36 protein-coding genes (1 of these 36 running past the window's edge) are annotated in these 57,671 nt (G+C 59.5%); 9 read left to right on the top strand and 27 right to left on the bottom strand.

Features of this window, described 5'->3' with window-relative positions; translation table 11 throughout:
* The 6 genes from AAF358_23720 to AAF358_23695 all read right to left on the bottom strand — a co-directional run.
* Positions 1 to 1,593 carry the 5' portion of a M3 family metallopeptidase gene (locus AAF358_23720; GenBank protein ID MEM7708585.1) on the bottom strand. It extends 627 nt beyond the left edge of the window, so only the first 1,593 of its 2,220 coding nucleotides appear in the window; the start codon lies at positions 1,591 to 1,593; its stop codon lies beyond the left edge, outside the window.
* Between the two features lie 74 nt (positions 1,594 to 1,667).
* A complete protein-coding gene (locus AAF358_23715; GenBank protein ID MEM7708584.1) occupies positions 1,668 to 2,834 on the bottom strand; it encodes a 2OG-Fe(II) oxygenase in 1,167 nt (388 codons plus the stop codon).
* Between the two features lie 60 nt (positions 2,835 to 2,894).
* Positions 2,895 to 5,717 carry a TonB-dependent receptor gene (locus AAF358_23710; protein ID MEM7708583.1) on the bottom strand — a complete coding sequence of 941 codons (2,823 nt, stop codon included), beginning with the start codon at positions 5,715 to 5,717 and terminating at the stop codon, positions 2,895 to 2,897.
* A gap of 260 nt (positions 5,718 to 5,977) precedes the next feature.
* Positions 5,978 to 7,684, bottom strand: a complete 1,707-nt coding sequence (locus tag AAF358_23705) for a putative 2OG-Fe(II) oxygenase (protein MEM7708582.1) — start codon at positions 7,682 to 7,684, stop codon at positions 5,978 to 5,980.
* A 491-nt stretch (positions 7,685 to 8,175) separates the two neighbouring features.
* Positions 8,176 to 11,661 (bottom strand): exodeoxyribonuclease V subunit beta, encoded by a 3,486-nt coding sequence (recB, locus tag AAF358_23700; GenBank protein ID MEM7708581.1) that lies wholly within the window; start codon positions 11,659 to 11,661, stop codon positions 8,176 to 8,178.
* The gene (locus tag AAF358_23695; protein ID MEM7708580.1) at positions 11,639 to 14,638 is read right to left on the bottom strand and encodes an exodeoxyribonuclease V subunit gamma; all 3,000 of its coding nucleotides are present in this window, start codon (positions 14,636 to 14,638) and stop codon (positions 11,639 to 11,641) included. Before AAF358_23695 ends, recB begins: the two co-directional genes overlap by 23 nt.
* A gap of 107 nt (positions 14,639 to 14,745) precedes the next feature.
* Here AAF358_23695 and AAF358_23690 point away from each other — a divergent pair, with 107 nt between their 5' ends.
* Entirely contained in the window at positions 14,746 to 16,254 is a 1,509-nt protein-coding gene (locus tag AAF358_23690; GenBank protein MEM7708579.1) for an aminotransferase class III-fold pyridoxal phosphate-dependent enzyme, read from the top strand.
* A 25-nt stretch (positions 16,255 to 16,279) separates the two neighbouring features.
* Here AAF358_23690 and AAF358_23685 read toward each other — a convergent pair whose 3' ends face one another.
* Both AAF358_23685 and AAF358_23680 read right to left on the bottom strand, forming a co-directional pair.
* Positions 16,280 to 17,659, bottom strand: coding sequence for a sodium-dependent transporter (locus AAF358_23685; protein MEM7708578.1), 1,380 nt, complete (start codon positions 17,657 to 17,659; stop codon positions 16,280 to 16,282).
* A 1-nt stretch (position 17,660) separates the two neighbouring features.
* Positions 17,661 to 18,146, bottom strand: a complete 486-nt coding sequence (locus AAF358_23680; GenBank protein MEM7708577.1) for an LEA type 2 family protein — start codon at positions 18,144 to 18,146, stop codon at positions 17,661 to 17,663.
* A gap of 204 nt (positions 18,147 to 18,350) precedes the next feature.
* Here AAF358_23680 and AAF358_23675 point away from each other — a divergent pair, with 204 nt between their 5' ends.
* The gene (locus AAF358_23675; GenBank protein ID MEM7708576.1) at positions 18,351 to 19,376 is read left to right on the top strand and encodes an SDR family NAD(P)-dependent oxidoreductase; all 1,026 of its coding nucleotides are present in this window, start codon (positions 18,351 to 18,353) and stop codon (positions 19,374 to 19,376) included.
* A gap of 53 nt (positions 19,377 to 19,429) precedes the next feature.
* On the opposite strand, the gene AAF358_23670 is transcribed toward AAF358_23675, so the two are convergent.
* The 3 genes from AAF358_23670 to AAF358_23660 all read right to left on the bottom strand — a co-directional run bounded on the left by AAF358_23670 (position 19,430) and on the right by AAF358_23660 (position 22,804).
* On the bottom strand, positions 19,430 to 21,481 hold the full coding sequence (locus tag AAF358_23670; GenBank protein ID MEM7708575.1) for a serine hydrolase: 2,052 nt from the start codon (positions 21,479 to 21,481) through the stop codon (positions 19,430 to 19,432).
* A gap of 89 nt (positions 21,482 to 21,570) precedes the next feature.
* Positions 21,571 to 22,152: a ferric reductase-like transmembrane domain-containing protein gene (locus AAF358_23665; GenBank protein MEM7708574.1), complete on the bottom strand. Its 582-nt coding sequence runs from the start codon at positions 22,150 to 22,152 to the stop codon at positions 21,571 to 21,573.
* A 10-nt stretch (positions 22,153 to 22,162) separates the two neighbouring features.
* A complete protein-coding gene (locus AAF358_23660; protein MEM7708573.1) occupies positions 22,163 to 22,804 on the bottom strand; it encodes a hypothetical protein in 642 nt (213 codons plus the stop codon).
* A gap of 195 nt (positions 22,805 to 22,999) precedes the next feature.
* Between AAF358_23660 and AAF358_23655 the strand changes: the two genes are divergently transcribed.
* Positions 23,000 to 24,172 (top strand): DUF6607 family protein, encoded by a 1,173-nt coding sequence (locus tag AAF358_23655; protein ID MEM7708572.1) that lies wholly within the window; start codon positions 23,000 to 23,002, stop codon positions 24,170 to 24,172.
* Between the two features lie 34 nt (positions 24,173 to 24,206).
* Here AAF358_23655 and AAF358_23650 read toward each other — a convergent pair whose 3' ends face one another.
* From AAF358_23650 to AAF358_23620, 7 genes are all read right to left on the bottom strand, one after another.
* Entirely contained in the window at positions 24,207 to 25,085 is an 879-nt protein-coding gene (locus AAF358_23650) for an SDR family oxidoreductase (protein ID MEM7708571.1), read from the bottom strand.
* Between the two features lie 372 nt (positions 25,086 to 25,457).
* Positions 25,458 to 27,149 carry an AMP-binding protein gene (locus tag AAF358_23645; protein ID MEM7708570.1) on the bottom strand — a complete coding sequence of 564 codons (1,692 nt, stop codon included), beginning with the start codon at positions 27,147 to 27,149 and terminating at the stop codon, positions 25,458 to 25,460.
* Positions 27,150 to 27,228: 79 nt separating this feature from the next.
* On the bottom strand, positions 27,229 to 27,723 hold the full coding sequence (locus tag AAF358_23640) for a cupin domain-containing protein (GenBank protein ID MEM7708569.1): 495 nt from the start codon (positions 27,721 to 27,723) through the stop codon (positions 27,229 to 27,231).
* A 47-nt stretch (positions 27,724 to 27,770) separates the two neighbouring features.
* Positions 27,771 to 28,247, bottom strand: a complete 477-nt coding sequence (locus AAF358_23635; GenBank protein ID MEM7708568.1) for a 2,4'-dihydroxyacetophenone dioxygenase family protein — start codon at positions 28,245 to 28,247, stop codon at positions 27,771 to 27,773.
* 14 nt (positions 28,248 to 28,261) lie between these two features.
* On the bottom strand, positions 28,262 to 29,044 hold the full coding sequence (locus AAF358_23630) for a glucose 1-dehydrogenase (protein MEM7708567.1): 783 nt from the start codon (positions 29,042 to 29,044) through the stop codon (positions 28,262 to 28,264).
* A 30-nt stretch (positions 29,045 to 29,074) separates the two neighbouring features.
* Positions 29,075 to 29,881: an SDR family oxidoreductase gene (locus AAF358_23625; GenBank protein ID MEM7708566.1), complete on the bottom strand. Its 807-nt coding sequence runs from the start codon at positions 29,879 to 29,881 to the stop codon at positions 29,075 to 29,077.
* A 6-nt stretch (positions 29,882 to 29,887) separates the two neighbouring features.
* A complete protein-coding gene (locus AAF358_23620) occupies positions 29,888 to 32,164 on the bottom strand; it encodes a TonB-dependent receptor (protein MEM7708565.1) in 2,277 nt (758 codons plus the stop codon).
* A gap of 193 nt (positions 32,165 to 32,357) precedes the next feature.
* Here AAF358_23620 and AAF358_23615 point away from each other — a divergent pair, with 193 nt between their 5' ends.
* Positions 32,358 to 32,843 (top strand): cupin domain-containing protein, encoded by a 486-nt coding sequence (locus AAF358_23615; protein ID MEM7708564.1) that lies wholly within the window; start codon positions 32,358 to 32,360, stop codon positions 32,841 to 32,843.
* A gap of 18 nt (positions 32,844 to 32,861) precedes the next feature.
* On the opposite strand, the gene AAF358_23610 is transcribed toward AAF358_23615, so the two are convergent.
* The 3 genes from AAF358_23610 to AAF358_23600 all read right to left on the bottom strand — a co-directional run bounded on the left by AAF358_23610 (position 32,862) and on the right by AAF358_23600 (position 35,516).
* Complete coding sequence (locus AAF358_23610) at positions 32,862 to 33,926, bottom strand: helix-turn-helix transcriptional regulator (GenBank protein ID MEM7708563.1); 1,065 nt, start codon at positions 33,924 to 33,926, stop codon at positions 32,862 to 32,864.
* A 150-nt stretch (positions 33,927 to 34,076) separates the two neighbouring features.
* Positions 34,077 to 35,009: a DUF4437 domain-containing protein gene (locus AAF358_23605; protein ID MEM7708562.1), complete on the bottom strand. Its 933-nt coding sequence runs from the start codon at positions 35,007 to 35,009 to the stop codon at positions 34,077 to 34,079.
* Positions 35,010 to 35,033: 24 nt separating this feature from the next.
* Positions 35,034 to 35,516 carry a hypothetical protein gene (locus AAF358_23600; protein ID MEM7708561.1) on the bottom strand — a complete coding sequence of 161 codons (483 nt, stop codon included), beginning with the start codon at positions 35,514 to 35,516 and terminating at the stop codon, positions 35,034 to 35,036.
* A 155-nt stretch (positions 35,517 to 35,671) separates the two neighbouring features.
* Here AAF358_23600 and AAF358_23595 point away from each other — a divergent pair, with 155 nt between their 5' ends.
* Together AAF358_23595 and AAF358_23590 are read left to right on the top strand one after the other, a co-directional pair.
* Positions 35,672 to 36,658: a DUF1838 family protein gene (locus AAF358_23595; GenBank protein ID MEM7708560.1), complete on the top strand. Its 987-nt coding sequence runs from the start codon at positions 35,672 to 35,674 to the stop codon at positions 36,656 to 36,658.
* Between the two features lie 14 nt (positions 36,659 to 36,672).
* Positions 36,673 to 37,434: a hypothetical protein gene (locus AAF358_23590; GenBank protein ID MEM7708559.1), complete on the top strand. Its 762-nt coding sequence runs from the start codon at positions 36,673 to 36,675 to the stop codon at positions 37,432 to 37,434.
* A gap of 72 nt (positions 37,435 to 37,506) precedes the next feature.
* On the opposite strand, the gene AAF358_23585 is transcribed toward AAF358_23590, so the two are convergent.
* The 4 genes from AAF358_23585 to AAF358_23570 all read right to left on the bottom strand — a co-directional run bounded on the left by AAF358_23585 (position 37,507) and on the right by AAF358_23570 (position 44,643).
* Positions 37,507 to 38,322: a winged helix-turn-helix domain-containing protein gene (locus AAF358_23585; protein ID MEM7708558.1), complete on the bottom strand. Its 816-nt coding sequence runs from the start codon at positions 38,320 to 38,322 to the stop codon at positions 37,507 to 37,509.
* Between the two features lie 206 nt (positions 38,323 to 38,528).
* Positions 38,529 to 38,861, bottom strand: coding sequence for a hypothetical protein (locus AAF358_23580; protein ID MEM7708557.1), 333 nt, complete (start codon positions 38,859 to 38,861; stop codon positions 38,529 to 38,531).
* Positions 38,862 to 39,132: 271 nt separating this feature from the next.
* On the bottom strand, positions 39,133 to 42,012 hold the full coding sequence (locus AAF358_23575; protein ID MEM7708556.1) for a TonB-dependent receptor: 2,880 nt from the start codon (positions 42,010 to 42,012) through the stop codon (positions 39,133 to 39,135).
* Between the two features lie 57 nt (positions 42,013 to 42,069).
* Positions 42,070 to 44,643 (bottom strand): winged helix-turn-helix domain-containing protein, encoded by a 2,574-nt coding sequence (locus AAF358_23570; protein ID MEM7708555.1) that lies wholly within the window; start codon positions 44,641 to 44,643, stop codon positions 42,070 to 42,072.
* 238 nt (positions 44,644 to 44,881) lie between these two features.
* Here AAF358_23570 and AAF358_23565 point away from each other — a divergent pair, with 238 nt between their 5' ends.
* Both AAF358_23565 and AAF358_23560 read left to right on the top strand, forming a co-directional pair.
* Positions 44,882 to 46,426: a right-handed parallel beta-helix repeat-containing protein gene (locus tag AAF358_23565; protein ID MEM7708554.1), complete on the top strand. Its 1,545-nt coding sequence runs from the start codon at positions 44,882 to 44,884 to the stop codon at positions 46,424 to 46,426.
* A gap of 962 nt (positions 46,427 to 47,388) precedes the next feature.
* Positions 47,389 to 52,557 (top strand): Ig-like domain-containing protein, encoded by a 5,169-nt coding sequence (locus AAF358_23560; GenBank protein MEM7708553.1) that lies wholly within the window; start codon positions 47,389 to 47,391, stop codon positions 52,555 to 52,557.
* Positions 52,558 to 52,734: 177 nt separating this feature from the next.
* Here AAF358_23560 and AAF358_23555 read toward each other — a convergent pair whose 3' ends face one another.
* Entirely contained in the window at positions 52,735 to 55,629 is a 2,895-nt protein-coding gene (locus AAF358_23555; protein MEM7708552.1) for a serine/threonine-protein kinase, read from the bottom strand.
* Positions 55,626 to 56,171, bottom strand: a complete 546-nt coding sequence (locus tag AAF358_23550; protein MEM7708551.1) for an ECF-type sigma factor — start codon at positions 56,169 to 56,171, stop codon at positions 55,626 to 55,628. The genes AAF358_23555 and AAF358_23550 overlap by 4 nt, the downstream gene beginning before the upstream one ends.
* Before the next feature lie 921 nt (positions 56,172 to 57,092).
* On the opposite strand from AAF358_23550, the gene AAF358_23545 reads away from it, so the two are divergent.
* Entirely contained in the window at positions 57,093 to 57,299 is a 207-nt protein-coding gene (locus AAF358_23545; GenBank protein MEM7708550.1) for a cold-shock protein, read from the top strand.
* Positions 57,300 to 57,671 lie beyond the last annotated feature (372 nt).

Raw genomic sequence — 57,671 nt, 5'->3', positions numbered from 1 at the left:
CAGCCCGTGACCAAACTCATGAAACAGGGTGGACGCGTCGTTGAAGCTCAGCAGCGTCGGAATGCCGCCGGAACCCTTGGGGAAGTTGCAGTTGTTGACGATGACCGGACGAACCCGACCGTCGACGTTGGACTGCAGCCTGAAGGAGTTCATCCAGGCCCCGCCGCGCTTGCTGGGACGCGGATGGAAGTCAAAGTAAAAGACGCCCAGGTGAGATCCGTCGCCATCTTTTACCTCAAACGCCTGCACGTCCGGATGGTACTTCGGCAGATCGGGCAGCTCGGTAAAGGTGATGCCGAACAGCCGGTTGGCCACCATAAAGGCGCCGTCGCGCACGTTGTTTAGCTCAAAGTAGGGCTTCAGAACGCTGTCGTCGATCGCATAGCGCTCTTTGCGGACTTTCTCGGAATAATGGAACCAGTCCCAGGCGGCAATCTCGAAGTCGCCACCTTCAGCGTTCGCCATAGCCTGCAGGTCAGCACGCTCCTCTTTGGCGCGCTCCAGCGCCGGCTGCCAGACCTGCTGCAGGAATGCGTAGGCCTTTTCCGGCGTTTCTGCCATCCGGTCTTCGAGCACCCATTCGGCGTGATTGTCGAAGCCGAGTATGTTCGCCCGCTCAACCCGCAGCGAGGCAATCTTGGCCACGGCGCTGCTGTTGTCGCTGTCGTTGCTGTTGCTGCCGCGGCTGGTCCAGGCGTTGTGGATCTGTTCGCGCAGATCCCGCCGCGTGGAGTATTGAAGAAACGGGGTCATCGAGGACCGGGTGAGCGTGAACACATATTTGCCGTCGTGATCGCGCTGCTTGGCTGCCTCAGCCGCCTGAGCGCGCAGAAAGTCGGGCAGGCCCGCCAGCTCTTCCTCTGTCTCGAGCACCAGCTCAAACGCGTTGTTTTCCTTCAGCAGGTTTTGACCGAATTCGGTTGTCAGGCTGGAGATCTCCTGGCCAATTTCGTTCAGCCGCTGCTTCGAGGCGTCGTCAAGCGCCGCGCCGGAGCGCACAAAACCGTCGTACGTACGTTCGAGCATATAGGCCTGCTCATCGGTCAGGTCGAGCGACTCCCGGCTGTCATAGACCGCTTTGACGCGGGCAAACAGCTTCGGATTCAGATTGATGTCACCGGAATGTTTGGCCAGCAGTGGTGAAATCTCTTTCGCCACCGCCTGAAGATCATCGTTGGTATGTGAGGAGACCAGGTTGGAAAACACCCGGGCAACCTTGCTCAGCAGCGGAGCGGTCCGATCCAGCGCCACGATCGTGTTGTCAAACGTGGCTGACTCGGCGTTATTGACGATGGCGTCGATTTCCTCGTTGTGGACCCGCATGCCCTCCTGGAAGGCCGGCATGAAGTGAGATTCTTCGATCTGATCGAAAGGCGGCACGCCAAACGGCGTTTCCCATTCGGCCATGAACGGGTTGCCGGTCAGATCATCAGCGGGAGTCTCCGCCATCGCCTTGCTCTCGGCAGAGTCCGCCGGCGCCTCCGCCGTCGGCTCGCTGTTGTCGCCGGAACAGCCGGCCGTTATGACGATTAGGGCCAGCACAAGCGTCATGAGCAGCTGGGCTGGCGCCAATTTTAGGGTGAATTTGCGCATTGAAGGTCTCCAGACGTTGCGGCGGCCCTGCAGTTTACTGAATTCAGGACGGGCGGAAAGTGCCCGGAGCCTAATCAATCCGCCAGAGGCTGCATGTGCCAATCGTCATCTGGCTGTGTCCGTTTGCGAATCCAGAGGCTGGCGAGCCATTTTTGACCCCGCTCGGGCGCTTTGCCCTCGTGGAGCGTCATTCGATTGACGGACCCGTCTGGCGTCACGTTATCAAAGGTCAGCACGTCTCCACAGCCGCCCTGCACTTCCCGCTCCAGCTCCACAAAGCGAGTCTGCCCGCCGGTGTAAGCGTCATTTAGATAGAGCAGCGCGGTGCTGACACGCTGGCCCTGCTGCGCGAGGTGTGGCCGGTGCGATGGAAACGCGGGGTCAAAGAAATCAAAGTGCGGCAGATATCGCTGATCAGGCTGATAGCGAAGCACCGACAGGACCTCCGCGCATGCTGGCTCCCGTCCGGCCGCGGTCGCCATCCGCCAGCGAATCAGCTGCGAAATGACGTCAGCCTCCAGCGGGTAAAACCCCATCGCCTCATTGGTACGGCTGTGATCCACGCGCTCACCCGCGGCGGCATCATTCACCCGCGCGTGGCGCAGAAACGGCTGGGCCGCAGCGCAAAGATAGGCGCAGACGTTTGGTGAAATTGCCTGCGAAAAGAACTGGAGGTTGATCCCAGCGTTGAGCACCCTGCCCTCGGTACGAGCAAGCACTGGACCGGTTGCCAGCGCGCCCTCAAGCTCGGCCCATCGGGAGTCCTCCGGCCACGGGATGGTGGCCTCTACCGGGCGCCCAAGGACTCGCTGTGCCGGCGCATCGCCGGCGGACGCGGCCAGCCCCAGCCAAAATCTCGCGTCTTCGCGTTGGTCGGTGCCGCTGTCGAGCAGGAGCATTGCAAGCTGGGTGACCGCTCGGGCCAGGCCACCTTTTGCGGCGAGCAGCAGCCAGCTGATCGCCTTCGCCCAGGACTGTCGGGTTCCCGCCCCCCCGGCGACGAGCGCTGCGCAAAACCCCTGAGAGAATGGGTCTCCTTGGACCGCCAGGCTTTGCACCAGCTGGAACCCTTCGCGCGGTCGCGCCGGCGTGTTGTGTCCGGCGAGCAGCCACAGCGCCAGCTGCAGCTGGGCTTCCGCGTGGCCGCGGCCGGCGGCCCCCGCTACCTGTTCCAGCGCCGCGGCGCTTTCACCGGCGCCGTTGAGCGCTAGCCCTCGCTGGTACTGAGCTTTCGGTGTCATAAGACGGCAAAAGCCGGGGCGAAAGTTCGCCCCGGCCAATTGCTGCAGCTTTGGCTCCGCTTAGAAACGGATCCTGAAGCCTGTCGTGAAGCGTCGACCCAACACGTCGTAAACCGAAGCATCGGTATTGAACTGCCCACCGGCGTCCGCCAGAACCGGCGGATCGTTGTCGAGCAGATTGTCGATATTGAGAATCAGATCGATGTTGTCGCTGTAGGCGTAGGTCATGCCGAAGTCGAAGTAATGCTCGGAGTCCACGTCCGTCACCGCCAGCGTGCTTGGGTCAGTACCCAAAGCGATCAGCTCATTCTCCACCTCGCCGACAAACCGGTAACGCAGGCTCGAACGCAGTTTGCCGGTCTGGAGCGTGGCCCGGCCGACAACCCGCCATTCGGGATCGGCATTGCCGCAGGTACCCCGGACGCCAACCGATCCGGCGCAGTCGACCACGTCGGTAACCGGGCTGGACTGCTGCTCGTTTTTGATCACGTAGGTAGCAGCAAGGTTGAGATCCAGCAGGTAGCCGTTGCCAACTTCCGTCGTGTACTTACCGCTCAAGTCCACACCTTCGGTGTTGAGCTGGGCGATGTTCTGGTTCGGCAGCGGCACAAACTCGAGCTCACCGGCGGCGTTACGCGCCGTCAGCGGCTGGCAGAACACGTTGTCCAGGCTCAGGTTCTGATTACACGCATCGATGGTGCTCTGCAGGCCGCCACCAAACTGGGCGATCGCCCCCTCGATTTCGATGGAGTAGTAGTCCGCCGAGAGCTGGAGGTTTTCGATAAAGCTGGGCTGGTAAACAAAACCCACCGAGTAGGTGTCGGAGCTTTCCACGTCCAGATCCGGGTTGCCGCTCAGGATCACCTCAATCTGGTCATCAGGCTGCTGGAAGTTACCCAGCAGTCCCTCGGGAACGCCAAGCTGCAGACAGAATGCCTCCTCTTCCGCCGTTCGGCCGGCACCGGCGTTACAGAAGTCTTCACCGCCCGGGAAGCTGTTGGACGATCCACGGAACAGTTCGAGAACGTTGGGTGCTCGTACCGCACGCTGATACAGGCCGCGCAGCTTCAGCGTGTCCGTGGGACGCCATTCACCGCCGAACTTGTAGGTGTCAACGCCACCGACGTTGGAGTAGTCGGAGTACCGATAGCCCACTTCTAGGGCCGCGTATTCGGCCATGGGGGCACCGGAGACCAGCGGAATGATCGACTCCATATAGAACTCGGTTACGTCGTACTCCCCCGCGGTGGGCAGGCCGGCGTTAAAGCCGTCGACGTCACCTGAAGCGAGGAACGTATCGGGCAGAAACTCTGCCTCCTCGTCGCGCTGCTCCAGACCGGCCGCAAAACCCACCGTTCCGCCGGGCAGATCAAACAGGCTGCCCGCAATGTTGGCCGCAATCGTGCGCTGCTCAACGTTGGTGATGTTGGTTGCCGCGGCGCGGACCCAATTGATCATCTCCGGCGTCATGACACCTTCACCAAACGGATTGAGCACCACACAGCCGGCAATACCGCTGGCGCACTGGGTCGGGTCGTTCGGATCCACCAGCAGGCCCTGCTGGAACTTCGACAGCACGATGTTGCCGCCCTGTCGCTGCGTGTTCTCCATCCGACCGTAGTTGTAGTAGACCTCCCAGTCCCAGCCGTTGAGGTTACCCTCCAGGCCAATAACCGATCGGAAAAGGTTCCGACTGTCGTCGCTTGTGCGGCCGCCAGCTTCCAGCATCCGGCGGCTTAAGCCACCGGTAACGATGCCGTCACCGTCGGTATCCGCTTCCTGGAACAGGGCCAGCACGCCGGCCGGGATAAACGGGTTATTCAGATCGAAGTCGACCGAGGACTCGTTATAAGGCGTTGGCGCAAGCGTCCGGTTGATCCGGTTGTTGGCGTAGGTGAATTCACCAAACAGGTTGATGTTATCGCTCACCTCGTAGTTGCCCAACGCGGTGGTCGTGAATCGCTCGAGCGGCAGCTGCAGATTGTTGAACGGCGCAAAGTTGAACGTGTCGTCCGGCGAGGTGTAGTCGTCCGGATTGCCGTTGTCGTCGACAAAAAACCCGCTGCCGCCGATGGTGTCGCCGCGCGTGTCGGTCAGGCCGTTAAACGCGGCACCAAAGATGCGCCCCTGGGGAATCCGGGACGAGCCGCCGGGAGACAAGATCGGATTCCCGTTGTCGTCCGTATCCTCGTCGAGTTCGATCGCCGAGAAGTCACGCGCGGATGCAAACGTCTGTTCCCGCTCGAAGTAGTTGGCGTACAGCACCACGTTGCCTCGACCGTCAGAGGAGTTGGTGCCCCAGATCATATCGACGTTGGTGCGGTCCGAGTCGCTTTCCTCAGACATACCAAACTGGGCGTTGATGCCAAAGCCTTCGTAGTTTTTCTTCAGGATGAAGTTCACGACACCGGCCATAGCGTCAGAGCCATAGACCGCCGAGGCGCCGCCGGTGGCGACCTCAACCCGGTCGATCAGCGCCGGCGGGATGTTGTTGATATCCACAACCCCGTTGGTTCCCGACCCGACGATCCGCCGGCCGTTCATCATGACAAGGGTCCGAACCGTACCCAGATTTCTGAGGTCGACGGTTGCGGTACCGGTTCCGGGGTTGTTGGTGGTGGCACCAAAAGAAGGCACAACCTGCGGGAGCGTATTAAGCAGCGACTCCGTCTCTACCGTGGCGGCGAGTTCAAACTCCGCCGAGTCCACCACCGCCACCGGGCTGTTGGCAACCAGGTCGGGGCGCGGAATGCGGGAACCGGTAACGACCACCTCCTCGAGCGAGTTGGGTTCTTCGTTCAGCTGCTGGGCGCCGGCGGTGGCCATCGTGGCCAGTGCCCCCACCACCGCTGCGCTCAGTTCTCGACGTTTCAGTACTTTCATCAGTGTTCCACCTTTTTCGGTTAAGCACACAAGGGTCAGCGTGCAGAAAAGTAAGCCGTGCCTTGCCGCGCCAGGTCCGTCCAGCGCTTAACGGGAACTTAACGAAATGAAAGCGACCGACCGTTGCGGAGACTGATACGCGGGTTGCGCTTTTTGATCAGATGAAGGCGGAAGGTCAGTAAATCGGTAAATCAGCGCAACAAATGACCACGGACGGTCCGCAGCGGACTCCGGTCGACGGTCAGGGACGAGCGATCAGATCAGCGAAAACGAGCGTCAAAAGCGACGGTGAGACGCAGGGCCTTACCTTTAAAGGAGCGCGTGCCGTGCCAAAGCCAGGACGGAAACAGGACCAGCCGTCCCGGTTGAGGTCGAACCCAGCGCTTAACGCCTACCCCCGGCACCGCAAAGCGCGGCGCTCCGAAGCCGAGTTCTCCTGCATGGGGATCGTCGGGATCAATCAGCTCAGGCACCGAAACATAAAAGGCGGAGCTGACCACCCCTTCCGAGTGAAGATGGTTCACGTGAAAACCGCCGGGTTCGAGCCGGACGGACCAGCACCCGACCAGGATAGGCTCACCCTTGAGAGAACCTCCGAGCCAGCGCCCGGGCTCAGCCAGCTGGCTGGCCTGATACGCCGTCAGCGCTTCGGAGAAAAATTGGCGCAGGCGGACCAGTGCAGGCGTGGCGCAGTTGAGCAGGCTGCGGAGCGTTTGCGACCCGCCGCGAACACTCAGGTCCAGCGGCGCCCAGCCCTCTCCGTGCAGAGCTGCCAGCTCTTGCGCCAGCGGGCGGCAGATCGAGCGCCACAGATCGGAGGGCATATCGTGCACCTGAACCAGCCGCTCGAGATCCAACATCTGATCACCGAGCGGATCCCCAACGGCCCTCAACGCCGTGATGTGGGCTCCCAGCAAGCGCGGATGGTCCGGCAGGCGCTCCCGGGCTTCCTCGATAACCGGCAGCACGTCCTGTGCGCATCCCGCACTGAGCTGCGCGTCCAGCAGCTGTCGTGAGAGTCTCACTCGCTCCGGATCCCTGGCGCACGCCGTCTGGGCGACTGCCAGCGCCGACTCCGGGTCACCCAAGCTGAGGTAGCAGTCGGCCCGTTCCAGCAGCAGGTCGGTGATTAGTCGGCTGGCGCTCGTCGGCTTGGCACGCCCGTCAGAAGGCGAGCATTCTGTTGCGTTCAGGGTCTCTTCCAGCAGCGAAAGCGCCTGCTGGACCTGACGCCCGTTGCGCAAGGCGGCCGCGCACGATCGAACGAGGCTCAAATTTTGTGGTTGTTGATCGACGGCCTTTTGCAGCAGATCCGACCAGCCTGGGTCACCGCGCAGGTAACGAAGTCGCGCTAGCAGCGTATGCAGGCCCTCGCTGGCCGGCCAGCGCTCAAGGCTCGACAGCAGAAGCCCTTCGGCCGCTGCCGGCCCGAGCCCCGGCCCGTCAGCCTGGGCGGTGGCCCGAGCCTGGAGCTGCTGAAATTGCTCCGCCGCCTGGGGGTCGGTTGTCTGGGTGTCCGCCAGCACGGCCAGGGCGTTTTCCGGTTCCCCCTTATCCAACAACAGGCTGGCGAGCGCGTAGCTGGCTGCAGCGAAGCTGGAGCGCGCGCTGAGCGCCTGCGAGAACGCCATGTGTGCTTCTTTTGGCTGATAGTTCGCACGAAAAGCCTGCCCGGCGGTAAGCCAGGCGTCGGCATCGAGGGGATCGTGGTCCAGCAGCGTTTGCACCTCAACGATCGCCACCTGAGGAAACCCATGTCTGATGAGGAGCTGCGCAAGCGCCAGCCTGGCGGCGCGCAGGCCGGGCTGAGTCTTGAGCGCTTCGCGGTACGCGCGCTCGGCTTCAGCGGCGCGCCCCTCGGCGGCCAGCGCGCGGCCCAGCTTCAGCCAGGCCTGCGGGTGATCGGGTGTTGTGTTGGGCGGCATCTGCAGCAAGGCAGATGCGCTCGGCGTTATGGTTTTGCCCATAACGGCATTATTTCAGCGACAGCAACCGCTCACCGCGCAAAACTTGCGCATTAACTAATGAGGACTGGCAGCGCCGTGAAAAAAGCGTTTCGGGAATGGTACGCCCAAAGAAAACGCCGCAATCAGCGGCGTTTTCGGAGCGTCGGATGAATTCGACGTCAAATCAAACACGGTCCGCGAGCCACAGCAACGCTGGCAAAATCGTCGACCCCACATCCCTAGCAGTGGCCGATCTCCAGCTAACCGTAGACACCGATTTTGGGGGAGGTGCGGCCCAGGACGGCCTGCATGGCATCTACCGTCTGACGCAACCCGCGAACCGGTTTGAAACTTAAAATCGTTTGGTTAACTCCCCAGCTCGAAGGGGCTCCCAATGCCCTGCATCGAACTATGGGCAAATATTACCGTCGCGGGCTCGAAATTGGAAGTCAAAAACCGTAAACTAATCAACGATATACGAAAATCAAAGACCTACGAACGAAAGCTAGAATCTACTTGAGGAGTAGCTCCCGGAGACGCGCGACAACTTCCTTGTCTGGCCTTGCATAGTGAACGCCATGGCCTGCGGAATCAATCCCCCGTAAGTACAGGTACAGCACGCCCCCGATGTGCTCTTCATAGCGATACTCAGGCAGGCAACGATTGAGGTGTCGATCGAGCGCCAGCAGATAGAGGTGATATTGGAAGTCATAGTCGTGGAGGGCCACATCCGCCGCAAGCTGCGGAGCGCCGTAGTCGGCGGGTGTAACCCCGAGCCGAGAGCTCTTGTAGTCGATTACCCAGTAGCGGCCCTGCCAGCAAACAATCAGATCAACGTATCCATGGACGTACCCCCGCACGGTCTGCGAATTGAAGTACGCGGGGGGCTCGGAACCCCGGATCACCTGCCACAAGGCTCCTGGCTCTAGCTGCGGGGTATGCAGGTGGAACTCCATCTCCCGCAGCTCCTCGTGGTGTGCGATCTGCTGCAGCACCATGTTGTCAGGACCCAGCGGAGTCGTCAGCAGCAGGCTGACGGTCGAAGCCAGGGCGTCGAGGTAAGTGAGCGGCAGCGAATAACGCTGAAGGTACTGCGCGGCCAGACGCTGAACCTCCTCGGGCCCAGCGTTAAAACCGGGCAGGTTTTCGAGCAGATCGTGCATCATCAGGCCCGTTTGAGCCCCGGCGGGCAGCGCCGCAATCGAGCCCTCCGCAGGTTCCAGCGGCGCCGCGGCCGTGGTGATCTGTTCATCGATATCGCGGTCTTGAGCTGCGCCGCTGAACAGTCTGGAGTAGCTGCTGACCAGCCAGCGTCGCGTCGGCCGGGTAGCGGGCTCCCGGTGGGTCGGATAAGCCGGCGCCGGAGCCCGAGCCATGGGACGTTCCGGTTCTTCCACCATTCGTGCGCCCGCCCGCTGAAACCCTGCCAGATACCGCTCGAGCAACGCCGCGTAATTGCGCTTACCTGGCGGCATACCAAACGTGTCGGCATGTTCCGGAATCAGCAGATGGCTCAACCCGCTCTCCGGCGTTCCGCTGCGGGCGTCAACCGACCACGGCAGATAGCAGGCGGCCTGGGCGCGAGTGAGCGCCACGTACGCCACCCTCGCGTTTTCGCTGATCCGCTCGCGTCGCTGCTCCGCTCCGCGCACTTCTGCCTGGTCGGTTCCGAAATCGAACACCAGCTGTCCGTCTTCGTGCACCTCAACAAAACTCTGCGGGTGTCTGCTGCTGCGCCAGAGAAACGGACAGAACACCACCGGGTATTCCGCCCCTTTGGCTCGGTGAACGGTCGCGATCGGCACCACCTGAGAGTCGCGATCCAGCCGAACGATACGTTCTTCGGACCGGCTGGGGTGCTGCCGCTCAGCGCTGAGCCAACGCAACTGATCATCAAGCGTGTGGCTGCCACCGCCGGTCTCACTTTCCATCAGGTCTGCCAGCTGCAGAAGGTTCGACATCACCGCAGCACCATTGGGCAGCGGCAAAATCCGGTCTGCGACCTCCACCTGTCGCAGCACCGCCAGCAGCAGCGGGTAAACCCCCTGGTCGCTCCAGATCTGTCGCCAGTCGCGGAGTCGATCCGCCCAGCGATCCTGCTCGGCTTCGTCGTTGCGCCAGCGATAAAGGTCCTGGGCCGTGAAACCCAGCAGGCGGGTGGTCAGCGCGCCTGCGACCCGTTCGCGACGAGCGGGCTGTGAGACAGCATGCAGCAAGCGCTCGAGCTCAACCGATTCAGCCGATTCAAAGACGCTTTCTACTCCCGCCCGTGAGGAGGCAATCCCGAGCGCGGCCAGTGCCTCTGCCATGGTTGCCGCCTGCGCGTTCGACCGAACCAGCACCGCCAAATGCTGAGCTTCCAGGTTATGAAGCTCGTCTCCCTCACGCAGCTTGGCCCGGCCCTTATCCGCGAGGCTGAGCAACCGGGCAATTTCACTGGCGCAGGACTGGGCGGCACGGCTGCTGCCTCCTGGTGTGTCCACAGACCAGACCGTCAGCGCGGACTGCGGCTCATCGTCGATTTCCAGCAGCAGAGGCGTTCGGGGCGCGGCGACGGCGCTCGCGAACTCAATCGCCGGCAGCAAAAACGGTTGCTCCGTCGAGCTGAAAAGCGCGTTGACCGCGTCGATCAGCGCTGGCTGTGCCCGCCAGTCCTGGACCAGGCGATAGCAGTTAGGCGTCTTGGCTCGGGTCGCGAGATACGCGTGAAGGTCAGCCCCGCGAAAGCCATAAAGCGACTGCTTCGGATCCCCTACCCGCCATACCGGCACATTCATGGGACCAAACAGCCGCTCAAAAATCTCGGCCTGCAGCGGGTCAGTGTCCTGATATTCATCCACCAGCAGCGCGCCATAGCGGCCGTCGGCCTGCGCCACCAGCGCCTTCGCCACGCCATCGTCCTTAAGAGCGCCGTGGAGCTGCTGCACCAGGTCGTCAAACGTCAGGGCATGATTGGCCCGTTTCCAGTCGTCCAAGCGCCGGCGAACGTCATCCAGCAGCAGCCGCGGCAGGTTCTTGCGGTACAAATCGGCCGCTTCCACAAACGTCGTTTCCAGCGCAACGCAGCGATCCAACGCCGTAAAAAACGGGTGCTCGGGAACCGACTCGGCTTTCTGCAGCGTCCCGCTGCTGATCTTCTCCTGGCTGAGTCGGCTGACGTCGCGTAGCTCGGCTCCGCCCAGACCGAACCGCAGGTAGGCCGGCATAACGCTGAGCGAATGGTCGACACGCTCAGGGCTGTGGCTGGTCTTTTTGAAGGTCTCCGCCGCGTCGCGCAGTACGTAAACGATTGCCTCGCGATCGGCCTCCCAGATGTCGGCGGCCTTTTTCCGCGCTACCAGGAGGGCTTCCGCCAGCTCGCCGGGATCGGACAGTTCGGGTGCCTGGATAACAGCGTAGGGGCGCGCAAGCAGGCGATCCACGTCACTCGACAGCTTCTGGTGGTCCATCGATTGAAGCTGCGCCACCAGCGGGCCTGAGAGTGTCGCCAGATGATCGACCCAGGCCTGCTCGACAATATCACCTAGAACCTCTCGCTGCTGGTCGACCACAGTCGCATCGACGTTGAAGCCGCTGGTGAGACTCGATTCGGTCAGCACTCGCTGACAAAGGCTGTGAATGGTCAGCACCGGCGCCAGATCGAAACTCCGCAGCGCACGATCGATACGCCGCAGCGCCTGGTCATCGCCACGAAACGGCCGGCAGATTTGCCGCACGGGATCGTCAGCGCTGTCAGCGTTGCTGACCGCGTCCTCAGCTTCAGTCAGGTGGCCGCGCGCGGCGAGGAGCGTTTGCAGCAGGCGCGTTCGGAGTTCGCCCGTGGCCGCTCGCGTAAAGGTGATGGTAACAATCTGATCGTGGCTTAAGCCGCGTTCGAGCATGAGCCGGAGAAACAGGCCGCACATGCTGTAGGTCTTCCCGGTTCCGGCGTTCGCTTCCAGCAGATTCCAGCCGTCCAGCGGCACGTTTACCAGATCAAAGTGCTGCATCGGACTCATGCTCGAAAAGAGGTTGCCAGACTGTCGCCGCCAGCGCCTCAAACTCGGGACCCAGCGGATCGCGGCCCCGCATGGCCAGTTCGACATACGGATTCGATGCGCCGGCGTAGTCGAGCTCAAAATCCGCGGCTTTCCCGGCTGCCTGGCGCCTCGACGGGCCCGGGTAAAAGCGCAGCGGAGCCTGCTGCCCGGCCACAAAACCCTCGACGAGTGTGGTCAGCACAACCTCCGGGTCCTCGACCGATCGAAAACGCAGCGCGCCGGCGGTACCCACCAGCAGACTGCTCGCCTCGGGTTGCCGGGTGCAAAGCGCCAGGTGCCTGATCCAGCAATCGAGCTCGCGGGCCCCTTCGAGGCGGCTGTGGCTGCTGGTCATGCGCCGCTCGGCAATCACGCCGTCCACCGTGCCCTCAAGCACCACGCCCCCCAGGGAAATGCTCACCGAGAGGTCAGCTGGACGGCCTGCCAGGGTAAACCGCTGTTCACGCTCCCGCAGCTGCTGCGCCTGGCTGGTCATGCCGGCAGCAAGCGCCAGGCCGAGCTTGCCGTCCGGAAGCGCCACGCTGTCGGCCAATGCTGCCGTGAGCGTTGAGCCCAACAGATCTTCGTCACCCGAAAGAGCCTGCTCCAGCAGCTGGTAGCGGGTCAGCCCATCGATCGACGCCGGTGGGAGCTGAGCCAAAACGCCTTCCGGCAGCTCGAGCCAAACGCCTAAGACCTGTTCGACAAACCACCGTGCAGGGTTCCGCCAAAAACGGCACAGATCGTCCAGCGCGATGGTATCGATCCTTGCCATTGGGAGCGGGTCGGTCAAAAAGCGTTCAACCGGCGCGGCCGCTGCCACGTTGAAATGGGTGCTGTAACCGGTCTCCCCCGAACCGTATTGCGCCGAAAAGCCATGGAGCGGGACCGTTCGCGCGAGCCTGTCGGGCGCTATCCCGTAACGACTCTGGCACCAGGCAGTCAGCTCCTCGAGCACGCTGGACAGCGACTCGAGCTCCGCCGTGACAGGGTTTCTCGACCGGCCACTCAGCAGCAGCGCGTCCCGTGCGGAGCTGATCCACTCAAGGACCAGCAATCGATCTTCGAGCAGGCGGACGCGGTCACCGGTTCGTGGCGCAGACAGGTCCATCCGGTTCAGCTCAGAGCGCAGCACCGGCGCCGGGAACTCGCCGTCGGTGACTCCGAGCACATAAATGATCCTCGCCGGCAGAAGCCGCACGGCCGCCGGCGTGGCGACGGTCAGCGCGCCGGGGCCGCCGCCTGCCAGATGCCCTGGCGGACGAACCTGATTCAGCAGCGTCACCAGTGCCGACAGGTCAACAACAACCTCCTCGTGCGACGTGACCTCCGCCAGGGCTTTGTACAGTTCGGCCAGCGCGCCCAGATCTGCAAGGTCGGGATTCAGCGCCGCATCACCAAGCTGATTGATCAGCGTGGACCAGCGTCGCAACGTCTGCGGTCGACTCAGCCGTTCATGAAACGTCTGCAGCAACTTGAGCAGATCGAAAAGCCGACCCATCTCCTCGGCTTCCGACGGGTGTGCCAACTCCGCGCTGTGGAGCATCCCGTCTTCCGACCTTTCGGTCAGCGCCGAAACCAAGCGATCGAGCGCCGTTTGCCAGGAAAACTTGCCTTCCGGCACGTCGACGAACAAACCGCTTGCCTGGACCCAGCGGTGGACGCTCGAGACCTGACCCGGGCCCAGGCCAAAGCGACGCTGAATCGACGGATATTGCAGGAGGTCCAGAAACAAACGATCCAGTGGCGGCTGACTAAGCAGCCTCAGCAGCTGCAGTAAAGCGCTGCCAGCGTCAAACGTTCGGGCAGCCTGCCCTCCGAGTACCCGCCAGGGCCACTGGTCGGAACCGGCGCGACCAAACTCCGCCCGAATCGCCGGCAGGTAGGCATCTAAGTCCGGACAGATCACCAGCACATCGTCCGGTGCGAGCGTCGGGTCCTCGTCAAATCGGCGCTGCAGCTCGTCCCGGCACACCTCCACCTCACGCTGGCGGCTGGCGCACCGCCGGATACCGAAACTTGGGTCAGCGACAACATCGCGCGAGTCTGCAGCGTAATCAAAGCTCAGCAATTCACGCTGAAGGGTTCCGAGCAGCGAGGCCGGCAAGTCGGCATCGAACAGGTCAACCTCGTTGGGCTCCCACTGGAACAGCTGGTCTGCCACTTCTTTCAAAGGCTGTCCCAGGGATGCGAGCAGCTGCGACACGTAAGGCTCCTGCTCCTGGCTGACCGCTTTGGGCGAGCGTGGGCTGGGCACATCGGTCCAGTAGGCTTCGGTTGGCGTCCAGTGATAAACCTGCGTGGGAATCGCCTCAGAGAACCGCCTGATCGCCAGCAGCAAACCCGGCGACAGCGTGGTGAGCCCAAACACATGAATCGACGGCAACGCGAGCGAGGACAGGTCGACCCTGTCTGTCGCCCCCAGCCACTGAATGGCCCGTGCCCAATGCCACGGTTGATCTTGCGTTAACTGGCGCCAGAGCCAGCCCTGCCATTGCCCTCCCCGGCCTTGTTCCCACTCCAGAAGCCAGTCGGGCCGGAAGGCAAGGTATTGATCGAAGACGTCGGCCAGGCGCCGCGCAAACGCCATCTGAGAAGCGGAGTCCTGCCACTCCAGATAGCGACGCAGCGGCGCAAAGGCAGGCTCCGTTGGGAGCTGCGCAAACAGCCCAAAGATCCGCGGCGTGAGCTGCGCGGGCGAAAACTCGCCACCCGGTTTGATCTCGGGGTTTGCCGCTTCGAGCAGCCGCCACACGGCCGCGGCTGCGGGGGTGAAATGGATGTTCGCGCTGACCCCGTTGGCCTGAGCCAGCCGGCGCGCCAGCCACTGGCCCATTTCGGGGTGTGGTGTCAGCACCCAGGGCGCGGCCAGCGGATTGTCTCGAGGCCCGCTGAGCGCCTCGGTGAGTCGGTCGGCGAGCGTTTCCAGGCGATTCCCTTGGCAAAGGGCATACATGGGGTTGTGCTAAAATCCGCGTTAATTGTGGGGCCTGAAGCAGGCCACGCTGAGCGCCCTGGCGCTCGCGGCGGCGGCCCGAACCAACAGATGAAAGGACACGCCTGATGAACATCTTAGAGCAACTGGGGCAGTTACGCTCCTGCGGCGGGAAGACACACACCCGCGGTCTGGAAGACGCGGTCATCGAGCAGTTTTCTCACTCTCATCCCGAGCTGCGACAGGCGGTAGAAGATGCTTTGAGTGTCTGGTGCTGTATCCGCGAGGAGTATCCGGACCTCGTGGATCTGGACGAAATCGAACAGCGCGAAAAGATCCAGGAGGGCGTTGTGAATTTCTACGCCCACGACGCGGTCAATCCATACGTTGCGCTCGCTGCCCGCGGGCCCTGGGTCGTGACCACCAAGGGTGCTGTGATTCACGACTCCGGCGGCTACGGCATGCTTGGGTTTGGACACAACCCGTCGGCGCTGGACGATACGCTGGGTCGCCATCAGGTCATGGCCAACATCATGACCGGCAATTTCGCGCAGCGACGCCTGATGGACGCTCTGCAGCGGGAAATCGGACATGCCCGCGGCGAAGAAAACCCGGTGTTTGAACACTTTCTGTTTCTCAACAGCGGGTCGGAGTCGGTCACCGCTGCCGCTCGCCTGTCGGACGTCAACGCCAAACAGATGACCGATCCGGGCGGCAAGGCGGCGGGCCGCGAGATTCGCATACTGTCGCTCAAGGGCGGATTTCATGGTCGGACGGACCGACCGGCCCAGTTTTCTGATTCATCGCGCAAGAACTATCGGCGGCACCTGGCCAGCTTCCGAGACCGCGACCACCTGATCACCGTCGAACCCAACGATGTCGCCGCGCTACACCAGATCTTTTCCGACGCGGAGGCAAGCGGGGTTTTCATTGAAGCGTTCTTCATGGAACCGGTGATGGGCGAAGGCAACCCCGGTGAAGCGATCACGCCGCAGTTTTACGCCGCCGCCCGCCAGCTCACCGAACAGCACGGCTCGCTGCTGCTGGTGGATTCGATTCAGGCCGGGCTGCGCGCCCACGGCTGTCTGTCGATTGTGGACTATCCCGGCTTTGAAAAACTGCCGGCACCCGACATGGAAACCTATTCCAAGGCCCTCAACGCGGGCCAGTACCCAATGTCGGTTCTCGCGATGAACCATCGAGCCGCTGAGCTCTACCGTGCCGGTATTTACGGCAACACGATGACCGCCAATCCGCGCGCCATGGATATCGCCGCCACCGTCCTGCGGCAGCTGACCCCGGCGCTACGTCAAAACATCCGCGACCGTGGCGCTGAGTTTGTTGCCGCACTCAAGGAACTCGCCGACCGCATGCCTGGGCGGATCACCAAGGTTCAGGGCACCGGGCTGCTGTTCAGCTGCGAGGTCAGCAGCGAGTTTCGGGCCTACGGTGCCAGCAGCCTGGAAGAGTACCTGCGGCTGCACGGGATTGGCGTGATTCACGGCGGTGAGAATTCGCTGCGCTTTACGCCCCACTTCGCGATTGATGGAGAGGAGCTCTCGCTGGTGGTCAACGCCGTGGCGGACGCGCTGGAAAACGGTCCTCGTCGCGAGTTGCCGCTGGCCGAGGCGTTGTAGCCCGCAATCCTGACCGCGCTGGAAGCTAGGACTGGGTCAATCCCAAAACCAGGGCGATCAGGAGGATCGGCGGGATCACAAATCTCAGCATTACGCGCCAAAAGCCAAACAGCACGCCGTCGCCCAGGCCCAGCTCGTCCTGCTTTAGCGAGCGGGGCACCACCCACCCAAAGAACAGCGACGTCAACAAGCCACCGATCAGCAGGAGAATGTTCGCGGCCAGGAAGTCGAGCGTGTCGAAAATCGTTTTGCCCGCAAACACCGGGATGAAGTCCAGCGGGTAGTAGCCCGACCAGCGACCCAGCGACGCAATCGACAGAAATCCCAGCAGCCAGGCTCCACCGGCCACCATCAGCACACCTTTCTGCCGCGAAACGCCCCAGTGCTCATCCACCCAGGAGACGACAGCCTCAGCGCAGCCGATACACGACGAGAGCGCCGCGGCGATCAGCAGCACAAAAAAGATGGCACCGAACACCTGCCCGCCCGGCATCTGCCCAAAGGCGATCGGCAAGGTGGTAAAGATCAGGCCCGGTCCGCCGGAGGGTTCCAGGCCAAACTGAAACACCAGCGGAAAGATGACGAGCCCCGCGATCACCGCGACCCCGGTATCAGCCAACGCCACGGTCACCGCAGAACCGGGAATCGACACCTGCTTCGGCAGGTAAGCACCAAAGGTGATCATCGCCGCCAGCCCGATACCGATGGAAAAGAAGGCCTGACCGATTGCCACCATCAGCGTCTCGAACGTGATTTTGCTGAAGTCCGGTTCGAACATAAATTTCAGCGCCGCCGCGAAATCGCCGGCGACAACGCCGTAGCCCACCATGACTAGCAGCGCCGCAAACAGGGCCGGCATGAGCAGCTTCACCGCCTTTTCGATACCGCCCTGGACACCCCGGCGCACCACAACGACGATGAGGACGTTAACCACCGTATGCCAAAACAGCAGCCGCCCGGGGTTGTTCATCAAGTCTCCAAACATGGCGCCGGACTGCTCGCTGGTTATGCCGCCAAAGGCGCCGCCAACCGATCGCACAAGGTAGTCGAAGGTCCAGCCTGACAAGACGGTGTAATACGACAAAATCGTAAACACGCAGAGTACGCCGAGCGTCCCGACATGACGCCAGGCGGGGCTTGCGCCAGCTTCATAAGCCACCTCACGGAAGCTTCCCGCGGGACTGCTGCGACCGCGTCGGCCGATCGCCAGCTCTGTCATCAACAGCGGAATGCCGATACACACCACGCAGGCGAGATAGACAAACAAAAACGCGCTGCCGCCGTATTCGCCGGTTACGTAAGGGAAGCGCCAGATATTCCCGAGCCCTACAGCAAAACCGATGCTCGCGAGCAGAAACCCGCTCCGCGAGGACCACATCTCCGTTTGTGCGCCGCCTGCTGCCATATTAGTTACTCCTTAGATTGATTTCGCCCGCATCCGTAATGCGTATCGATGGCACCAGTGCACCCGGATCCAACTTAGCGCGAAATTCATAGCGAAAACTGTCGCGCGGCCCGCTCATCAGGTCTGTGAGCAGCCTGATCCCAGCGAGCAGATTCGCGGACGCCGTCAGCGTAACGGCCTCCTGGCCGTAACCCTCTACGACCGGCAGGTTGTTAGCCACGCCCTTGATCAGCTCATGGCCCTCAAGGCGAATCGAATAGGAAACACCCCGCAGCTCGAGGGGCTCTGGGTTTGGGTTGATGACCTGCAGCCCGATTTCAAATTCGGGCAGAGCGCCGCTCCCCGGCAGTGCGCGAAAAGAACTGACTGCCACCGTCGGCCGCTCATAGCCGGGACGAAGTCCGGCGCAGCCGCTGAGAGAAATAGCCAGCAGCAAAACGGCACTCAGCAGCCCGGGTCTTGGCTTCGTACAGCAATGACTCAGCATGGCAACTCCGGAAAGATCACGGTCGCGATTACGCAGTATGTTCAGATTTCTGTCAACGCGGTGCCCGGCGCCTGATGGTGCTGAGCTTTCCGACAGCGACGAATCCGCTACTATCCAGAGCACAACCTTTTGCGCCATCGAAGTTCTCGCGCGTCAATGTCGAAAACTTTGTGCTCTGAGAAAACTTTCTAAGAGGAGAAATTGATGCGAAGCGTAACTCGAACAATTGGTATTGTTGCGGTTGTGCTCCTCGCCTGGGCTAACGCTGCCCCGGCACAAGAGACCAAAACCCCGAAGGCGGTGTTGATCACCGGCGCCACCACCGGCATCGGCAGACTGACCGCTGAGCACCTGGCTAAAGCTGGTTACTTCGTTTACGCCGGGGCGAGGAAGCAAAACGATATCGACGAGCTGAACGAGATTGAGAATATCAAGGCCGTTCGGCTCGACGTCACGATCCAAAGCGACATCGACGCGGCGGTCGAGCTCATCGAAAAAGAAGGCCGTGGACTCTGGGGGCTAGTGAACAACGCCGGCGTCAATGTCGTCGACCCCTTGATCGAAGCAGACTTTAAGGACTTTCAGTTCATTTTTGACGTGAACGTCTTCGGTGTATTTCGGGTGAGCAAAGCTTTTGCGCCCCTGGTGATCGAGTCAAAGGGGCGAATCGTCAACATCAGCTCGATTTCGGGCGTCCTCGCCGGCGGATTCGACGGCTACGGCATGTACGTGGCAAGCAAACACGCCCTGGAAGGACTTACCGATCAGATGGCCTGGGAGCTTGGTCCGTTGGGCGTGGCGGTTAGTTCAATCCTCCCCGGCGGCTTTGCGTCAGACATTGGCAAATCGCGATGCAAACGAATGCTGCAGAACCAGGCGAAAAAAACCTATCGCTACTTTGGCAAGAGCATGGAGAGCTACATCGACAGCTGTAAGCGTCGTATGTCCGGCGAACCCATGAACATCGGGCCCTCGCCAATGCCCGTTGCGCTCGCGATTGAACAGGCGCTGTTTTCCGAGTCACCTCGCGAGCACTATCTTGTTCCCGGTGAGTCGGACGAAGCGCGCATTACCATCGCCAAGTTGCTGGAGGAGATCGCCGGGCTCAACGTGGACGCTGACCACAGCTTAAGCGACGACGAACTGCTCGAGATCTACCGGAATGAGGCCCGCATTGCCCAAGGTAAACAGCCAAGAACGATGCCGGGGTTCTACGACGAACAGCCGTAAGGCCCGGCCAGCGTGAGGGCTCGCCTGAGCCCTCACCGTCGTCGCCTCAAAGCTCAATCGATACTGCTGAGCGCCTGTGGTTCAGCGCTACCAATCACCAGATATTCGCGAAGCGCGTTAACCAGCAGCGAGCCGGTATCCGCGTTGGTGAAGATCGCAAAACCCATATCCTGTTCCGGATAAAGCTCGAACTGGCAGGTGAAATTGCCGTTGTTGCCACCGTGACCATAAGCCAGTCCGTACGGGGTGTTCATCAGGTGGAAGCCCAGCCCATAGCGACTCGGCCACTGCGGCTGCTCCTCGGGATCCAGCGGCACTTCCACCTGGGGCTCCAGCATTTTCTCGTAGCCCTCGGCTGACAGCCCCTTGCGCGCCAGCAGCGAGACCATAAACCCGGAAAACGTTTTGGCTTCGGTGTACATGCTGTGCGCAACGCCGACCTCGCCGGGAAAATCGTGCGGTCCGGTCATGCCCGCCAGATGGCCACGCGACGCCTGACGATGTAGCTCAGGGCGGTCGGAGAAATAGGTATTGCCGGCAAAATCCATCGGCTGCAGCGCCTCTTCCAGCAGCACCTGCTCAAGCGGCTTGCCCGTCAGGTGGGACACCACACGCCCAAGGTATTCAAAGCCCTCGCCCGAGTAGCCGTATTTGATGCCGGGGTAGAACTTGATGTCGATCTTGCCGTCATCGTTGGCCCAGCGCCAGTTGGGAAAACCCGTCTGGTGAGACAGCGCCATACGCCCGGTGATTTTCTGGTATCGCTTGTCGTGCGCGATATCCTCAAACGGCAGATATTCATAGAGCGGCTTATCCAGATCGATCACACCCCGCTCCGCCAGCCGATTCACGGCAAAGGCAAAAACCGCTTTGGTGATTGAGGCTGCCTCAAACAGCGTGTCCTCGAGCACGGGATCGCCACTGTACGCGTTGCGGACGCCGTAACGCTTGTTGAATCGGAGCTCGCCGTCTTTCACCAGGGCGAGCGAAAGACCCGGGACGTCAAAGTGTTTCATCAGCGCCTCGACCGTCTCATCAAGAGCCGCTTCACTGTCTTGGCCGAAGGTAAACAAAGCTCCGCGTTCCGACAGCCGGATTGGTAATTCCATCGTGTTAAGCCCTAGCGTCGGAGCTTTAACTTCGGCCTTACCGGAAACCTCCACCGTGATGGGCTTGCTCGGTCCGACCACCTGCGGAATTTCGTCGTCCTTACGAACCATGCTGCTGGCGCTGGTGATGGTGTACTTCCCGCGTGGCAGGTCCAGCTGATAATTCCCGGTTTCATCAGAGCGCGTCTGCAGCCACAGTTCGGGCTGATCTTCCGAACTCACCTGGACTCTCAGCTTGCTGTCGGCGGGCACCACGCCGCCGGCCGGTGACACCATGCCGATCTTGCCCGACAACGTTGTGAGCTGAGCGTCTGCCGGCAGCAACAGCAGGTCACCGGTGGTGCCGCCCGCCTGGCTTTTCCCGAAGCCCGGGCCCCAGACGTAGAGCGTCGACGGACTGTCTTCGCCGGGCTTGTCGTTGTCAGCAATCAAAAAGTCGAGGCCAACGACCGAGTTAGCCGCCAGGTTTTTGTGAGCGTCGATACGCCACTCATACACCGTCTTGCCCTCATGCCTTTTGACCACCGCTTCCGCTTGATCCCACGTAGCTTTGGCCACGTCTGCGTCCCAGCTTCCCTCGCCGCTGAGCATGTCTCGATGGTCGCCGAGCGCGAGATAGAGGGCCGAAGCAGACCCGTTCTTGGTGTGGTTAAAGTCCAGATAGGCGATGACGCTGTCGTGCGCGGACCAATCAGGGTCCGCATCGGCGGTCACCGAATGTGCGTCGTCTTTCACTTCCACCGCGAAAAACACGCTCCGTCCGCCGGGCACGTAGGCCGCGCGAAAGCGGGCGTCGAAGGCCTCGTTGGCGGGCACCAGATCGCCGTCGCCGGACCGCTGTATGGGATAGGACGGAAGGGATTTCGGCCAGTCGGCCGGATTGCCATCAATCTTGATGCCCGATACCGGGTGGGCGTGGGCGATCTGCCCGTTATCCGCAATGGCGGCTTGAGAAATGACCAGGGAAACCAGGGCGCAGAGGCCGGCTTTGTGCATCGTGTTACTCCAGAAGAAACGACAGGTATTAGGTTTTGACGCCCGCCACCCGCATCGGGTTTACCTGGAAAACTATGACGCGCAGCGAATCAGCGGCCGCGGTTTGACCTACCCCATCGAAGCAGAAAACGGGACGATAAAACCACCAGCAAAATCGCCAGATGGATAAGTGCCGACGTAGGATCAAAAGCGCCGAGCCACCAGTGGAGAAACGTCAGCGCCGCTGCGGGATAAACCCACCAATGAAGCTGCTGCCAGCGGCGCTTGAGGCTGCGCACGGCTCGGTTGTTGCTGGTGAGCGCCAGCGCCAGAAAAATCAGCAGCGCCAGCCAGCCGGTGAACATTGACCACTCCAGCGCCTCGTCCACGATGCGAGACAGCGAGGCCTTCCGGTCGAGATAGACCACGGTGTGAAAGGTGGCATAAGCGAAGCTTGCGACGCCGAGGTTGCGGCGTCTCGCCTTAAGCCAGCGCGAGAGACCTGCACCGGGAAAAAGACGGCTCAGCGGCGTGACCGCCAAGGTCACGATGAGGAGCTGAACCGAAAAATCGCCGGTCAGCTGAATCAGCTGACCGTAGAATATCCACTCCGCAAGATAGCCATAGAGCCACCAGACGCCCGGCGCGGCCAGCGTGCACCACAATACCCAGGGCCGGGTGAAAAGCGACAACTCAGGTGGGTCAATCTAAGGTGACGTACCGCTCGAGTCGGGCGACCTCAGCCTCGTCGACGTACTTGCCGATTTCGCGCCGAAACTCACCCATGTCCGCATAGGGTTGATACTCCTCAAACTCGTGGACCATCTTTCGGCTCATGCCTGGAATTGTTTTGAAGTGATCGTCCGATGACTCGTTGAGATTCATGGGGACAAAGACATACTGCTCGAGCCTGGCGACCTCCGCGTCATCCACGTATTTCCCCATTTCTCGACGGAACTGTTCGATACTGGTGTAGGGGCGATACTCCTCGAACTCGTGGGCCATTTTTCGGCTCATGCCCCCGACCCGCATGATCACCGCGCGGCTGGCGGTGTTGAGGTTCAGGGGCAGAAACATCGCTCCGTAGAGTTCCTCAAGCTGGGCTTCGCTGAGTTCGGCAGCAACCAGTGTGTGCAGGTCGTCGCCACTGAGGAAGGGCCGACCGGCCACAATTTGGTTCGCTAACTCCGCCGACACGTTGGGAAGCGCAGCGAGCTCCGACTCTGAGGCGAGATTGGGGTTGAGGAGTTTTTGGTTGTTGCCGACCTGGGCGATTGCCCCGGCGCTGACCAGGGAAAGCGCGGCGGTGAGCAAACCCGCACGGAGAACAGTCTGGGTGTTCATTAATGGTTCCTTAACATGGGGCAGTGATGTGCTTTGAGACGACGTCATACAGTCGCAATGCCCGTGAGGCAAGCTTCAGCAGTTCAACCACCTCTGTTCGTATCATCCAATAATAACGATAATCATTTGTATTAGCAATTGCGAACGCCAAGAAGGCAATTTACACTCAGTCTTTTTCGCCCTGACGATCCGATCATGACATCCAAAAGCTTATTCCTCGCTCTGCCGCTCACATTTTTAGCCGCCTCCGTATTTGCTAACAGTGCGGAGGAAGAAAACGTTGAACCCATCGACCGACAGTACACCTTTTCCTGGAACTTCGTGGATCAAAGCACCATGGCGCCACGCGGTGGCACCACGAAAGGGCCGGCAGTGACCCTGGACACCGAGTCCTCGGAGGCCTGGGAAAACCTTCAGGCTCCGGGCATCACAAAAAAGGAACGCGATCGCCGGGCCATATTGGCGATGGCGGGTCCTTACCGCACCTCGTTTGATTTCCTCGAGACTGTCGGATATACCGCCGGCTACCAGCCCAAGCGTCCCTATCAGTCCTGGGGTACCGAATACGTTTATGTCGTCGAGGATAAGCCCGAATTTGTGAGCCTCCAGCACATCATCGTGATGTTTTTTGTCGATCAGGAAGGTGCCGTCCAGGGACCCGCCGTCGTCAAGCACTGGCGTCAGGACTGGCAGTACGAGGATCGGGCGCTGCACGTTTACGACGGCCACCAACGTTTTCGAAAAACAACGCTTACGGCCGAGGAAGCGGCCGGCACCTGGTCACAGTCGGTGTATCAGGTTGACGACTCTCCCCGCTATCAGGCTTACGGCCGATGGGAGCACACGCCCAGCTACTCCAGCTGGCTGAGCAGCAAAACCTGGCGCCCCCTGCCCCGTCGCGAATTCAGCGTCCGCGATGATTACCACGTGCTCGAAGGCACTAACCGGCACACCATCACGCGCAACGGCTGGGTCCAGGAAGAAAACAATCTCAAGCTGGTGCTGACCGAAGACGGCTCACCCAACCCGGAGCAACCCTATCTCGCTCGCGAGCAGGGCATGGCACGCTACGAGCGGATCGTCGATCACGACTTCTCGTCGGGCGACGAGTACTGGAAAACGACCGGGCCGTTTTGGGCCGACGTGCGCCAGGTATGGAATGAGTTGTTCGAACAACACGAAAGCTTCCACGTGCCTAAAAAGCTCGATGACCAGTCGCTGTTTATGGTGATGTTTCAGTACGCGGGCGGCATCAGCGCGGATGCTCCCTACGACGCAGAAGCAAGCTTGACCTTCGTCCGCAACACCTTGGCAAAGTGGGTCGACCCGAGCGAAACCGCCAAGCCGGCACAGGCAGCCGCTTATTGAATACGCTTGCTGCGGCGCGGCGCCAGGACGTCACCTACATGATTCGCGGTGAATCGGCCGGTGGGTCAGTGGCCTCCTCTGCCGCCTTCGCAGGCGGCAGGTCAGGATCCCAATCTTTGGCGACAATCCGCCGGCCGTTGTAGGCGGCGGACTCATCGGAGCACAGCCAAAGGGTGGGCGGCACCATAATGTCCGCCGGCAGGAGTCCCGCCGTCCGCCCTTCTTCCCCGCCCGCCCCTTTGCCGGCCTGAAAATCTTTTATGGCCCGAGAACCGATCTCGCCGCCGGGAATGAGTGCGGTGTCAGCCGCTCCCCCAGGCAGCAGCACGTTCGCCGTGAGGCCGCTTCCGTCCAGATCCTTGGCCCACTGAACCGTGGCGGCCTCAAGCCCCGCTTTGGTCGAACCGTACGCGGCGAGCCCCTGCATCACCATGGTCGGCCGGGACGTCGAGATGTTGATGATCCTGCCGAAACCCTGTTCCAGCATGGTTGGCACCGCGGCCTTCGTCATAAAGAAGGCGCCAACCAGGTTGGTCTCAACGATCCGCGCATACGCCTCGGGTGGTGCTGACCAGAATGGCGGCTTTGCGCTGAAATAGTCATCGTTTGCCTCGAGGGGGCCACGTGCCGCGTTATTGATCAGGCCGTCGATCTGGCCGAATGCTCGAACCGCCTCAAACGCGCAGCGCTCGCAGTCCTCGTAGCGGCTGACGTCCGACACGATGCCGCGAAATTCACCCGGGCCCTGCTCTGCCGCTAGCGCCGCGGTTTGATCCAGTTCCGCCTTATTTCGCCCGACCGTTCCCAGCACATTGGCGCCGGACGCCACCAGCCCCAACACCATTAAGCGGCCAATGCCCCGGCCGGCGCCGGTAACAATGACAGTCTTTTCTGAAAGATTAAGATCTTGCATGGGCTTCACCGACCGCGGAGTTGATTTCTCCTATGGTCGCACGTTGCTCGACGACCAAAACTATTCTTGCCGGGACAGCATCGGGCTCATTTCAGGGGTTAAAGGTCAGCGGAAACGCGAAAAATCCCGTTTGCCAGTGTGAATGCCACTCATTATTATCTCGCCAGGCAGTTGTTTTGCACTTGGATGAGAAGCCTACCCCTTATGTCTTCTTGACCGTTTAACTGCCCACTGGTCGTGCCGCCCAGTGTGGCGGGCGGCACGGCCAACCTCACCTTGCTCCGCCGGCCCAGCACGCAGCCCGCTAGGCTCAGCGGTGGGCCAGATTGGGGATTCAAAAGAACCAACCGATGGGTTGGGAGGCCAGCTCAGCTAGCCGGCGTCGGTGGCGACAGAAAGGTCCTTAGCCATCATCTCGCTCATCTTGTATTTCTGGATTTTGCCCGTGACCGTCATGGGAAATTCATCGACAAAACGAACGTATTTCGGAATCTTGAAGTGGGTGATTTGGCCGCGACAGAACGCCTTGATGTCGTCTTCCGCCAGTAGCTCACCTGGGCGAAGCTGAATCCAGGCACAGACTTCTTCTCCCATTTTTGCGTCAGGAATCCCGAAGACCTGGACTTCGGCGATGGCGGGGTGTGTGTAGAGAAACTCCTCAACCTCGCGCGGATAAATGTTCTCGCCGCCTCGAATGATCATGTCTTTGATGCGACCCACAATGCGCAGATAGCCTTCATCGTCCATGACGCCGAGATCACCCGAATGGAGCCAACGGGCGGCATCGATGGTTGCACGCGTCTGCTCTTCGTCGTTCCAGTATCCCAACATCACGGAGTATCCGCGCGTGCAGACCTCACCCTTTTCGCCGATCGGGACCACCCGGCCCAGGTCGTCGACCAGCTTGATTTCAACCCACGGCACTGCCCTGCCAACGGTTTCCACCCGCTTCTCAATCGGGTCATCAGGCAACGTGAGATGGTTCAGCGGGCTCACCTCTGTCTGGCCATAGCCAATCAGAATATGGTTCATGTTCATGTCGGAGATAACCCGGTTCATGACGTCAACCGGGCAAGGGGCACCGGCCATAATGCCGGTCCGTAGCGATGACAAGTCAAACCGGTCAAACTCCGGATGCTCCAGCTCATTCACGAACATCGTGGGCACACCATGCAAACCCGTGCAGCGCTCAATCTGAACGGCCTCGAGCGTCGTTTGCGGGTCGAACGCTTCGTCTGGATAAACGGCGGTTGCACCATGAGCAAAACACGCCAGATTTCCCAGCACCATTCCGAAACAGTGATAGAGCGGCACTGGAATACATAACCGATCCTCCGGTGTAAGCCGCATACCGGCCCCAGTCAGATAGCCGTTGTTGAGAATGTTGCAATGGGTGAGCGTTGCGCCTTTGGGGCTTCCGGTGGTACCGGAGGTGAACTGGATATTGATGGGATCATCGGGTCGAAGGACCTCTTTGAGCCGCTGAATCTCCGAGTGATACTCGTCGTCCTCCTCGCAAAAGATCTCTGGAAAGCGATACATGCCCGGGGTCGCGTCGTCCCCCATACGAATGACACTTCGGAGTTCTGGCAGCTCCTCAGCGTGGAGGTTTCCGGGGTCGCTTGCAGCCAGTTCCGGCAGCAGCTCGTTGAGCATCTCCAGATAGTGACTGCTCTTGAAATGCTCCGCGCTCACAATCGCTTTACAGCCCGATTTGTTCAGCGCGTACCGAAGCTCCGACAGGCGATAGGCCGGGTTCACGCATACCAAGATGGCGCCGATCTTGGCGGTCGCCATCTGCGTCAAAACCCACTCGTGGCTATTGGGGCCCCAGATGCCAACCCGATCCCCCGTCCGAATACCCAGCTTCAGAAAGCCCGCGGCCAGTGCGTTGACGCGGGCATTAAACTCCGCGTAGGTCCAGCGGATTTTCTGGTGGCAAACAACCAGCGCTTCGTTGTCCGGGTGCTGCTCCGCTAAACGATCCAGGTAGTTGCCAATCGTTTCATAGATAATCGGATGGGTCGATGAGCCGCATGCATAGCTTTGAGTTAGTCGCGCCATATCCTCACCTTGCTCTGGCTAAATCGAGAGTCTGGCCAAGGGTCACCCTAGCACTCAACCAACCGCGACCGTTCTTCCACTAGCTTCGCGGGACCTTCGAAAGATGGTCAAAGGCGCCATGAGCTTTCGCCTGTTCAACCATCCAGTCCACATCGATGATGCCCGCGATGGAACCGTCGTCGTTGTACCCAGCCACCGCGCCGTTGGTAAACCCTAGAAGGATACAGCCGTCTTCGTCCGTCTCGGGAGCGTGATCGATGCCGCCGGCCTCGACAAAAAAATCGCCTGCTCTAACGCCACCTTTTTCATAGCCGAAGCCGCCTTGCAGAATGTACGCGTTAGCGGCACCGATGTGTTTGTGGACCGCTTTGGGTGCGCTGGCGTCAATCTTCAGCAAGAACACGAAGTAAGAATGGTTCCGACTGTAATCGAGCAGCTTGAAGTAGGTGCCTTCCAACGCCCACGGCGTCCACGGAATCTGACTTGCCCGGACGATCAGGGACCCATCTTCCCAGTGTTCATGGGAGTCGCGACCCGGATACGTTTTTGATTCGCTCGCTCCGCTAACGCCCATATAGCTGCTCCATGAGTTTGACCCTTAGGGTGATGGGTTGTGCAGCGCTACTGCCGCACATGGTCAGCGACACCATATTCCTGGGCCATCGACAGCATGAGCTTGGCATCGACAACCCCTTCAATCACGCCATCGTCGTTGAGCCCGCCGATAGGGCCAAAGAACACGCAAAACAACTCGCACCCTTCGGGGGATATGGGTTCGTGAATATCTCCGGCCGGCTCAAAGATGTAGTCGCCGGCCTCGCCAATATCTGCCTCGGTATAAAAGATGTTTCCCGACACCACAAAAACTTCGATGCCCCCCATGTGCTGGTGGACGGGCGCTTTGGTCCCCGGATCCACCTTCAACATACAGGTAAAACCACCGCTCCGACTGTCGACGCTCAGCAGCTTAAAGTGCACGCCCTCCATGACCCAGGGTTTGTATGGAATAGCGCCAAGCTTCGTGAACTCGGGGTAAGGTTTGGTAATCATCGCGTTGACCGGCGCGTCAGCCGCAGTCATTTCCAGAACTCTATTCATTTAACTGTCCTCAACTAGTGTGAAAGCGTAAATCCGCCGTCGATCGCCAACGATTGGCCGGTGATGAATCGTGCCGACTCAGAGGCAAGAAACAGCACGGCATTGGCGATGTCTTTGGGTTCCTGAAACTCACCCAGCGGAATCTCCTGTTTGAACTGGGCAGCGAATTCATCCGACGTGGTTCCTGCCTCGGTGGCCATACGATCAAATAGCCCATGGAGCATGGGCGTCAGCACCTGCCCCGGGTGTACCGTGTTGCACCGAATCCGGTAGCCTTGCTGTGCGACGTAAAGGGCCAACGATTTGGTGAAGTGCTCGACGGCGGCCTTCGACGCACCGTAGGCCGTGATGAACGGTGTCGGCAGCAGCGAAGCGACCGAAGAAAAGTTCACGATCGCCCCACCGTCATCCTTCGCCAGCAGCGGCAGTGCATGCTTACAGCCAAGGAAGGTACCCATCATGTTGACCCGGAATATGGCTTCCCAGTCGGCCAGTGGGCTATGTTCGGGGTCTTTGGGTGCCGCAGCATCTCCCTCAATACCCGCGTTGTTGACCAGTAAGTCCAGGCGGCCCTGCTCGTGAGCGACTCGCTCAACGACCCCACGCCAGGCCGCCTCGTCGGACACATCCAGCACCAGAAATCGGCCGCCCACCTCGTCGGCCACGGCACGGCCATCTACTTCGTTGACGTCCGAGATAAAAAGCGTTGCCCCCGCTTGCGCAAAGCGCCGCGCCACCGCGGCGCCAAGTCCTTGGGCACCACCGGTGATGAGAGCTACCTTTTGGTCGAGTTCCATCGAATACTCCCTCTGGGCAGACTAACCGTCCTAGCTATGAGCGGACCGAGGTCCGGCGAGCTGCGCGCCGTCTGCAATCAGCGACGACCCCGAGACCATCGCTGCCTCGTCGGAGGCCGCGAAGACGACGACGTTGGCAATATCTTGAGGGGTCGCAACTCGACCCATCGGAACGTGAGCCGCCATACCCTTCGTCAGATCCACACGGTCGATGCCCAGCTCGCTCGCCACGGGGTCCAGCATTTCGGTGTCAACATAGGTGGGGTGAATGGAAAGGCACCGGATCGGATAGCGTTTCTCCGCGCAGTGCATCGCAACCGATTTTGTGAGGGTCGTGACACCACCTTTGGTTGCGCAATACCCGGTGATATCAGACGGACCAACCAAACCGCCAATCGACGACATATTGATGATGGCACCGGCGCCGCCTGACGCGTTAATGGCTTTTATCCCTTCCTGGCATCCGAGGACAACGCCGGTCAGGTTTACATCCACCATTCGCTGGAAATCTTCCAGCTTCAACTCTTCAATGGAGCCAGCAACCCCGATGCCGGCAATATTCGCCACGATATCAACCTTCGAAAAGCGTTCTCTAGCCATTGCGAGGCCCGCTTGCCAGTCCTCTCGGTTCCGCACATCCAGCAAGCAACTGGCAACGGGCGAGATGTCCCGGGTTTCGTGATCCATGCAGAGCGCAAGCGTTCGGTTCATTCCGTCCTGATCGATGTCGGCGGCAACAACCTTGGCCCCCTCAGCGACAAAACGCCGCACCGTTTCGCGACCGATGCCAGAACCGGCTCCGGTAATCAGCGCAACCTTCTCGGCGAGCCTCCCCACCGTCGCTTAGAACCTGAACCGAAACTGGGCGCCGGCGACGCGGGGGTTTCCGTATACCTGTTCCACCAAACCATTTCCCGGAAAGGTAATATCAAACGCGTACTGGAGCTGCTCTTCATCCAGCAGATTTCTCGCGAACAACGCAATGTCCCAGTTGCCCTGGGCTGGTAAGTAGGAGAGCCGGGTGTTGACGTTCCAGTAGTCTCCCGCAGCGGTTACCGGGGCATTGGTTAGCTGGGAGAAGTAATCACCCACATAGGTGGCGTCGACGCCGACACGGACCTCACCGCTCGCGATCTCAAATCCTTTCGACAGAGACACGTTGAACTCCAGGTCAGGCGTCTGAGGTGCTTCGCGGTCCAGCGGAACACCGCCAATGTCGACGTCTTCCACGTCGGTTTCCACGAAGACCAGGCCCAACCGACCATCCCAGCCGTTGCCGACGGAAAAGGAGAACTCTCCTTCCGCTCCGTAGATGGTTGCGTCGGTGTTGGAGAGGATGAAGCTCACGCCGCGTTGGTCGAACGCCTGGTAGTCCTCGTAGTCGTAATAAAACAGCGCAAAGTTGAGTCGGGCCTGCTGATTAAAGAAATCCAGCTTGCTACCCAGTTCGTAAGCGTTGAGCTGTTCGCCGTCGAAGCGCACAAACTCAACCTGAGCTGCGCCGGCAAAGCCGGCGTTGTAGTTAAAGGCTTTGTACCCTCGGTTGTAGCTGGCGTAGAGCAACCAATCTTCGGTAAGCCGATAGTCAAGCTGCAGCCGAGCGGAGATGCCATCTTCATCATGACTGTCGGTAACAACTCCCGCACCGGCAATGGTTGCGGGGTTCTGCGGCGGACACGCCAGCGGTGATCCAATGAGGCTGACGCAGGTGTTTTGATACCGATAGTCTTTCTCATCCTGGGTGTAACGCAGGCCCGCCGTCAGGACCATCGCATCGTTCAGGTCATACTCCCCCTGTAGATATACCGACCAGGACTCGGTTTGTATTTCATAGTCACCGAACTGGTTTTGCCCCAGGGGAATAAGTACAGCGCCCGGCTCGCCGCCCGGTAGAAATTCGCTGGGTGCCCCTAAAGCGTTGTTGAAATTACCCAGGTTGTTGATCTGGTAACCCTGCGTGTAATCACCGTCGATATCCAGGTAGTAAAACCCGGCAGTGATCCGCGTCTTGTCGAAATCGCGGCTCGCTCTCAGCTCCTGCGAAAAGGAGTCTTGCTCAGTGGTCTGGTAAAACTCGGCGACGTCAAACGGCGTTAAGTCATTGTCCTCGTCGTAGCTGAACTCAATATCGTTAAAAGCGGAGATGGATTTGAGCGTCCATTCGGCAACGTCGTAGGTCAACTCCAACGAGACGGTGCTTTCATCGCGCATGTAGGAACCATCTTCATTGAACGACCCGGTAAACACATCACCGTCTGCATCGATGTATCCCGTATCGGTGTTTCGCGACGGTCGAAACTGCCCCAACGTATCCGCACCAGCGAAGCCTCCTGTCGGAAACGTCCCGCCAATCGCGTCAGACTCGTAGTCGGAAAACTCAGCCGTCAGCCGAGCACTAAAGTTGTCGCTGGGCTCCCAGAGCAGTTTGGCTCTTAAACCTTCGGTCCGGAGCTCACCCTGATCTGCGCCGATGTCGTTTTCTACGTAGCCATCGTTGTCCGAAATAAAGCCTGCGACCCGAAGCTTCAGGGTGTCAGAGATCGGAACGCTGACCGCGCCCTCGGCCGTCAGCGTGTTGAACTCTGCAGCCTGAAGATCCAGGTAACCCTCAATCTCATCCCCGGGATCATTGGTGATGACATGGATCAGACCGCCGGTTGCGTTGCGGCCAAAGAGGGTCCCCTGAGGCCCCTTCAAAACCTCTACCCGCTGAACGTCATACAGGCGAGTGAGGTTGCCGCCGTTGGAGGGTCGATAGACGTCGTCCTGATAAAAGATGTTGGCCGACTCCAGATGTGAAGCAAAATCGTTCTGCGCGACCCCTCGAATGGCCACCAGCCCGGCGAGCGGCGCACCGGGTCGAATGATCGACAGCCCCGGGGTAATGGCCGTGAGCTCCTCGGTTTGCACCACACCAGCCTGACGAAGCTGCTCGCCGTTCAGCGCAGTCACCGAGACACCAATGTCCTGAATGCTCGCGTCGCGTCTGGTTGCGGTCACAATCACTTCTTCCAGCGCTCGGCCCGCGGAGTCTTGCCCCAAGACGGCCGGTGACGCAGCCAGCCCCCCGACACCAACAAACCACCAAACGCTTAAGGCCGTACAGCGGAACTGTCTCATCGAGAACTCCTTTAGGATGACATCAACGCCAGTCCGTCCGGATGCTAATTCCTGCTCCGAGAATGCCTCAATAGTGTTTTGCCACTAGAGCGTTTTGGAATTGGGCGCGATACATTGGATTCAACGCAAGACTCAGCCCCAGGCTCAACACGGGGCTAGCCATTTTTGTATCTAGCCCAGGAGAGAAAGTGAGATGAGCACCATTTCCCACGCGGCGGCGGCGCAAATAACCCCGACAATACATTCGGCTTTCGTCGATCCCGAAACCATCGACTGGTCGCCCTGGGTCATGGAAGGAACCTGGTTCAAGCTGCTGAATTTTGACCCAAAAGTTGGTGGCTTCACCATGCTGCTTCGCGTGAGCCCCAACAACGAAGCGCCGATCCATGGCCACATCGGAGACGTGGAAGGATGGATCCTAAAAGGTGGATTCAGCTATGAGGACGACCACGGCTATGCGGGGAACTATGTACTCGAGCGCGGCGGCATCAACCACATGCCCGCTACCGGCCCAGACGGGATGGAGATGTTGGCAATCGCGCACTCCCCGCTGGTGGGTTACAACGACGACGGCAGCGTTGGCGCGGTAGTCGATGCAAAGATGATGTTTACGCTGGCCAAGCAAAATGGCGCTGCCGAGCATCTGGCGCAGCCAGAGCACTGGACAGATATCAACTAGAAGGCTTCGCGAATGGAATCAGGCTGAGGGGTCTGGCGGGTTATTGTTCCACTGAATCGCCAGTTCCATGCGGCCGCGAATCTGCAGCTTTTCATAGACCGCACATAGGTGGTTAACGACAGTGTTTTCGCTCACGCCTAGCTCCGCGGCAATCTGACAATTCCTGGCCCCGCCGGCCAGGAGACTGGTGACCTGCAGCTGACGCGGCGTTAGAAGTTTCCAGTCCGGCACCTCTTTGCTGGAGCCGACGGGAAGCGAAATCAGGGCCAGTTTTCGCGCGGATTGAATCCGCCGAACCCGAGCTGAAATCCCGGGTTCTTGGCCGGGAATAGCAATTGACCCCAGGTCGTCCGCGGACGCCAAAAACGTCGCCAGTTGTTCCGCCAAAGCAGGTGTCGGGGACTCTATGGCGCCGAACAGCGGGTGGTTCTTGGCGCTGGTGGTGGCGTCGATCGGACGGCAACTGCCGTCGACCAGTACCAGGGGCTGGCGAGACACCTCACCGATAAAAGACTGGGTGAAATGCTGAATCTCACGATCCTGTTCTCTCAGCAGCATGCCCTGGAACGACTGCCGCAAAATGGTGCCGACCTGTTCGCCAAGCTGGCAGTCGTCGCTGGTAAAGTCCGACAACGAATGGTCTCGGTGAATGGCCATCAGTAAGCGGCTATTGCGTTGGTGATCGAGCGGAATGCCCAGAACCAACATATGTTTCACGTTAGTGCCCGAGAGGAAGTCCGAAAAATCCGGATCGATATCCACCGCTAGGTCTGAGTAGCGAAAAACGCTGCACTTGGGATTTTCCGTTGTATCGGCGTTGTGACGCAGCACCGGATCACTTTTGCGATAGCGCAGATAGTACCGATCTAACGCCTGTTGGGGCTGATTGATGGCGACCTTAAGCTCTCGAACGTCAGGGTCTGATCGATTTTCCTGGGACAACAGCAGCAGGCTGCTGGACTTAAAGGAGTGCATCAACGGCGACAACGCTTCCGGACCCAGCGTCGAGAATTCGGGGCATGAACATACGTGCGCCAGTGACTCGATAACGCTCTGCGAATCTACTCGAGCTGCCTGTGACATGGGTGCACCCGGTTGCTGCCAATCCAGCTAAAGCGTATCACGTTCGCCGTTGGGGCTAGTTGACCCGCAAATTGAGAAGACGGTCAGCCATGAATATGACTGACGCTATTTTGCGGCCGCGATACCGGGCTGATGAACAGCCTGTCTACCCTAAGGACGGCTTCCGCCAGCTTCCTCCATCATCGCTTCCGCGGTCTCGGTGAGCCGGTAGGGACCGGTGGTCGACAGATAAAGCTGACAGGCTTCTTCACCCTCGCAAGCCAGTGGCTGAGGATCATCCTGTTCAAATTGTAGAAAGGCGCCAGGCTTAAGTAACGCGCTAGGCGGCATATCGCTGAGAGCAAGTCGCCCAACGATCACGACCGCGTTGATGCTGTCGCTGGCGCTCTTAGGCTCGCCGCGAAAACCGGACGGCAGCCTTAAGAGCGTGCCGTTTTGCTCACCCTGCCCCGGCCCACCCCAAAGATGCGCTATCGCCGGGCCACCAGCCTTCGGTTCGCTGGGGGTTTTGATCCACGCGGTGTCGGACCCCGTCAGCCAGACAAGATTGGTTGCGTCGACGTTGAGCGGACGATCGCCAGAGTCGAACGCCTCATCCGTCGGGCGCACGAGGTAGGGACCGCTCAAAATCTCGAGAAAGATGGTCGCGCCGTCTTCGCCCGCAGCGGTGATATGGGGTTCACCGGCCGGTTGGACCCAAAAAGAACCCGGCCCCAACCAGAGCTTCTCCGCACCCGGATCGTCGTTGTGGACAACGCCCTCAATCACAACGCCTCGATAAGTAATGTTGTGAATGTGGGGCGGTGAGGAAAAGTTGGGTTTGAAAACAATGATCGCCCCGGTCGGCGTGTCTTTGCGTATGTTGCCCCACAATGCGCCTGCTTGGGGACTGGCGTCGCCGCGAAGTGGGTTGAGCGGCACAAACTGCACATCCGCCCGGGGCGTTACGTCGCCAGCGAGGCCAGCCGCCGGGACAAGCAACCCTAAAAGCATCGCCAAACGCACCCACAGCGAGCCTGTTGCGCTGACTGTGCCCGGCGTTCTCGCATCGCGGGACATGGGCGCAGCACCATCAATCATCATCCAAGACCTCAAGATCGTGAAGAATCAAAAATCCTCTGCCGCCGTTCGGTAGTACAGATCGGTCATATAGGTAATCGCGGCGTCCGGGGTTTCGCTCCAGCCCGCGAGCTTCCAGTAGCCGTCGTTGAGCACGAGCATCGTCAGCACCCGGTTGAAGCCGCCCATGGCCTTGCCGCGATGATGAAAAGGCATTCCGTCAGCAAGCCTGGCATCGGTCGAGAAGCGAATATCCCAATTCATATCCATCGCCACCATACAACGTTCGGGCTCCAGCGGAATGTGTTTCATGCCCGAAAGCTGCAGGCGAATGTCCTCGTGCAGACCTTCGTTTTGCGCCCAGTAGGCGAGCACCTGAGACCAGTCGGTGTAGAAGGTGCGAATCTCTTCAGCCTTGTAGTACGCAAACTGATTTTCCGACCAGTGCTCGACCAGCGCGCTGGCGCTGTTGAGTCGCCAGGCTTCCGCATAAGCCAGGAGCGCGGACTCGATATCCTGCTCTACTGCCATCACATTCTCCTTCGAAGTCAAAAGAAACGCCGTACTTCGGATGCCGGCGTGCTAGGCCGTAGGCAACATTCACCCGTTCGACACTGTCATAGCGCGAATTCTATACTCGACGCATCAGCTTCCGTAGCAGCGGCGTTCCGAAGAGGTAAACCATCATGATCGTATCGTCCGTAGACAAGATCCTCATGAACCGACGCCAAGCCTTAGGCGTGGGCCTGGGTTTAGCCGCCGCCGCCGCGGGCCTCTCCTCAGCCCCGGCCGCCGCCAGGTCGAACGGCTATAACACGGCTCTGGATTTTGACGGCACGTTCGATCCAAAACGCGCTGAACATAACACCCTCGCCTTTTGTAAATTGATGGCCGACACGCGGGATGGGGTCGAGTCCTGCGGCTACTTCAAAGGCAACGTGCTCGCCTATGTTGGCCCCAAGCAGCGGCTCGAGCCCCTGTTTGGCTTTGAAGGCTTCGGCATGACCCGCACAATTCAGGTGGGCGAATACGCCTGGCGCAAGCTCCACAAAGAAGTGGCGTACTACACCGACCTCAAAACCGGCGAAGTCATGGACGAGTGGCACAACCCGCTCAGCGATGAAAAGGTCAAGGTTGTCCCGGTGCACAATGACGTTGTGAACTCCACCTGGGCGCCCACCTATTCGTTCGGCGTGGGCCCGGAGAAGGTCACCTTTCCATTCGTTTTTCCATGGCTGGTCATGGGCGACAACGCGGTGGTCGATTTTGGCGTCAACACCGCCCACCCCGCGGTGCTCCAGCCCGACGAATGGCCTCGCGAGTCGCATGGCGAGATCACCCAGGTAATGGAAGCCATCCAAATCCACACAACGCTCTCGGATCTGATGGATCCCAAACAAACCGCCGTGCAGGCGTCCGGATCATGGCAGCGCATTTCACCCTGGCTGCCCTGGATGTTGATGGGGCAAACCCCGGGCCACCTGTTCTATAAGACGGTGACCCGTCGGATGAAAGAAGGCGTGGAAGGACTGCCACCACACATATTGGAATACACGAAGGCAAACTTCTCGGATTACCTTGCGGCGCCGAGCGAATGGCAGGAGCCTAACGTTTCCAGCTACGAAGTCTATGAGCGGGAAATGAAACCACAGCCGCCAAGAAACGCCGGCTAGCGTGGCCTGACTCTATGGCGACTGGACCACTCTGTGCGGCCGTTTGTACCTTAGTCCTGCTGGGATCTTCGGCTACCGCCATGGAGCGGGAGCATTTTGCTGACTATGTCTGGGGTCGCGCTGGGGATGGCGAGGTCATCCATCGCGTTTCTTCGGGGATAGCTTATGACACTGACAGCGGTGAGGTCGTGGCGAGACTTGAGGGTCACGAGATTGCGCAGGCGGTACCGTCGAAATCAGAGCCCGGCACGATCTACCATATTGCCCGCGCGATGCTTCTCTATCGGCATCCCGAAACCCATGCGGTATTGACGGTCTACCCCGGCAGCGACCCCGTTGCCCTGACCGTCGTCAGCGCCTATAGCTTCACCGAGGACGGCTTTGTTTACCGCTTTGGCAGTCCCAACAACTCAGCGCCGCCGCGCACCATCCCCGGAGAGGTCACCTGCGAGAACCAGGGGCCGGTCTTGTCCTGCCTTCGCGGCACTTCCTATAAAGCCGACGATGGACGCAGCGTCCTCGAATACCGATGGACCGTAGACCGAACGGCAACCGCTCCAGAAGCGGCCGCCAGGGCTGAGTTTGCTGAAACCGAGCCACCCCATCCCGGTATCTCTAACGGACCGGTCATGATCCGTTTGACCAGCTACCGGGCGACATCTTGGGACACCGTGCCTGAATCGTTGCGATTGTGGATGGAAAAGGAAGCCCCTGGGTTTGCGACGCTTCCAAGGGACATGGTCGCCCTTATTGAAGCGGCGGGGTTTGCGCCCTAGCGGACCCGGCGCGGGAAGGCCGCGCGGCGTTTTCCGATAATCGACAAGTGTAGGCGCCCGAAACTCACAATCTTACGCGCCACCGGTATTGGGTAGGGCTGACCCCTGAGACATCCTCATTTTCAGCACCTGCGCCACAGCTGACGCGAGCTGGTCTTGGGCCGCGAATAGTTTGCTGCGGTCCGCTGCAAATGTCTCAGACCAGAGTTGAGCCCGGGTTCTGGTTTCGATCAACTGAGCAGAAATCCGAAAGTGCCCACCAAACTGGCGCACACTACCCTCAAGGACGTAAGTCGTCTCCAGATCACTGCTGCCACATTCAGCTACGTCAGGGGCGGCGACCGGCAGCAACTCAGGCCCGCGATGGGCCACCACCCTAAGGTTTGGGAGCTGCGCCAGCGCATGTAGCACTTCCTGCGAGACGCCATCGGCAAAATATCGAAGGCTCCGATTTGGGCTTAGGTCGTCAAAAGACAAAACCGCGATCGAGTATGGCGGGCCAGATTCTCTTTCATACCAGAACAATGCAAAGATGCCACTTAGCAGCGCGGCCACCCCAAGCGTCAGCAGTCCGGCCGAATGTCCGAACGGTCGGTTAACCCTAGCCGGTTGGTCAGAGGACTCAGAGTCTTCAAGACTCACCTCAACATTGAACATGTAGCCGCGGCGCGGCAACGTTTTGACCATCGAGCGGTCGGTGTCGCCCAGTGCTCGTCGAATGTCGACAACGCTCTGGGTCACCGTATCGTCTGTAATTGCGACCGGCCCCCACACTGCGTCGATGATCTCCGATTTCGATTTCACCTGGCCGTGATTGCGCACAAAATATTCGAGTAAACGAAACGACCTCGGCCGAAGATGAACCTGCGAGTTACCCTTTCGCAACATCCCAGCCTTAACATCCAGCGTGAAAACACCAAATCGATAGACCGGCGGCAATTCAGCGGCAGCGCGAGTTGGAGCGTGTGCGGGGGGAAGCGATTTTTGCCGGGCCGACGGGAGATGCGCCAAGCCTCCGCCAACAGACAGAGACCTGGTGCTCAAAGCCGGATGGCCAGCACCCGGCGCACCACGACCTAAGGCCACCTCCTCACTCATGGGTTAGGCTGCCGTTGAGTGTAGCTCTCCTGCGGCCCCATTTTGGCGTGCATAGCCGTCAGCTCGTCGATCGCAAAATGCTTGACGGCATTGGTAGCCACCTCGCGCCGACAGGTTCGTTCGTGACCGTGGCTCCAGTAGCCTTCGACCCCTTTGACTTTGCAAGCCTGCGCCGCCTTAAACTTGATTCGTTCGTAGAGCTCAGGGACCGACATCCCGGGCTCGTATCGGATGCTGACTGACATTTCCTCGCTGGTCGTGCCTGCCATTGCAGTTCCCGCGATCACCGCCACAGTGGTTCCAAGCAACAGCTTCGAAATTCTTTTCATCAGGCTTTCCTCCTAAATTGAACCGGTTGAGGCCCGGCCGGGTGCTTCCGCGACCCTGTTCCAGTTGCGCGCCGACCGCTTGTTCGGCGCGTTCAGCCGAAATTCGACCGTGGACTTAGGTTGGCCTGACGGCACCATAAGTGCCTGAAAAAAATAAATAATCTATCTGAAGAAAACCTGAAGGAACGTTGAAGCGTACGCTTGAGCGTCTTGAGAAGTGAAGGCCGGGGGGGCTATTTCGGTCTTTTTTACCGATTTATCATCCTGCGAACTACTGACCGAATCGCGTCGTGAACGAAGCGAAAAAGCTACGGCCTAGTACATCATAGAGACCAGAATCGGTGTTGTTTTGCACAACCGCGTCCGCCATGAGCGGCGGGCTGGTGTCAAACAGATTGTTGACGTTCAGCCTAACCTCAGCGCCTCGACCAAAGGCATAGCCGATACCGACGTCAACATAGCTTTTACTGCCAACGTCCGGTACGCCCTGTATCGGATTGGACAGGTTCTGGAAGGCTACCCGTAAGGGCGCGGCGTTGTCGGTACCCTCGATCCACTGCCAGGTGACATGAGCGGACCAGGGCCCCGCACGATAGTGGGCCTGGGTGGTTACACGGTTTTCCGGAAACGTCTGCGCACCGTCGAAAACCTCGCCATCGAAGCAGGGCCTGCCAAAACGACCAGCGCAATCCAGCACTCGAGAAACCGGGTTCTCCTGCTGCCGGTATTCCAGTAGATGAGACCAGGAAGCAGTCAGGGTGAGATCCGCACTGCCCTGCCCCAGCGCCGCCGACCGAGGCAGTTCCTTGCTAACGCGAAGCTGGGTATCGATCCCATTGACTTCAAGCAGACCTCGGTTGCTGATCGGTTCGCTTACAACGCGGATATTGCCGTCAGGCCCGCGCTGAATGTTTTCACAAAATACGTTACCCGTATTAGTTGAATCGAAGCAGATGGAGAACGGATCAATTTGGCCAATGGCATCCTCGACGTCAAATTCGAAGTAATCCACCGCAAGCGACCAGCCGGCGAAACGTTCAGGCTCCAGCACGAACCCTACCGTCAGCGTATCGGCCGTTTCGGGCTGAAGTTCGGGATTACCCCCGCGAATGAAGGTGGCCGGCGTGATATCAGCCGCCTCAAAAACGCCCAGCTGAGCATCCGTGAGACCCTGCAGCCGGCATTTGTCGTCGATCCCGTTCCCCACCGGATCAAGGGACGCGGAGCAGGGGTCCGGCTGATTGACACTCGTGGCAGACCCCAGCTCGATAAACTGCTCGGCAAAAAGCTCGGCCAGGTTTGGGGCCCGCACGCTGCGCTGCTGCATTGCGCGCAGCCGGAAGTTTGGGCCCGGCGCCCATTCAAGACCCAGTTTATGCGTTGTTTGGCCACCGGCGAGGTCATAGTCTGAATACCGGAGGCCCGCTTCCAGCCCGAGATAATCCGCTCCGGGCTGGTCCACGAGCAGCGGAAGCACCGCCTCCGCGTAAACCTCGAGCACGTCCTCGGATCCGCTGATGGCCGACTCCCCACGAAACCCGAGCGTGTCCCCGGTTGAGAGCACGTCGTCAGCTTGAAAGTCACCTTCGTCTCGCCGGTAGGTCAGGCCCGCAGCCACCTCAAGCGGCCCCGCCCACCCTTCAAGCAATGAGCCGGTGATGAACGCCCCTGCCAGCGTTTGGGTTCGTTCCGTCGTGTTGACCACGTTGCCGACACGCAAAAAGTCTGCGGCCTCGGGCGAGATGTTGCCGGCACCAAACGGGTTGACGGGCACACAGCCCCCGCTGGGATCGATGCAACCGCCGGTCGCCGGATCAACCAGCAACCCTTGCGCCAGGCGAGATCGGGAAGCGTCGTTTAACAGGAGTTCCCGCTCGGTAGCATCAGTGAAGCCCAACCATGCGTCATAGCCCCAGTCGCCCCAGATTGTTCCGCGCACGCCGAACACGGTCCGCCAGTAGTCACGGTCTCGATCGACCGCCCGTTGTCCAACCTCGATGAGCCGACGCCCAAAGTTAACGCTGGCGCGATTGTCGCCAGTCGCGAAGTTTTCGGCTAGCAGCGCTCGGGTAGCGGGCGTCAGTAGCGGATTGTCCAGATTGGTTGTCAGTACCCCTGTCGCAGGGATCGCCGCAAACTGCTGTTCGGACTGATTGTTGGCAAAGCTCAATTCCGCGTAGACTTCGGCGGATGTGGTTAGCGCAAAATTGGCAAACAGACCAGCGCTGAACCGCGTCAGGGGCGTCTGCAGGTAATTGACCGGAGCAAAGTTATAGCGATCGTCCGGATTCTGGAATGCGCGAAAATTCCCATCCGGCTCAAAGATGGGGAAAACCGGGCCAATTCCCAGATCAACTGGCGCGAAAAGTAACAACTCGGGAACTGCAAACGACCCACGGGGCCTGACACCTCCCATCAGATCATCCTCCAAGTCTGTTTGCGTAAAGGCACGCTCACCCGCCAGCAGCGTGTCGCGCTCCATGGCGTTGGCAAACAGCGTCAGGTGTCCGCGACCCTCGCTCAGGTCCACCCCATAAGCGACACTCACGTCGCGCGTTTCCGCATCACCCGAATCGGTAACCCCGTACTGACCTTCAATCGTCAGGCCCTGAAAATCATCCCGAGTAATAAAGTTGACTACGCCGGCCACGGCGTCAGCCCCGTAGACCGCCGCCGCGCCGCCCGTAATCACTTCCACCCGGTCGATCAGTCCCGTTGGCAGATTGTTTAAGTCCACCGCGCTGCCAACGCCAGAGGGCGCCAGGCGTCGGCCGTTGAGCAGCACCAGCGTGCGACCAGCACCGAGACCGCGCAGATTGACCCTGGCGGTACCATCTCCCGGATTATTGGAGGTCCGGCCAAAGTCGGGTGTCACCTGCGGCATCCGATTGAGCACCTCTTCGATGGTCGGCCGCCCGGCGAATTGAAGCTCGCTGCGGTCAATCGTGATAAGCGGACTGACTGAGCTGAGATCACGGCGACGAATTCGCGAACCCGTGACCACAACCTCCTCCACCACCGCAGACTCGACGACTTCACCGCCTTCAGGCTGTGCGATGGACGGAGACCCAAAGAGCAAGCCTAGCGTTACGACAAAGGTGATTTGTCGCCAAGACCTGAAGACATCCCCGCCGATAAAATAGTTATCCACGTCGCGCTCCCATGATTCCGACAATGAAGCAGTCATTGATGTGCGGAGGCCTCGAAGTTACATCGGGGGCCCGTGTATCGCTTCGTACTCTGCAATAAAGTCCCGACGACTTTCAATCATGAGTACCTCCTCGCGCTGCCGGTCCAGGTCCGCCTCTGCCACGGCGAGCGCGGCTTGAAATCGCGGGTTTTGCCGCAGCCCATCCCAGCGCGGGTCGTGGCGGATGTAGACCAAATCTCGCCAACCTGCCTGAATCGCCCGCTCTAGCCGGTCCAGGGCTTGCTCTGTAACGCCTTCGAGTAATGCCAACAGCGCATATCGATAGATCGGCCCGCTTTCGTGCAAAAACCCGGCCTGTTCCGCGCGCTCGTAGTGAGCCGTCATTTGCCTGATCAGGGAATCCGCTGCCTCCACACGCCCGACGTTTTGGTAAGACCAGGCCAAAGCCAAGAATCCATCTGAGTCGAATCGATCTGACTGTTGCAGATGCCGAACTCCGGGCTCAAGAGTAGCAATCGCCTCGTCAAAACGACCGACGAGTGCCTGGCGCAGCCCTAGAATCTGGCTATTCATTCGCCAGGCGTACCGGACCTTCTCTGGCGCGCGACGATTGGCCTCTTCGAGCTGCTCGAGCGAACGTTCTAGATCGCCTTGATAATAGATCACCAACGACGAGTACCAGCCCATGCCGACGGACGGGTGGTCGGCCCAGTCATGCACGATGCGATTGCTCCAGTACTCGGCGCGCTCCCAAAGGCCGAGAAGCGAGTAGCCTGCAGCAAGGTCGAAGTGATGATGCAACTGCTGCTCAGCGTTAAGCTTACCTAATGCAATCAGTTGGCTGATTTGGCCGGTTGCCCGGTAATAATCGCGAGCAGAAACCATCATCTCCCGGCTAAGCTCCGGGAGACCAAGCTGGCGACGATAGATCTCGTTGGCACGATCATACTGACCACTTTGTGCGTAACGTGTTGCCAAGTTGAGGCCCAGTACGCGATGCAGCGGGTCAATTCTCAGAGCCTTTTCCAGCAGCACCAACGCTTCGGCAAATTGGCCCTGCGCGGTCAGTGCCGCGCCCAGCCAGTTCATGGCGTCCACCATGCTAGGTTCGCTTATGAGCGCGGACTCCAGGAGCTCCCGCGCACGATTGTAGTCGGGCGGATCATCCTCAATCAGCACAAGCCCCTGTGCGGCCAACGCCCGAGGAAGCCCCGGGTCGAGCGCCAAAGCAGTGTTGATCGCCCCACGCGCACCGGGCAGGTCCCGCCCTTTTGGCCGGGTGCCAAGCGCGAGGGCAATCGCGAGCTCGGCATACGCCTCGGCGAACCGTGGATCCAGCTCAATGGCTCGCTCAAGGCGCTCGGCAGCTCCCGTAGCGTCGCGTTTTCTCACAAGCTCTCGGCCAATCAGGAAGTTTTCGTACGCATACGAATCTGGCTCATGCGATGGCCGTTCCGTAAACGCAATCGTCGGCGCAACCGTGGCGGTAACGGTCTCAGCGATTTCCGACTGGATGGCAAAGATGCCATCCAGCTCCCGATCAAAGGCCTGGCTCCATCGCTGCTCACCGTTTTGGTCGACCAATGAGGCGACGATGCGCAGCTGCTGACCGTCTCGACGCACGCTGCCCTGAACCAGGTAACTGGCGCCAAGCAGGCTGGCGATGCGAGACGTCGGGTAGCTGCTCCCTTTAAAGGCAAACGACGAGTTGCGTCCGATGACCTTTAAACCGTTCACGCGGGCAAGTTTGTGAAGAATCTCCTCGGAAATGCCGTCGCAAAAAGCTTCGTTGCTCGGATCGGCGGTAGAGTTCGCGAACGGCAGGACCGCAATCGCATTTTCCAGCTTTGGCAGCGTGCTCTGCTCGACTGATGGCTGAGGCGCTGGTGCTGGCCGATCGCGCAAGTCCTGAATCCCCCCGTAGGCGATCACACCAACCACCCCCGCTAGAACCACCAGCAGGGCATAGTCTTTGGTGTGCAGCGGCAGCGGCTCGCGGGGGCTTTTCGCGTCCGCTGGCGGAGTGCGCACAATGCCGCGTTCGGTCACGTCAAAAAACCATCCGAAGACCATCACCACTGGGAAGCCGAAGACGGCCGTGGTAAGCAGGATGTTGATAGCCGAATCGGGCAGCCCCCAGGCCGGAAAAAACACGTCGGCAGCCTGCATCACCAGCCAGGAACCGATGATGTAAACCCCGGCGGTACGAAAGGTTCGGCGTCGCTGAAGCTCCCTGATAACTCCGCCGAAACCGATCAGGCGCCAGCGATCAGTTGCGACCGTGCCACCCGGGTTACCTTCGTTCAGGTTTCTCGGTTGCCCCTCAGTTAAGATGTCGCGCGTAAAGCGATAGCCCTTCTTTGTAACAGTTTCGATCGCCTTGCGGTCTTCCAAAGCCTTGCGCAACAGCGAAACCGCCCGTGTCAGGCTCTCATCACCACCGAATTCCCGGGCCCAGATCTTGTCGAGCAGCGCCTCCCGCGTTACGACCTGACCGCGCTGTTCAACGAGCGCCATCAGCACGGCCATCACCTTTGGCTCGAGCGAAACCTCGTCTCGCCCGCTGCTGACTAGACGGCGCTCCGGGTCGACCCGGACAGGGCCGATCGTGAAGGGTTGGGAAAGGTCCATCAGATCCGATACACCCATACAGCCAATGGCCGCCTATCTAAGTCGCTCACCGTGTGAGTATAGACGCGACAGGCGAGCAGGGTCGACGGATACAGCCCCGTTTGCCGCCCGTCCCAGCAGGCTGAAGCGTTCCGCGCTTGCTTTACGATTCGCGGCCGATCTCCCCTATGTTCACAAAAAGGGAGTTGACGCTCAAGCACACGCCCCAATGTGAGTCGAACGCAGGCTAGGCCCTAGCTTGAAGCCAAAGACAGTTGATGACCATGGACAGCAGACGCTTGTGTGGCCGTTTTCGCCGTTCTTTCGTGAGTCTTTCGGCCGTTTGTCAGGAGTCGCTAAGGCAAACTCGCTACTGTCACTTAGGTCGTTGAAGCTGACTTCCCATCTGTATGAATCACCGGCTTATAAAATGAGGCTTAATCCAGCCTTATTAGCCATCTTGCAAATTGCAGTAGGCGCTGTAAGCGCTGATCAACTCGCTACAGGCGGGGTCCGTGCGGAAGCAGCAGAAACGCTCCAGATCTTCCCTGGTGACAACCTTCATGCGGCGTTAGTTGGGCTAGGACCTGGCGATGAACTGATTATCAATGAGGGTTCTTACACCACGCAGGCCGAAGGCGGAGGCAGTTTTTTTCTCTCGGTGAATTGGCAAGGGACGCCGCTAGCGCCGATCTTGGTCCAAGCAGCGGACGGCGCCCGGCCCGTGATTTCAGGTATCCCCTCACAGGATGTGATGAGAATATCTGGTTCTCACTTCACGCTGCGGGGACTAGAGATTACCGGTGGCAGCCACGGTCTAAAACTCGATCGCGTTGACCACGCAACATTCGAAGATCTGGTAATCAGAGACGTGGGTGACGTCGGCATTTCTTGCAATCGTCCGGGTGGGCTTTGTGATCGGCTAGTCATTCGTCGAAATGAGATTTTCAACACCGGTGTTGATGGCGGCACGGGTGAAGGGATGTATTTTGGCTGCAATGGAGCGACATGCGAAATGGTCGACTCGTTGATCACCCAGAATTTCCTCCACGATCTGGGCGGGTTTCAGGGTGAGGGAATCGACATCAAAAACGGCTCATCGGGTAACCGCATCCAAGACAATGTCATCATTGGAGCAAACGCCGCCGGCGTTGCGCTTGGTGGCTATACAAACGCACCAGGGCGAACACACAACGCGATAGAGCGAAACTTCATCTGGAGCATTTCCGGTACTGGTATCCGGCTAGTTGGACAGGCCCTGGTAAGTAACAACCTGGTCGTCGCATCAGGAGAAAGCGGCATCCGAGCGGCACCCGATCAGGGTCTCGACCCCAAGGATCTTCAAATATTGCACAACACGGTATTCGACGCCGGCGATGCCTGCCTCCGAGGTAACGGTTGGGATATGGATGACCTGAGCACAACGGTCGTAGCTAACAACGCGCTCTACTGCCCCTCTGCAAGCGCATTTCGTCTCAGTGGCGGTGACGGCTCGGCCATCGTCGTCGGCAACGTGGGGTTGGGTGCAGGGCTTGTACCTGGCATTGCATCTGGAGTCAGTGCGTCCGGAGATTTTGTGGACCCTGGGCGTCTTGATTTTTGGCCTTCCGCTGCATCCGTGCTGCTTTCCGAGGGGGATTCGGCTTATGCGCGGGCCGACTTCAATGCGACAGAACGAACGCAGCAAACCCTTGACGCTGGTGCATACCAGAGAACCGCTCCTGGAAACCCTGGCTGGTTGCCTCGCGCGGCATTCAAGCGTTTGCCGGCTGGCGTATTCGGGGACTCGTTTGAAGGGCGTTGATTCGTGCGGCGCCATTAAAAGAGCCCGTTGCACAGTCGGTTGAGGTGGTTATTCTCAGGGGAGACCCAAGGGGATTGATTCGCAAACGAAGTATCGTTTGCTCACCCCTGCGGGGCGCCTGCGCTTCGCTCCGGCGTCCAAGTCGCTAGCGCAACTTAGTTATTCGCAAACGAAGTATCGTTTGCTTACCCCTGCGGGGCGCCTGCGCTTCGCTCCGGCGTCCAAGTCGCTAGCGCAACTTAGTGATTCGCAAACGAAGTATCGTTTGCTCACCCCTGCGGGGCGCCTCGCTTTGCTTGGCGTCCAAATTGCCTGCCGGCAATTTGTCCAACCTTGGGATTCGTACCAAGACCCTTGGGGACTGCGAATGGTTACGCAGTGCTCTCTCGTGATTGAGTAGGTTTGCGGCCAACCCGGCGCCAACGCTTCGGACTGCTTCAGCAGTTCCTCGGCGAGCGGGGTGCGTTGGGCGTTACGTAGCAATGTACTTCCTTGTTGGATAACAGCTCGCACCTCGCGGATTTCTGATTGGCCTCGATCAACATCTAGTGTTTCCCTTTGCTTCTAATCTTGCGGATCGCACCAACGCGAGACTTGCAGCAAACAGCGATCGCTGCCGATGGTAATCCATGAGCAGCAGTCCACAGATAAGGCCAGAGGTTCAGGCGATACTCGGGATACCCTGGTTGTCGTCGAGTAGCGGAAGAAAGTTGACAAAAAAATTCGCGAAATTCGCCATATAGACATGGGACTCACTTTTAGTGGGGTTTCGCGCCATGGGAGAGTCTAGCCGGTGCGCGGACATCCACATACGAAATGGACAAACTCATGAAGAGCGTTTTGATCACGATTGCCAAAGCATGCCTTGCTAGCCGGTCTACGACATCACAATCAGGCCTGATCTCAAGTGAAACCTCTGCGGATAACGGACTCTCTGTCAATCGCGGACGGAGTAACACTGAATGAATCAGCGCAAAGCACTTAGACAATCCCTTCTCGCTCAGAGCATTTTGGCGGCTCTCGGCACCGTGGGCACCGCGGCCCAGGCTGCAACCATTACGGTGACCACCAACGCCTCCGGAACCGATGCGGCTGACGGCCTGTGTTCGCTAGCCGAGGCCATCGACAACGCCAATGACGACACCGCGACGCACGCGGACTGTGCACCCGGCTCAGGCGCAGACACCGTCGAGTTGCCCCCCTCGCAGACCATCACTCTGCAAGAACGGCTGCCGTTGATCAGTTCTGATATCACCCTTGCCGGTAACGACGCGATTATCGAGCGCGATATCAGCGTAGACTGCACCGAAACACAGAACTCGGGACGCTTCGGGCTCCTGGCGATCTCATCGAGCACGGTGACGCTCCAGTCAATGACTGCGCGCTATGGTTGCGAGACCTACAGCGATGCGAATGCCGGACTGCGCGTCAGCGCCCACGCCATTGCCGCAGACAACACCACGCTAACCCTGGAGTCGGTGCGCCTGCTGGAAAATTCAGGATACAACGCTCAGGCGGGTGGGGTTGCCCTTCGGGATGGAACGCTCACGGTTTCAAGCAGCACGGTGTCCAACAACCAGGTTCAAAGCTCGGCCGCAACATCAGAGTCGGGGGCGGGTATCTACACTCGAGACGCCGATCTGCTGGTCCAGGGTTCGGTCGTTTCCGGCAATCGTATCGACCTTTCTGGCCGCGATGGCGCCGGCGGCATTTTTACAACTGGTGGCAGTATTCGAGTGGTGGATAGCGAGGTCACCGGAAGCGTCGCGTCTGCGAACAAGGACGCAGGCGCAGTGTTTTTGGAGGGCACCTCCATGACGCTGGAAGACAGCGTGCTCTCGGATAACCGCGCAGGCAACGCCGGCGCGATATACGCACTAACTTCCAGCGTCACCATTGAAGGCAGCACGCTCAATGGCAACCAGGCAACCGGTAGTGGCGGCTACGGCATGATCTACACCAACGGAGTGGGCAGCTATTTCCCGCTAACCATTTCGCGATCTACCGTCAGCGGTAACTCTGGCGGCAGAGCGGCCATCTCTACCTACGGAGTCGGAACGATCGACGTGACCGACTCAACGTTTGCGGCAAACTTCGGCAGCTACGCATCGGCGTTTAGAGGCTCTCCCTTCACGTCCAATGTGGTGACCTTCACCGCCTCAGGAAACCTGTTTTCGGCCAGCAGCGGCGATCTTTGCACCCTTCGTGCAAACACGGTCTTTGTTGTCGATAACAACGTGGCCACCGACAGCACCTGCGGCGCGGCAACCCTCACCACGACCACCGACCTGGCGTTGGGCACGCTGCAGGACAACGGCGGGCCGACGCCGACCCACGCCATCAACCCCGCCTCCAGCGCCCATGACGCGGCTGGCTTCGGCTGTCTGGGTGAATCCGACCAGCGCGGCGTGGCACGCCCGGCGGGCGCGGCCTGCGATGCAGGCGCGTTCGAGTATTCGGCCCAGAGCGGGAGCGACTTCGTGGTCAACGAAATCACCGACGATGGCGACGGCGTATGCAACACCGGGTTCGGGTGCACGCTGCGCGATGCCGTCCTCGCCGCCGAGTCCAACGCTGACGTGTCGACGGTGACGTTCGACCAGCGTGTGTTCGATGAGGGTGGCACAATCACCTTGACGCAAGGGTCTTTGGATCTCGCCTCCGACACAACCATCGTCGGCAGCGAGGTTACGATCACCCGGGATTCCTCGGTGACCTGCAATCTCAACGACAGCACTGACGCGGGTGAATTCCGACATCTCAATGTTTCGGGCGCGACGGTGTCGCTCTCTAACCTTACATTGACCAACGGCTGTGCGGACGGGCCTGACGGGACAGGTGCAGCCGCTCGCGGCGGCTCTGTCATGGTCTCTGGGGGGTATCTCACTTTAAGCGGCGTCTCCATGACGGACAACAACGCTCGGCGTCGGGGCGGTGCAATCGGTGCCAATAGCGGAGCCCGGGTCAGCGTCGACGGCAGCCAGTTCTCCGACAACTACGGTCGCACTAGCGGCGTGCTCTACGTGAGTAACGATGAACTCACGGTCTCTAACTCGACGTTTAACGACAACTCTGCATTCGCTGGAGGGATTACTTTCATGGACGACGGCGATACGGTGTCGTTGTCCAATGTAACCCTTACCGGAAACCAGGCGGCTGACTTCGGCGGCACCTTATATTTTTACGGCGGCGATCTGCGCATCAACGACGCGACCTTCTTTTCCAATACGGCGACCCAGGGCGGAAGCATCTTCGCGTACGCCTTCGGTGGGGGACCAATTCCGCTGACCATCACCAACAGCGTGATCGCCGGCGACGGCGGCGATTGCAATCTGAATGGATTGGGTACGCTAACCGACGTTATCTCGACCGACACCAATTGCAGCGGTGCAACCACCGCCACGCTGGAGGCCATCAACCTGGGCGTGCTGGCCGACAACGGCGGCGATACGCCCACCATCCTTCCGCAGAGTGGGTCCGTACTTGTAGACGCCTCAGCTAGCTGTACGAGCACCGATCAGCGCGGAATGGCGCGCCCGATGGACGCAGATGGTGCTGCGGGCGGTGATTGCGATATCGGTGCAGTGGAGATCATCAACGACGCGCCCGTGGCGCTGGGTGATCGCTATTCCGTCAGCGAAGATACCGCCGCACGAACCAATACGGATAGCGACGGAGGTGCTACCGCGACAGAGGACGATAACGGCGTTCTCGCCAACGACACGGACGCCGTTGATGACGAAGACGGCGGCGCGATTTCCGTCAGTGCACTGGCGAGTTCTCCAATCACCGATACCAACACCAGCGAGTCCTTTATTTTCTCGTCAGGGGCCGAAGTGACACTCAACCAGGACGGCACCTTCTTTTTCGACGGCACCGGCGACTTTGAGTTTTTGGCTGCCGGAGAAACGTCTTCGCAGGCTGTGGATTACACCACTACGGATGGATTCGCAGAAGCGACTACGGCTCTCATCATCGATGTGCTCGGCGCCAACGATAATCCCGTTGCGGCACCACTCAGCGTGACCATCGACGAAGATGCCTCGGGGACGTTCGGGTTCCCGGTAAGCGATGCAGACGCAACCGATACCTTGACCGTCGTTTTCGACGCGGTCGATGCCCGCTTCACGAATAACAACGACCAGACCTTTTCGTTCGACGCTGCGCAACCTGAGTTCCAGTCGCTGGGTGAAGGAGAATCTGCCATGGTAACGGCTGACTTCACCGCGACGGACGCACAGAACGCAAGCGCCAGCAATACGATCACGGTTAACGTCGAAGGCGTGAACGATGCGCCAACAACACCCGGTCTGCCCGCGCTCTCCGCGGCCGAGGACACCACCACGTCAGGTACTTTCATCGCTAGCGACATCGATGATTCTGTTCTCACATTTCGGATCACGGAACAGCCTGTTTCCGGACGGGTTGAGGCGACCCCGTCGGACGTGTTCGTCTTCGACCCGCAAGGAGCCTTTGAGGACCTGGACGATGGCGAAATCCGGGCCGTCAGCTTCTCCTATGAGGTTGAGGATCCGGGTGGACTGACGGCGACAGGTGCCGGCTTTATCCGCGTTGACGGCGCTAACGACGCCCCGTTCGCTAACGACGATGGCTACACAACGGATCAGAACACCGCCCTGGTCGTCGATTCGGTATCCGGCCTGCTCGCCAACGATACTGACGTTGATACAAGCGATACGCTTACCGTCGTAGCTGCGAGCGTGTTGCCGGTCTCCGGCCCGGGCGGCACCTTGACGGCAGATAGTGATGGTTCATTCAATTACACACCACCGGCCAATGTGAGTGGACTGGACGTGTTCACTTACGACATCACAGACGGTACCGCGCAGGCGACGGGCACGGTTACCGTTCGCGTTGGACTGGACAATCAGCCCCCGGTTGCCGTCGACGATGATTACACCAGCGACGAGAATGGAGCGCTGTCGGTGAGCGCTCCCGGCGTACTCGACAACGATACCGATCCTGAAAGCAACCCACTTTCCGTCAACTCTTCCGGAACGTTCGTTGCCCAGGGCATCGGCGGCATGATGACGCTCAACGCCGACGGCTCGTTCGACTACACACCGCCTGCAAACACCAGCGGCGTCGCGAGCGTGCTCTACACCGTTACGGACGGGTTCGGAAACACCGACGCAGCAACAATCACCATCACAGTTAGCAACATCGACGATGCACCCACTGCCTCGGACGACCTGTTAACGCCGGTCTTAGAGGGTGCAGATACGCAGGCCATTCCTGCAAGCTCGCTCCTTGCAAACGATAGCGCGGGAGCGGGTGATTCCACGGATAGCATCCGCATCACACAAGTCAGCGCCATTGCCGGAGTGCTGGCGACCGTCGATGACGGGGGCACAAGCAATCCGGCCGACGACACCGTTCGGGTGACGCCCCTGGACGATTTCTTTGGAGAGGCCAGCCTCAGCTACTCGATCGAGGATGATGCGGGGACACCCGCCATGGCGACGGCTCGACTAGCCGTTACACCGGTCAATGATCCACCTGAGTTTTCACTGCTCGGCGATCAGAGCTTCAGCGCCGGAACCGCAGGTGTGCAGGTTGTCGATGGCTTCGTCAACGTCACCACCCTAGGTCCAAACGAAATAGACCAACTGGTGCAGCGTATCGACGTGGCCACGGTCAGTGATCCCGACGGCGTTGTCGATCTGATCACCGTCGACGACAACGGGCGATTGTCCTTAGTGCTTTCGGGCAGCAACGGATCGGCGACTTTCGCCGTCACGGTCACGGACAACGGAGGCACCGCAAACGGCGGTGTCGACACAGCGGCCAGCCAAACCTTCCGGGTGAACGTTGGACAGGATCCGGATGTACTGTTCGTCGACGGATTTGAAACACCGGTGATTAACGGGTCGTTCAAGTCCCGGTCTATCGTGCTCAGCAAGGCTTCTCTGGAGGAGCGAGCGCTTGAGAGAGCCGCACCCACGCTTGTTATGCGCGCGAAGCACCCCACCACGCCCGCTTACGTTGAGACGTATGGGCGAATAACCGCCATGGGCCTACAGATTCAGTTGGTCCGATTCGAGGACGGCGCGATTACGAAGGGCGAATGGCAATCGCTGCATGGCGACAACGTCACGATTCGCTGGTGATGACGCCGATTCGTCGCAACACTTTTGATGGGGACAACGAACTGTTGAGGCGAGAGCGAAGATAAAAATGCTTCAGCTGGTTCACGAAATGGTTCGAACAGCCGCAGTTTGCGAGTATCGAGAACATCTAGGGCGAGCATATACCCATCCAGACTCAGGAGTTTGGTTGCTGAGTGCTCAAGGTTGCCGGGTTCTCAAGGTCGCCAACAGTGACTGGACTGATTGACGAGTCGCGAACGGAATCGTCGATCCTGCTCTCTCCAACTGGCTATTGATGGCTTCGACGGCAGAATTCATCGTTTCCAGATCGCCGCGCCTTTGACTCAGCGCGGCCTGAAGGGATTCTCGCTCGAGCTTCAGGTGGTCCGGAACCTGTCGCCCCTCCTCCACACGCAGCAGCGCTGCCACGTGCTCCTTCAACCGCTCGATATCATTGCTGGCGTAGGCGGCTCGCGCGGACAAAAGGTACGCGCTGTAGAGGTGACGCCAGTCATGTAGATCCGCCTTGAGGTGGCGATCTATCAGATCACGAAATTCGGTCGTGTCGGTTTGCGTTGCTAGCCGCAACGCCAGCCGATCGCGATCGACCGAGAGCAGTCGAAACACAATGGATTCCGGTTGTTCCGCAAAGAACTTACGAGCGCGCTCGAGACGAGCCTCCGCTTCTCCATACTGTCCTTGTGCCAGTTCCAGTCGCGCCAGTCGCTGCTCACTGAGCATGGTCTGGAGGTGATCTACGCCATAGTGGTTGGCGTAAATGGTCCGGGTTTTTTCGTAGTGTTGCCGGGCGTCCTCCAGATTTCCCATCCGGAAATGCGCGCCCCCGAGGCGGGACAGCGTCCGGGCAAAATCGGGGTGCCGCTCGTCCCAAACCGCGCCTGCGGCGGCATTGGCCCGGCGAAAGTACACTAGCGCCTCGTCAGCCCGACCCGAGGTAAGTAGATGGTCACCGATATTGGTAAGCGTCGGGATGACGTCCTGGTGAGTTTCACCCAACCGCTCCACCTGTTCATTCAGCAACGAGTGAAGCACGTCAAGACCGCGCTCAGAATCACCCTGCCGGAACAGCGTGAGTGCGAGATTTGCTTGCGCCTGCTTGATCCACAGATGCTCCTCAGGCAGCTGCTCGCGCATAATGACGAGCGCTTCCTCCAGCAGGTTTTGTGCTTCGACCTGAGAAGGCGCATGGCTGCTTTGTGTCAGCAAAACCGCAGCCAGGTTGATCATGGAAACCGACACATCCAGATGCCGGTTGCCCAGCAACTCCTGACGCAGCGATAGGGTTCGACGGTGCAACTGCGCCGCCCGCTCAAGATCCCACCTTTTCCAATACAAATTCGCCAGCGTATTGTTGACGTTAGCGATCCCCGGAAGATCTTGCGGGACGACTGCTGAATACATATCGCGTGCCGCTTCCAGGGTCGCAATCGCCGCTGAATCCTTAGCCCGGAGGCTCTGCACTCGCCCCAGCGCGAAGAGCGTATCGGCGAGGTCCTTACCGGGCCTATCGCCAACGGATGCGTTTTTGCGCTGAATGTCGGCCGATTGTTCTAGGAGCGATTGCGCCTCCTCAAGGTCACCAAGGTTGGCAGAGATATTACCGACCAGACGAAGTACCCGTGCCAATACTCGAGGGTTGTCGGCCAATTCGCTTTCTGCCTTATCGCGTCCGGCACTGAGGATATCGGCGGCATTGACACTTCGCGGATTGGTGGTTTGTGGGTCGGCAGTGCGGAACACGTCGACCAGAAACTGAGACACCCGGTCGGATTCCGCTTTCGCCGAGCGGGCAAGTTCTGCCTGACGGTTGGCTTTCTGCGCCTGTAGCGATGCGGCTATGACGCCGCCAGCCAACGCTAAGACGAATAGTCCAAGGGTGACAGCCACGGGCCAGTGGCGTCGGAGAAACCGTCCGGCGACATAGGTTCCTGTCAAATCGCGGGCAGCAATAGGCATGTGCTTGGTGTGCGCGATTAGATCTCGGCGCAAGGCATCCGCGCTTCCATACCGGTCGGCAGGATTTAGCGCCGCCGCCTTCTCGGCGATCAGGCTGATGTCTCCCCGAGTGCTCTTACTTAGCTCTCCGGTACTACCGCCGCGAGCCGCGGCGATATGTTCCTGCCCACGAGCACCGCATCGAGAAACACACGCGTAGAGTGAAGGCGGCGATTGCGAAGTGATTTGAGCCCAGGCCTGGCTCGGGTCCACATCGCCGAAGGGGCGGCTTCCAGCAACGAGCTCGTACAGCAGAACACCGAGCGAGTAAACGTCGCTCCTCGTGTCGGGAACGAGGCTGCCGTTGCTGGTTATCAACTCGGGGCTTACGTAGCCGGGGGTGCCCAGGCTGGTAGAAGCGGTTTGCCCACCCGGGGTATCCAGCCGAGATGCGATGCCAAAATCGATGACTTTTACCAGCGGCTTACCGCTCTGCTCGGTCACCAGAACATTCGGAGGTTTGATATCCCGATGCAGTATCCCGCGTTCGTGCGCATAAGAAATCGCATCACATACCTGAATGGCGAGCTGAATACGCTGCGAAACCGTCAATTGTTCAGCGTCACAGTACTCCGTGATGGGAGCACCATCGACCCACTCCATCGCCACGTAAGGGTGGCGGTTGTCGTCGACTCCCGACTGATAAACCGTTGCGATATGCGGATGACTCAAGCGGGCGAGCGACTCACATTCTTCGTCGAAACGAACCCGATCACGTTCGCTTTGCAGCCCGGCAATTCGCTTAATAGCAACCGGCCGCTCAATCAGTCCAGTCGATCGTCCGCGATACACGACCCCCATGCCGCCCCGGCCGATCTCCCGGAGATCCGTGAAACCTTCGATCTGAGGGATCTCGGAGTGCGCCTCCTTCAGGGTCCTGACGACACTCAGGACCGAGCCTTCTACAACGGAATCGCTCGTATTTATCCCCGCAAGTAGTGAAACGACTTCCGCTTCCAGCTGCGAGTCTCCGTTACAGGCATCGACAGCTGTTCGCTCCAGTGCCGCCTCGCTCACATCATAAAGATCCAGCAGAATCGCCTTTGCTCGCTGAAACAGGACGGAGTCTGTCGTCAAGACAGTTCCCTGCGAAGCCAAAGCTTGGTGACCCACCACTCCCGGGACAGCGTTGCCGTCGAGATGTCGAATATCTCCGCGATATCTTCGGCTTTTGCCCCCCCAAAAAACCGTAGCTCGACCATCTGCGCCTGACGCTGATCAATCTTCCCGAGACGCGTCAGAGCCGCATCAAGCGCAAGCAGATCGACAGGGTCATCCTCCGTATCCTTCAGGAACAGCGCTGCGTGTCGAACATCGCGTTTCGAAGCGTTCTTTCTCCGCGCATAATCGACGAGGTACCGGCGCATTGCGGCCGCTGCCACGACCAGGAAGTGTTTTCTCCCCCTTAACTGCATCCTTGGTCGGCCCGCCATCTTCAGGAACACTTCATGAACCAAGTCGGCGGTTTGCAGCGTGTGCCCCTCGCGCTCTTTGCGCAGATATCCCGACGCGAGATCCTCCAGCGCTTTGTAAATGAGCGGAAACGCGGCGCGCACGGCTTCATCGCCGTCCTCGGATTCATTTAGGATGTCCGTGATCGTTAGATCCGCACGATGCATACGCGAAATATATCACCGTGCTGTGATCGCGGCAGAGGCACTCGGTGCGCGTCGTCGAAAAAAGGCGTTAGCGCAACGTGTCGAACCAGGCGTTGGAACTAAGACTCTTGGCGGCACTATAAAAAAGGCCCGCTGCCCAGTCGGTTGAGGGGGTTACTCTTGAGGGAGACCCAAGGGGATTGTTTGGCAAACGAAGTATCGTTTGCTTACCCCTGCGGGGCGCCTCGCTTTGCTCGGCGTCCAAATTGCCTGCCGGCAATTTGTCGAACCGTGGGGTTCGTATCAAGACCCTTGCGGGCGCCATTAAAAAAGCCCGCTGAAGCGGTCAAATTAGGAGACTCTCTTAGGGGAGACCCAAGGGGATTGATTAGCAGGCGAAGTGTCGCCTGCTCACCCCTGCGGGGCGCCTTCGCTTCGCTACGGCGTCCAAGTTGCTGGCGCAACTTGTCGAACCTGGGGTTCGAACCAAGACCCTTGCGGACGCCATAAAAAAACCCGCGGAAGCGGGTTTATTTATGGCGTCCCCAAGGGGATTACGAATGGTTGCGAACTGCAGACTCATGATTGCCTAGCTGTGAAATGGGGTGCCGTTTTTTCGGACACGATTTAGCCAATCTCTCACGAAACAGTCTCCGGAAAACCCGGGGTGGTTCAGTCTCCCTCATTACCATCAGGCAACGAGCGATTTGCTGAATGACTCCGGCACCGACGAATTCCATGATCTGTAAAACAAACGCATTGACAAACGCGCCATGGCCTATATGCTTCATGTAGCTTGAAGTTTTGCCGAAGTATTTATGCCCGCTGTTTCGAAGTCTCGTCTGTTGTACCTCGTCCTGTTTTCATAAGTAGTCTCAGCATTTCACGCGAATCCGCCCACTCGGGCTTTATTTTCAAACTTATTTAGATAGGAACATCACTATGTCCACCGTTACCGGTACCGTTAAATGGTTCAACGACGCAAAAGGCTATGGCTTTATCGAGCAAGAATCAGGTCCTGACGTATTCGCCCACTTTAAGGCGATCGCCGGAGAAGGCCACCGATCACTCATAGAAGGTCAGCGAGTTCAATTCACCGTCACGCAGGGCCAGAAAGGCCCGCAGGCGGAGAATATTTCCCCCTGCTGATCAAATCCGGGCTGGAACGTGAGTTCCAGACTCCCAGAAAGCAAAAGTGGGATCTTCGGATCCCACTTTTTTGTCTTCCGCCCGGCGGCTCGCACATATCTTACCCTCGGGCAGGCTAACCAATACCTGATTAAGCGCGCAGAGCCCCAGGCAGTGTGGTTCGGATGCCTCGCCGCTATCACCAAATTTTTGTTTTCCAGTAGTTCGACTATTCGAGCCAGTGCGGCTGTCCGCAAACGAGTTATGCGACTCTCCTAGCTGTCCGTTGCCGACCACACCACGGCGGCGACGCTGCGCTGACCCAATTCATGCCGACATGTGCCGAAGTTGAGGCCGCCATCTCAGAGACGCCGGAGGTCGCCGAAGTTGCGG

The sequence above is a fragment of the Pseudomonadota bacterium genome (assembly GCA_039033415.1).
In the GTDB taxonomy this organism is placed as follows: domain Bacteria; phylum Pseudomonadota; class Gammaproteobacteria; order Xanthomonadales; family SZUA-38; genus JANQOZ01.
This window is presented reverse-complemented; position numbering and strand designations above follow the sequence as displayed.

Excerpts from the sequence above, each read along its gene's own strand:
- AAF358_23715 (MEM7708584.1), bottom strand. The coding sequence starts at position 2,834 with ATGACACCGAAAGCTCAGTACCAGCGAGGGCTAGCGCTCAACGGCGCC.
- AAF358_23710 (MEM7708583.1), bottom strand. The coding sequence starts at position 5,717 with ATGAAAGTACTGAAACGTCGAGAACTGAGCGCAGCGGTGGTGGGGGCA.
- AAF358_23705 (MEM7708582.1), bottom strand. The coding sequence starts at position 7,684 with ATGGGCAAAACCATAACGCCGAGCGCATCTGCCTTGCTGCAGATGCCG.
- recB (MEM7708581.1), bottom strand. The coding sequence starts at position 11,661 with ATGAGTCCGATGCAGCACTTTGATCTGGTAAACGTGCCGCTGGACGGC.
- AAF358_23695 (MEM7708580.1), bottom strand. The coding sequence starts at position 14,638 with ATGTATGCCCTTTGCCAAGGGAATCGCCTGGAAACGCTCGCCGACCGA.
- AAF358_23690 (MEM7708579.1), top strand. The coding sequence starts at position 14,746 with ATGAACATCTTAGAGCAACTGGGGCAGTTACGCTCCTGCGGCGGGAAG.
- AAF358_23685 (MEM7708578.1), bottom strand. The coding sequence starts at position 17,659 with ATGGCAGCAGGCGGCGCACAAACGGAGATGTGGTCCTCGCGGAGCGGG.
- AAF358_23680 (MEM7708577.1), bottom strand. The coding sequence starts at position 18,146 with ATGCTGAGTCATTGCTGTACGAAGCCAAGACCCGGGCTGCTGAGTGCC.
- AAF358_23675 (MEM7708576.1), top strand. The coding sequence starts at position 18,351 with ATGCGAAGCGTAACTCGAACAATTGGTATTGTTGCGGTTGTGCTCCTC.
- AAF358_23670 (MEM7708575.1), bottom strand. The coding sequence starts at position 21,481 with ATGCACAAAGCCGGCCTCTGCGCCCTGGTTTCCCTGGTCATTTCTCAA.
- AAF358_23660 (MEM7708573.1), bottom strand. The coding sequence starts at position 22,804 with ATGAACACCCAGACTGTTCTCCGTGCGGGTTTGCTCACCGCCGCGCTT.
- AAF358_23655 (MEM7708572.1), top strand. The coding sequence starts at position 23,000 with ATGACATCCAAAAGCTTATTCCTCGCTCTGCCGCTCACATTTTTAGCC.
- AAF358_23650 (MEM7708571.1), bottom strand. The coding sequence starts at position 25,085 with ATGCAAGATCTTAATCTTTCAGAAAAGACTGTCATTGTTACCGGCGCC.
- AAF358_23645 (MEM7708570.1), bottom strand. The coding sequence starts at position 27,149 with ATGGCGCGACTAACTCAAAGCTATGCATGCGGCTCATCGACCCATCCG.
- AAF358_23640 (MEM7708569.1), bottom strand. The coding sequence starts at position 27,723 with ATGGGCGTTAGCGGAGCGAGCGAATCAAAAACGTATCCGGGTCGCGAC.
- AAF358_23635 (MEM7708568.1), bottom strand. The coding sequence starts at position 28,247 with ATGAATAGAGTTCTGGAAATGACTGCGGCTGACGCGCCGGTCAACGCG.
- AAF358_23630 (MEM7708567.1), bottom strand. The coding sequence starts at position 29,044 with ATGGAACTCGACCAAAAGGTAGCTCTCATCACCGGTGGTGCCCAAGGA.
- AAF358_23620 (MEM7708565.1), bottom strand. The coding sequence starts at position 32,164 with ATGAGACAGTTCCGCTGTACGGCCTTAAGCGTTTGGTGGTTTGTTGGT.
- AAF358_23615 (MEM7708564.1), top strand. The coding sequence starts at position 32,358 with ATGAGCACCATTTCCCACGCGGCGGCGGCGCAAATAACCCCGACAATA.
- AAF358_23610 (MEM7708563.1), bottom strand. The coding sequence starts at position 33,926 with ATGTCACAGGCAGCTCGAGTAGATTCGCAGAGCGTTATCGAGTCACTG.
- AAF358_23605 (MEM7708562.1), bottom strand. The coding sequence starts at position 35,009 with ATGATGATTGATGGTGCTGCGCCCATGTCCCGCGATGCGAGAACGCCG.
- AAF358_23600 (MEM7708561.1), bottom strand. The coding sequence starts at position 35,516 with ATGGCAGTAGAGCAGGATATCGAGTCCGCGCTCCTGGCTTATGCGGAA.
- AAF358_23595 (MEM7708560.1), top strand. The coding sequence starts at position 35,672 with ATGATCGTATCGTCCGTAGACAAGATCCTCATGAACCGACGCCAAGCC.
- AAF358_23590 (MEM7708559.1), top strand. The coding sequence starts at position 36,673 with ATGGCGACTGGACCACTCTGTGCGGCCGTTTGTACCTTAGTCCTGCTG.
- AAF358_23585 (MEM7708558.1), bottom strand. The coding sequence starts at position 38,322 with ATGTTGCGAAAGGGTAACTCGCAGGTTCATCTTCGGCCGAGGTCGTTT.
- AAF358_23580 (MEM7708557.1), bottom strand. The coding sequence starts at position 38,861 with ATGAAAAGAATTTCGAAGCTGTTGCTTGGAACCACTGTGGCGGTGATC.
- AAF358_23570 (MEM7708555.1), bottom strand. The coding sequence starts at position 44,643 with ATGGACCTTTCCCAACCCTTCACGATCGGCCCTGTCCGGGTCGACCCG.
- AAF358_23560 (MEM7708553.1), top strand. The coding sequence starts at position 47,389 with ATGAATCAGCGCAAAGCACTTAGACAATCCCTTCTCGCTCAGAGCATT.
- AAF358_23550 (MEM7708551.1), bottom strand. The coding sequence starts at position 56,171 with ATGCATCGTGCGGATCTAACGATCACGGACATCCTAAATGAATCCGAG.
- AAF358_23545 (MEM7708550.1), top strand. The coding sequence starts at position 57,093 with ATGTCCACCGTTACCGGTACCGTTAAATGGTTCAACGACGCAAAAGGC.